General features: G+C 72.7%; 50 protein-coding genes and 1 riboswitch (2 of these 51 cut by a window edge). Of the genes, 37 read left to right on the forward strand and 13 right to left on the reverse strand.

Annotated features, from left to right (window positions below):
• The 3 genes from EKH77_RS24335 to EKH77_RS24345 form a co-directional block, all read left to right on the forward strand.
• Window positions 1-1,049, forward strand: the final stretch of a protein-coding gene (locus tag EKH77_RS24335; RefSeq protein ID WP_126916435.1) for a DNA gyrase/topoisomerase IV subunit B. The gene continues 1,072 nt to the left of window position 1, outside the view; only the last 1,049 of its 2,121 coding nucleotides appear in the window; the start codon falls outside the window, past its left edge; its stop codon occupies window positions 1,047-1,049.
• Window positions 1,050-1,180: 131 nt separating this feature from the next.
• Window positions 1,181-2,344, forward strand: a complete 1,164-nt coding sequence (locus EKH77_RS24340) for a sensor histidine kinase (protein WP_240667503.1) — start codon at window positions 1,181-1,183, stop codon at window positions 2,342-2,344.
• Window positions 2,341-3,105 (forward strand): response regulator transcription factor, encoded by a 765-nt coding sequence (locus tag EKH77_RS24345; RefSeq protein ID WP_126916436.1) that lies wholly within the window; start codon window positions 2,341-2,343, stop codon window positions 3,103-3,105. Before EKH77_RS24340 ends, EKH77_RS24345 begins: the two co-directional genes overlap by 4 nt.
• Before the next feature lie 23 nt (window positions 3,106-3,128).
• Here the strand turns inward: EKH77_RS24345 and EKH77_RS24350 are convergent, their stop codons facing one another.
• The gene (locus EKH77_RS24350; protein WP_126916437.1) at window positions 3,129-3,806 is read right to left on the reverse strand and encodes a response regulator; all 678 of its coding nucleotides are present in this window, start codon (window positions 3,804-3,806) and stop codon (window positions 3,129-3,131) included.
• Entirely contained in the window at window positions 3,803-5,428 is a 1,626-nt protein-coding gene (locus tag EKH77_RS24355) for a sensor histidine kinase (RefSeq protein WP_126916438.1), read from the reverse strand. The genes EKH77_RS24350 and EKH77_RS24355 overlap by 4 nt, the downstream gene beginning before the upstream one ends.
• Before the next feature lie 243 nt (window positions 5,429-5,671).
• Here EKH77_RS24355 and EKH77_RS24360 point away from each other — a divergent pair, with 243 nt between their 5' ends.
• From EKH77_RS24360 to EKH77_RS24370, 3 genes are read left to right on the forward strand one after another with little or no spacing between them, the layout of a single operon-like run.
• Complete coding sequence (locus EKH77_RS24360) at window positions 5,672-6,553, forward strand: ABC transporter ATP-binding protein (RefSeq protein ID WP_126916439.1); 882 nt, start codon at window positions 5,672-5,674, stop codon at window positions 6,551-6,553.
• Complete coding sequence (locus tag EKH77_RS24365) at window positions 6,543-7,409, forward strand: ABC transporter permease (protein WP_126916440.1); 867 nt, start codon at window positions 6,543-6,545, stop codon at window positions 7,407-7,409. Before EKH77_RS24360 ends, EKH77_RS24365 begins: the two co-directional genes overlap by 11 nt.
• A gap of 56 nt (window positions 7,410-7,465) precedes the next feature.
• The gene (locus tag EKH77_RS24370; protein ID WP_126916441.1) at window positions 7,466-8,509 is read left to right on the forward strand and encodes an ABC transporter substrate-binding protein; all 1,044 of its coding nucleotides are present in this window, start codon (window positions 7,466-7,468) and stop codon (window positions 8,507-8,509) included.
• On the opposite strand, the gene EKH77_RS24375 is transcribed toward EKH77_RS24370, so the two are convergent.
• Complete coding sequence (locus EKH77_RS24375; RefSeq protein ID WP_126916442.1) at window positions 8,493-9,428, reverse strand: sucrase ferredoxin; 936 nt, start codon at window positions 9,426-9,428, stop codon at window positions 8,493-8,495. The genes EKH77_RS24370 and EKH77_RS24375 overlap by 17 nt on opposite strands.
• A gap of 116 nt (window positions 9,429-9,544) precedes the next feature.
• Here EKH77_RS24375 and EKH77_RS24380 point away from each other — a divergent pair, with 116 nt between their 5' ends.
• A complete protein-coding gene (locus EKH77_RS24380) occupies window positions 9,545-10,627 on the forward strand; it encodes a CobW family GTP-binding protein (protein WP_126916443.1) in 1,083 nt (360 codons plus the stop codon).
• 90 nt (window positions 10,628-10,717) lie between these two features.
• Here EKH77_RS24380 and EKH77_RS24385 read toward each other — a convergent pair whose 3' ends face one another.
• On the reverse strand, window positions 10,718-13,174 hold the full coding sequence (locus EKH77_RS24385) for a DNA gyrase/topoisomerase IV subunit A (protein ID WP_126916444.1): 2,457 nt from the start codon (window positions 13,172-13,174) through the stop codon (window positions 10,718-10,720).
• 224 nt (window positions 13,175-13,398) lie between these two features.
• Between EKH77_RS24385 and EKH77_RS24390 the strand changes: the two genes are divergently transcribed.
• The 4 genes from EKH77_RS24390 (at window position 13,399) to EKH77_RS24405 (ending at window position 18,265) form a co-directional block, all read left to right on the forward strand.
• The gene (locus EKH77_RS24390) at window positions 13,399-14,748 is read left to right on the forward strand and encodes a M16 family metallopeptidase (protein WP_126918260.1); all 1,350 of its coding nucleotides are present in this window, start codon (window positions 13,399-13,401) and stop codon (window positions 14,746-14,748) included.
• Window positions 14,749-14,789: 41 nt separating this feature from the next.
• On the forward strand, window positions 14,790-16,157 hold the full coding sequence (locus tag EKH77_RS24395; protein WP_126918261.1) for a M16 family metallopeptidase: 1,368 nt from the start codon (window positions 14,790-14,792) through the stop codon (window positions 16,155-16,157).
• A 225-nt stretch (window positions 16,158-16,382) separates the two neighbouring features.
• Window positions 16,383-16,537, forward strand: a riboswitch (cyclic di-AMP (ydaO/yuaA leader).
• 13 nt (window positions 16,538-16,550) lie between these two features.
• The gene (locus EKH77_RS24400; protein WP_126916445.1) at window positions 16,551-17,354 is read left to right on the forward strand and encodes a M23 family metallopeptidase; all 804 of its coding nucleotides are present in this window, start codon (window positions 16,551-16,553) and stop codon (window positions 17,352-17,354) included.
• Window positions 17,355-17,548: 194 nt separating this feature from the next.
• Window positions 17,549-18,265, forward strand: coding sequence for a GntR family transcriptional regulator (locus EKH77_RS24405; RefSeq protein ID WP_240667504.1), 717 nt, complete (start codon window positions 17,549-17,551; stop codon window positions 18,263-18,265).
• A gap of 259 nt (window positions 18,266-18,524) precedes the next feature.
• On the opposite strand, the gene EKH77_RS24410 is transcribed toward EKH77_RS24405, so the two are convergent.
• Window positions 18,525-18,806, reverse strand: coding sequence for an HPr family phosphocarrier protein (locus tag EKH77_RS24410; RefSeq protein ID WP_126916446.1), 282 nt, complete (start codon window positions 18,804-18,806; stop codon window positions 18,525-18,527).
• 153 nt (window positions 18,807-18,959) lie between these two features.
• Between EKH77_RS24410 and EKH77_RS24415 the strand changes: the two genes are divergently transcribed.
• The 4 genes from EKH77_RS24415 (at window position 18,960) to EKH77_RS24430 (ending at window position 24,580) form a co-directional block, all read left to right on the forward strand.
• On the forward strand, window positions 18,960-21,971 hold the full coding sequence (locus tag EKH77_RS24415; protein ID WP_126916447.1) for a bifunctional GNAT family N-acetyltransferase/acetate--CoA ligase family protein: 3,012 nt from the start codon (window positions 18,960-18,962) through the stop codon (window positions 21,969-21,971).
• 95 nt (window positions 21,972-22,066) lie between these two features.
• Window positions 22,067-22,654 carry a DUF5998 family protein gene (locus EKH77_RS24420; RefSeq protein WP_126916448.1) on the forward strand — a complete coding sequence of 196 codons (588 nt, stop codon included), beginning with the start codon at window positions 22,067-22,069 and terminating at the stop codon, window positions 22,652-22,654.
• Window positions 22,654-23,862, forward strand: coding sequence for an alkaline phosphatase family protein (locus EKH77_RS24425; protein WP_126916449.1), 1,209 nt, complete (start codon window positions 22,654-22,656; stop codon window positions 23,860-23,862). The genes EKH77_RS24420 and EKH77_RS24425 overlap by 1 nt, the downstream gene beginning before the upstream one ends.
• Before the next feature lie 58 nt (window positions 23,863-23,920).
• Entirely contained in the window at window positions 23,921-24,580 is a 660-nt protein-coding gene (locus tag EKH77_RS24430) for a thymidine kinase (protein ID WP_126916450.1), read from the forward strand.
• Window positions 24,581-24,609: 29 nt separating this feature from the next.
• Here the strand turns inward: EKH77_RS24430 and EKH77_RS24435 are convergent, their stop codons facing one another.
• On the reverse strand, window positions 24,610-25,404 hold the full coding sequence (locus tag EKH77_RS24435; protein WP_126916451.1) for a VOC family protein: 795 nt from the start codon (window positions 25,402-25,404) through the stop codon (window positions 24,610-24,612).
• Between the two features lie 209 nt (window positions 25,405-25,613).
• On the opposite strand from EKH77_RS24435, the gene EKH77_RS24440 reads away from it, so the two are divergent.
• Window positions 25,614-26,450: a sulfurtransferase gene (locus tag EKH77_RS24440; RefSeq protein WP_126916452.1), complete on the forward strand. Its 837-nt coding sequence runs from the start codon at window positions 25,614-25,616 to the stop codon at window positions 26,448-26,450.
• Between the two features lie 216 nt (window positions 26,451-26,666).
• Here the strand turns inward: EKH77_RS24440 and sepH are convergent, their stop codons facing one another.
• On the reverse strand, window positions 26,667-27,779 hold the full coding sequence (sepH, locus tag EKH77_RS24445) for a septation protein SepH (RefSeq protein WP_126916453.1): 1,113 nt from the start codon (window positions 27,777-27,779) through the stop codon (window positions 26,667-26,669).
• A 369-nt stretch (window positions 27,780-28,148) separates the two neighbouring features.
• Here sepH and EKH77_RS24450 point away from each other — a divergent pair, with 369 nt between their 5' ends.
• Window positions 28,149-29,216 carry a hypothetical protein gene (locus EKH77_RS24450; protein ID WP_126916454.1) on the forward strand — a complete coding sequence of 356 codons (1,068 nt, stop codon included), beginning with the start codon at window positions 28,149-28,151 and terminating at the stop codon, window positions 29,214-29,216.
• Between the two features lie 94 nt (window positions 29,217-29,310).
• Here the strand turns inward: EKH77_RS24450 and EKH77_RS24455 are convergent, their stop codons facing one another.
• Window positions 29,311-30,663 (reverse strand): D-arabinono-1,4-lactone oxidase, encoded by a 1,353-nt coding sequence (locus EKH77_RS24455; RefSeq protein ID WP_126916455.1) that lies wholly within the window; start codon window positions 30,661-30,663, stop codon window positions 29,311-29,313.
• Window positions 30,608-31,867 (reverse strand): MFS transporter, encoded by a 1,260-nt coding sequence (locus tag EKH77_RS24460; RefSeq protein ID WP_126916456.1) that lies wholly within the window; start codon window positions 31,865-31,867, stop codon window positions 30,608-30,610. Before EKH77_RS24460 ends, EKH77_RS24455 begins: the two co-directional genes overlap by 56 nt.
• 143 nt (window positions 31,868-32,010) lie before the next feature.
• Between EKH77_RS24460 and EKH77_RS24465 the strand changes: the two genes are divergently transcribed.
• The 6 genes from EKH77_RS24465 (at window position 32,011) to EKH77_RS24490 (ending at window position 38,080) form a co-directional block, all read left to right on the forward strand.
• The gene (locus tag EKH77_RS24465) at window positions 32,011-33,141 is read left to right on the forward strand and encodes a ferrochelatase (RefSeq protein WP_126916457.1); all 1,131 of its coding nucleotides are present in this window, start codon (window positions 32,011-32,013) and stop codon (window positions 33,139-33,141) included.
• Between the two features lie 13 nt (window positions 33,142-33,154).
• The gene (locus tag EKH77_RS24470; RefSeq protein ID WP_126916458.1) at window positions 33,155-33,964 is read left to right on the forward strand and encodes an inositol monophosphatase family protein; all 810 of its coding nucleotides are present in this window, start codon (window positions 33,155-33,157) and stop codon (window positions 33,962-33,964) included.
• A gap of 595 nt (window positions 33,965-34,559) precedes the next feature.
• Window positions 34,560-35,213 (forward strand): response regulator transcription factor, encoded by a 654-nt coding sequence (locus tag EKH77_RS24475; RefSeq protein ID WP_126916459.1) that lies wholly within the window; start codon window positions 34,560-34,562, stop codon window positions 35,211-35,213.
• Window positions 35,214-35,219: 6 nt separating this feature from the next.
• On the forward strand, window positions 35,220-36,518 hold the full coding sequence (locus EKH77_RS24480) for a sensor histidine kinase (protein ID WP_126916460.1): 1,299 nt from the start codon (window positions 35,220-35,222) through the stop codon (window positions 36,516-36,518).
• Window positions 36,519-36,945: 427 nt separating this feature from the next.
• Complete coding sequence (locus tag EKH77_RS24485) at window positions 36,946-37,242, forward strand: DUF4193 domain-containing protein (RefSeq protein WP_126916461.1); 297 nt, start codon at window positions 36,946-36,948, stop codon at window positions 37,240-37,242.
• 13 nt (window positions 37,243-37,255) lie between these two features.
• Complete coding sequence (locus EKH77_RS24490) at window positions 37,256-38,080, forward strand: hypothetical protein (protein ID WP_126916462.1); 825 nt, start codon at window positions 37,256-37,258, stop codon at window positions 38,078-38,080.
• Between the two features lie 130 nt (window positions 38,081-38,210).
• Here EKH77_RS24490 and EKH77_RS24495 read toward each other — a convergent pair whose 3' ends face one another.
• Window positions 38,211-38,654 carry a DUF3093 domain-containing protein gene (locus EKH77_RS24495; RefSeq protein ID WP_126916463.1) on the reverse strand — a complete coding sequence of 148 codons (444 nt, stop codon included), beginning with the start codon at window positions 38,652-38,654 and terminating at the stop codon, window positions 38,211-38,213.
• 59 nt (window positions 38,655-38,713) lie between these two features.
• Between EKH77_RS24495 and EKH77_RS24500 the strand changes: the two genes are divergently transcribed.
• The 8 genes from EKH77_RS24500 (at window position 38,714) to EKH77_RS24535 (ending at window position 47,551) form a co-directional block, all read left to right on the forward strand.
• Window positions 38,714-39,298, forward strand: coding sequence for a PaaI family thioesterase (locus tag EKH77_RS24500; protein ID WP_126916464.1), 585 nt, complete (start codon window positions 38,714-38,716; stop codon window positions 39,296-39,298).
• A gap of 5 nt (window positions 39,299-39,303) precedes the next feature.
• Window positions 39,304-39,804 (forward strand): dUTP diphosphatase, encoded by a 501-nt coding sequence (gene dut, locus EKH77_RS24505; RefSeq protein WP_126918263.1) that lies wholly within the window; start codon window positions 39,304-39,306, stop codon window positions 39,802-39,804.
• 1 nt (window position 39,805) lies between these two features.
• A complete protein-coding gene (locus EKH77_RS24510) occupies window positions 39,806-40,576 on the forward strand; it encodes a DUF3710 domain-containing protein (protein ID WP_240667505.1) in 771 nt (256 codons plus the stop codon).
• A 347-nt stretch (window positions 40,577-40,923) separates the two neighbouring features.
• Entirely contained in the window at window positions 40,924-41,013 is a 90-nt protein-coding gene (kdpF, locus tag EKH77_RS24515) for a K(+)-transporting ATPase subunit F (protein WP_043188605.1), read from the forward strand.
• 8 nt (window positions 41,014-41,021) lie between these two features.
• Complete coding sequence (gene kdpA / locus EKH77_RS24520; protein WP_126916466.1) at window positions 41,022-42,713, forward strand: potassium-transporting ATPase subunit KdpA; 1,692 nt, start codon at window positions 41,022-41,024, stop codon at window positions 42,711-42,713.
• Window positions 42,710-44,821 (forward strand): potassium-transporting ATPase subunit KdpB, encoded by a 2,112-nt coding sequence (kdpB, locus tag EKH77_RS24525; RefSeq protein ID WP_126916467.1) that lies wholly within the window; start codon window positions 42,710-42,712, stop codon window positions 44,819-44,821. Before kdpA ends, kdpB begins: the two co-directional genes overlap by 4 nt.
• Before the next feature lie 5 nt (window positions 44,822-44,826).
• The gene (gene kdpC, locus EKH77_RS24530) at window positions 44,827-45,477 is read left to right on the forward strand and encodes a potassium-transporting ATPase subunit KdpC (RefSeq protein ID WP_126916468.1); all 651 of its coding nucleotides are present in this window, start codon (window positions 44,827-44,829) and stop codon (window positions 45,475-45,477) included.
• Between the two features lie 208 nt (window positions 45,478-45,685).
• Window positions 45,686-47,551 (forward strand): NAD(P)-binding protein, encoded by a 1,866-nt coding sequence (locus EKH77_RS24535; RefSeq protein WP_126918264.1) that lies wholly within the window; start codon window positions 45,686-45,688, stop codon window positions 47,549-47,551.
• A gap of 50 nt (window positions 47,552-47,601) precedes the next feature.
• Here the strand turns inward: EKH77_RS24535 and EKH77_RS24540 are convergent, their stop codons facing one another.
• Window positions 47,602-48,141, reverse strand: a complete 540-nt coding sequence (locus EKH77_RS24540; protein ID WP_126916469.1) for a GNAT family N-acetyltransferase — start codon at window positions 48,139-48,141, stop codon at window positions 47,602-47,604.
• Between the two features lie 286 nt (window positions 48,142-48,427).
• On the opposite strand from EKH77_RS24540, the gene EKH77_RS24545 reads away from it, so the two are divergent.
• The 4 genes from EKH77_RS24545 (at window position 48,428) to EKH77_RS24560 (ending at window position 53,077) form a co-directional block, all read left to right on the forward strand.
• On the forward strand, window positions 48,428-50,980 hold the full coding sequence (locus EKH77_RS24545) for a sensor histidine kinase (protein WP_126916470.1): 2,553 nt from the start codon (window positions 48,428-48,430) through the stop codon (window positions 50,978-50,980).
• A gap of 91 nt (window positions 50,981-51,071) precedes the next feature.
• Window positions 51,072-51,761, forward strand: a complete 690-nt coding sequence (locus EKH77_RS24550) for a response regulator (RefSeq protein ID WP_126916471.1) — start codon at window positions 51,072-51,074, stop codon at window positions 51,759-51,761.
• A gap of 182 nt (window positions 51,762-51,943) precedes the next feature.
• Window positions 51,944-52,342, forward strand: a complete 399-nt coding sequence (locus EKH77_RS24555) for an OB-fold nucleic acid binding domain-containing protein (protein WP_126916472.1) — start codon at window positions 51,944-51,946, stop codon at window positions 52,340-52,342.
• 3 nt (window positions 52,343-52,345) lie between these two features.
• A complete protein-coding gene (locus EKH77_RS24560; RefSeq protein WP_126916473.1) occupies window positions 52,346-53,077 on the forward strand; it encodes a DUF3159 domain-containing protein in 732 nt (243 codons plus the stop codon).
• An 88-nt stretch (window positions 53,078-53,165) separates the two neighbouring features.
• On the opposite strand, the gene EKH77_RS24565 is transcribed toward EKH77_RS24560, so the two are convergent.
• Together EKH77_RS24565 and EKH77_RS24570 are read right to left on the reverse strand one after the other, a co-directional pair.
• A complete protein-coding gene (locus EKH77_RS24565) occupies window positions 53,166-53,843 on the reverse strand; it encodes a potassium channel family protein (RefSeq protein WP_126916474.1) in 678 nt (225 codons plus the stop codon).
• Window positions 53,843-54,508 carry a potassium channel family protein gene (locus EKH77_RS24570; RefSeq protein WP_126916475.1) on the reverse strand — a complete coding sequence of 222 codons (666 nt, stop codon included), beginning with the start codon at window positions 54,506-54,508 and terminating at the stop codon, window positions 53,843-53,845. Before EKH77_RS24570 ends, EKH77_RS24565 begins: the two co-directional genes overlap by 1 nt.
• Window positions 54,509-54,990: 482 nt before the next feature.
• On the opposite strand from EKH77_RS24570, the gene EKH77_RS24575 reads away from it, so the two are divergent.
• Together EKH77_RS24575 and EKH77_RS24580 are read left to right on the forward strand one after the other, a co-directional pair.
• Window positions 54,991-56,571, forward strand: a complete 1,581-nt coding sequence (locus tag EKH77_RS24575) for an ATP-binding protein (RefSeq protein WP_240667506.1) — start codon at window positions 54,991-54,993, stop codon at window positions 56,569-56,571.
• An 8-nt stretch (window positions 56,572-56,579) separates the two neighbouring features.
• A protein-coding gene (locus EKH77_RS24580; protein ID WP_189449684.1) for a roadblock/LC7 domain-containing protein crosses the window boundary here: on the forward strand, window positions 56,580-56,843 show its 5' portion. The gene runs 168 nt beyond the window's last position; the window shows 264 of its 432 coding nt (coding positions 1-264); its start codon is at window positions 56,580-56,582; the stop codon falls past the right edge of the window.

Raw genomic sequence — 56,843 nt, forward strand, 5'->3', positions numbered from 1 at the left:
AGCTGCTGCGGGTCGCCGAGGACGACGTCGTCAAGGACGACGCCATGGAGGGGCTCACGGCGGTCGTGACCGTCCGGCTGGCGGAGCCGCAGTTCGAGGGCCAGACCAAGGAGGTGCTGGGCACCTCGGCCGCCAACCGGATCGTCGCCAACGTGGTGGCCAAGGAGCTCAAGGCGTTCCTGACCTCCACCAAGCGCGACGCCAAGCAGCAGGCCCGGGCCGTGCTGGAGAAGATCGTGGCGGCGGCCCGCACCCGTATCGCCGCCCGCCAGCACAAGGAGGCCCAGCGGCGGAAGACCGCGCTGGAGTCCTCCTCGCTGCCGGCCAAGCTGGCCGACTGCCGCAGCGACGACGTCGAGCGCAGCGAGCTGTTCATCGTCGAGGGCGACTCGGCCCTCGGCACGGCCAAGCTGGCGCGGAACTCGGAGTTCCAGGCGCTGCTGCCGATCCGCGGCAAGATCCTCAATGTCCAGAAGTCCTCGGTCTCGGACATGCTCAAGAACGCCGAGTGCGGCGCGATCATCCAGGTGATAGGAGCCGGGTCCGGCCGCACGTTCGACATCGACGCCGCGCGGTACGGGAAGGTGATCTTCCTGGCCGACGCCGATGTGGACGGCGCGCACATCCGCTGTCTGCTGCTGACGCTGTTCCAGCGCTACATGCGGCCGATGGTGGAGGAGGGCCGGGTCTTCTCGGCCGTGCCCCCGCTGCACCGGGTGGAGCTGACGAACCCCAAGAAGGGGCAGGACAAGTACATCTACACCTACTCCGACAGCGAGCTGCGGCAGACGCTGATGCAGCTGGAGCGCAAGGGCGTCCGCTACAAGGAGAGCATCCAGCGCTACAAGGGCCTGGGTGAGATGGACGCCGACCAGCTCGCCGAGACCACGATGGACCCCCGCCACCGCACCCTGCGGCGGATCAACATCAGCGACCTGGAGGCCGCCGAGCGCGCCTTCGACCTGCTGATGGGCAATGAGGTCGCGCCGCGCAAGGAGTTCATCACCAACTCCGCGGCCACGCTGGACCGCTCGCGCATCGACGCCTGACGGCCCGGCGGGCCCGCCGCGCGGCACTCGATGTCCACCCCCGGGTGGAGAGATCATCTCCACCCGGGATCCACCCCGGACCCACCCGTGCTCCGATACGCGCCGGGAGCCGACTCCGTAGCGTGGAATCCGTGGCGATCGAGAACTGGACTGAGTGGCCCGCCCGCGAGGCGCTCGCCAAGGTGGGTGTGCCCCGGCGGCGCCAGGTGATGACGTGGGTGGTGCGCGTCGTCCTGGTGGGCGCCTTCCTGTGGGGGGTGCTCCGCGAGGACGTCTTCCACGGATGGGGGTACGCCGCGCTCGCGGCCGGCTTCGTGCTCTGCGCCGCCGCGGTGCGGGGGTGCTATCTGACGACGCTCGCCATGCGGTTGTGGCCCTCCGTCGCGCTGCTGGGCGTGCCGGTGCTGGTGGGGGTGGCCGCGCAGGCGGCCGGGTCGCACGCCGCGGCGACGGGGCTGTGGTGCGTCAGCGCGGCCATCGCCGTGGAACGGCTGCCCCTGGGCGCCGGGCTGGCCTTCGCGGGCGTATCGCTGGGGGCGTATGTGCTGGCCCTCCACGACCGGTCGGTGACGACCGCGGTGACGGTCGTGGGTGTGCTGCTGATCGGGTACTCGCTGCGGCTGGACGAGGAGGCCCGGGGGGCCGGGTTCCGGTTGCTGGCGCAGGAGCGGGCCGCGCGGCGGGCCGAGGCGGAGTCGGCGGCGCTGGCCGAGCGCGCCCGTATCGCCCGCGAGATACATGACGTGCTGGCGCACAGCCTCTCCGCGCAGTTGGTGCATCTGGAGGCCGCCCGGCTGCTGATCGAGAGCGACGCCGACCGGCAGCGGATCCTGGAGCGGGTGGCGGCGGCCCGGGGTATGGCGCGCCAGGGCCTGGCCGAGACGCGGCAGGCGCTGTCCGCCCTGCGGGGTGAGCTCACACCGGTCGAGGAGTTCCTGCGGGAGGTCGCGGCGGCGGAGGGGGCGCGGCTGGAGACGGCGGGGGAGCCGCGCGGGCTGCCGGCGGAGGCGGGGCTGGCCGTGCGGAGGGTCGCGCAGGAGGCGCTCACCAATGTGCGCAAGCACGCCCCCGGTGCCCGGGTGGAGATGCGGTTCACCTATCTGGAGCGAGAGGTGGAGCTCTGGGTGAAGGACAGCGGAGCGCGGGGCACGGTCGAGGGGCTGGCGGCCTCCGGTGCCGGGTACGGTCTGCTCGGGATGAGGGAGCGCGCCGAACTGCTCGGCGGCACGCTGGAGGCCGGGCCGGCCGGATCGGACCAGGAGGGCTTTGTGGTGTGTCTGAGGGTGCCCACATGACGGGCGGTACGAGCGATGGGGTGGGCGGGCCGGACGGGCCGGGCCGTGCCCTCGGGGAGGGGAGCGCGGGGCCACGGGCGGCGCGGGTGGTGGTCGCCGACGACCAGACCGTGGTGCGCGAGGGGATCGTGATACTGCTGGGCCTGCTGCCGGGGATCGAGGTCGTGGGTTCGGCGGCGGACGGGCTGGAAGCGGTGCGGCTGGTGGCCGAGCACGCGCCCGATGTGGTGCTGATGGATCTGCGGATGCCGCGGTGCGACGGTGTGGAGGCCACCCGGCGGATCCGCGCCGAGTACCCGGGCACCCAGGTCGTCATCCTGACGACCTACGCCGACGACGACTCGCTGTTCCCCGCGTTGCGGGCCGGGGCGCGCGGCTATCTCACCAAGGACGCCGGCGGGGAGGAGATCGTCAGGGCGGTCGCGCACGTGATGTCGGGGGAGGCGGGGCTGTCCCCGAAGGTACAACTGCGGCTGCTGGAGCGCCTCTCCACGGGCGTGGTCCAGCGTCCGCCGACGGTGCCAGGGCCTCCGCGCGAGCTTCCGGACGGGCTGACGGCACGGGAGGCGGAAGTCCTCTCACTCGTCGCCGAGGGGCTGTCCAACGGCGAGATCGCCCGCCGTCTCCAGGTCAGCACCGCGACGGTGAAGACCCATATCAACAACCTCTTCGCCAAGACCGGGGTGCGCGACCGGGCGCAGGCCGTGCGGTACGCCTTCCGGCACGGCATCGCGCGACCGCCGGGGACCTCCCTCCCCTGATGGCCTATCAGGGCGACGAGTCGTCACCGCGCGGACCAGGCGTAGCGGTGCTCCGGGCGGCCCGTCTCGCCGTACTTGAGCGTCAGACTGAGCCTGCCCGACTCCTCCAGCCGCTTGAGATACCGCTGGGCGGTCGACCGGCTCAGCCCCGAGCGCTCCGCCACCTCGTGTGCCGACAGCGGCCGTGAGGCGTCCGAGAGCACCCGGCGGATCAGGTCGGCCGTCGGCGCGGAGTGCCCCTTGGGCAGAGGCGTGGTGACGGCGGCGGTGCGCAGGGTGCCGAAGATCCGGTCGACCTGGTCCTGTTCCGCCTCGTCGGCGCCCTCCAGGGTCCGCCGCAGCCGCGCGTACGCCTCCAGCTTCACCCGCATCCCCGGGAAGGTGAACGGTTTCACCAGGTACTGGAGCACGCCGTAGCGCATGGCGGTCTGCACGGTCGCGACGTCACGGGCCGCGGTGACCATGATCACGTCCGTGTGGTGACCGAGCTCCCGGATGCGGCGGATCAGCGACAGCCCGCTCTCGTCCGGCAGATAGTGGTCGAGGAGCACCAGGTCGATGCCTCCGCGCTCCAGCAGTGCCAGCGCCTGCGCGGCGTTGTGGGCCGTGGCCCGCACCCGGAATCCCGGCACGCGCATGACATACGCGGCGTTGATCTCGGCGACGCGGAAATCGTCGTCCACGACCAGGACCTCGATCATCTGCTCACTCCTTCGAGGGATCGTGTGCCCGGCGCCAAGGGGTGGAGGGCGTCCGGCAGCTCCACGGTGAAGACCGCGCCGCCGCCGTCCCGTTCACCCGCGCGGGCCGAACCGCCGTACCGTTCGGCGAGCCGCCGTACGAGCGAGAGGCCCAGCCCCCGGGGGCGGTTGGGCGCGGCCTCCTTGGTGGACCAGCCGTCGGCGAAGACCAGTTCGCGTGCCTCCTCCGGGACGCCGGGGCCGTTGTCCGAGACGGTGACCACGGCCGTCGTGCCCTCCGCCCGGATCCCGACCTCCATAAAGGCGTCCGGACGGTACCGCCCGGTGGCGTCCAAGGCGTTGTCCACGAGATTGCCGAGCACGGTGACGAGGTCCCCCGGCTCCACCACCCGGCCCGGCAGGTCCGACTCCTCGCTCACCCGCAGCGCCACCCCGCGCTCCGCGGCGACCGCGCTCTTGCCCACCAGCAGCGCGCTGACCAGCGGTTCATGGACCCGCTCGGTCACCTGCTCGGCGGTGGCCCGGTGGGCGCCGGTGACCTCGGCCACGAAGTCGACCGCCTCCTGGTACATCTCCAGTTCCAGCAGCCCGACGAGGGTGTGCAGCCGGTTGGCGTGCTCGTGGTCCTGGGCGCGCAGTGCCTCCGTCAGCCCCCGGGTGCCGTCCAGTTCACGGCCCAGCTGCTCGAGTTCCGTACGGTCGCGGAGCGTCGCCACGGTGCCGCCGTCGGTGGTGTCCATCCGGTTGACGACCAGGACCCGGCCGTCCCGGACGGTGAGCAGGTCCGTCCCGGTCACCCGGCCCGCCAGGACGTCGGTGGTCCGGCCGGGCGGGAGGGCGGCGTCCAGTGGCCGGCCGAGGGCGTCCGGGCCGATGCCGAGCAGCCGTCGCGCCTCGTCGTTGATGAGCCGGACCCTGCCCTTCCGGTCGAGGGCCACCACCCCCTCGCGGATGCCGTGGAGGATGGCCTCGCGTTCGTCGAGGAGGGCGGATATCTCCGACAGCGCGATGCCGCGGGTGCGTTTGCGCAGCCGCCAGGAGACGGCCAGGGCCGCCAGCGCGCCGACCGCCAGCGCCGCTCCGGCGTTGGTGAGGATGCTGGGCAGGGCGTGCAGCAGGATGTCGCGCACGTCGTCGTAGGCGATGCCGACGGAGACGGCGCCCACGATCGCGCCCTCCGGCCCGCGCAGCGGCACCTTGCCGCGCGCCGAGCGGCCCAGGGTGCCGTTCTCGATGCCCGTCCACTCGCGTCCGGCCAGGGCCGGGCCCGGATCGGTGCTGACGTGCCGGCCGATCTCGGCGGGTGTGGTGTGGGAGTAGCGGATGCCCCGGGTGTCGACGACCACGACGTAACTGGCGTCCGTCGCCAGGCGGATGCGCTCGGCGGCGGTCTGCACCGGTCCGTCGGGGCTCGGCGGCCCGGCCAGGATGTCATGGGCGAGCCCGGGCTGGGCGGCGGCCGCCTCGGCGATGGCCAGCGCCCGGCGTTCGGCCTGCTCGTCCAGCTGGGCGCCCAGGGGCGCGAGGAAGAGGCCGGCGGTCAGCGCGGTGACACCGGTGGTGATCAGCAGTTGGACGGACAGGGCCTGGGCGAAGACACGCCGGGGCAACCGGGGGCGCATGTACGAGCCTTTCGCATTCCGGGCCATGGGTGTGTACCGAACGTAGCCGCACGATGGCCTCTTGTGTCACCCCCGTGTCACTTTCGTTGTTCTATCGCGAGCAAAACGAGCAGAACAGGCTTCGTACGCTGAAGTCGCACAGCGCACACAAGACTGCCGCTGTGGCGCACGCCACTCCTAGCCTCCAGCACCGGTCGCCCCGCACGGGCCGCGGGGCCGGACACCCGGGAGCGGAGGCGCCCTATGAACAGCGGTAACAGCGGCAAGCCAGGGGAGAACCCCGGCGGCACACCACGACCGGCCGCGGCGCCGGCGATCGAGCTGCGCGGTGCGACCAAGGTGTTCCGCACCCCCTCGGGGGCGGACCACACGGCCGTGCGCGATCTCGACCTCACCGTCGCCCAGGGCGAGTTCGTGGCGGTCGTCGGCCCGACCGGCTGCGGCAAGTCCACCACGCTCACGCTGGTCAGCGGCCTGGAGGAGCCCACCGAGGGCGAGGTGCTGGTGGGCGGCGAGCCCGTGACCGGCATCCGGCCCGAGGTCGGCTTCGTCTTCCAGCAGGACGCGGTCTTCCCCTGGCGGACCGTGCTGGCGAACGTGATGGCGGGCCCGCGCTTCCGCGGGGTGCCGAAGGCCGAGGCGCGCGAACGGGCCCGTGACTGGCTGGGCCGGGTGGGGCTCGCGGCGTTCGAGGACCGCTATCCGCACCAGCTCTCCGGCGGCCAGCGCAAGCGCGTGGCGCTCGCCCAGACCTTCGTCGGCGACCCGGCGATCCTGCTGATGGACGAGCCGTTCTCGGCGCTGGACGTACAGACCCGGGCGCTGATGTCGGACGAACTCCTGGAGCTGTGGGGCGGTTCGCGCCCCGACGGCCGGGCGGCGGCTTCCGTCGTCTTCGTCACCCACGACCTGGAGGAGGCCATCGCGCTCGCCGACAGGGTGGTCGTGATGACGGCCGGGCCGGCCACCGTCAAGGAGGTCTTCCCGATCGACCTGCCCCGTCCCCGGAGAGTCGAATCCGTGCGCCTGGAGCCCCGGTTCATCGAGATCTACCGGGAGATCTGGTCCTCCCTCGGCGAGGAAGTCCGTATCACCCGGGAAAGGGGTGCCGCTCATGTCGCCTGAGTCCGTCGTCGCCTCCGTCGTAGCGCAGAAGCGCCCCCAGGGGCGCACGGAAGCGCGGGCACGCGCGGCGCGCAACCACAGGCTGAAGGTCCTCGGCGCGCGCGTCCTCCTCCTCGCCGCCCTGCTGGGCGCCTGGGAGATCATGGCCCGTAACGACGTCATCGATGCCTTCAACTTCTCGATGCCGTCGAAGGTCTGGGACCAGATCGTCCAGTGGACCCTCCACGGCACCCCGCAGGGCCCGCTCGGCGAGCAGATCGCGTACACGCTCTACGAGGCCCTGCTCGGCTGGATCGTGGGCGTGACGGCCGGAGTGGTCCTCGGCATCGTCCTCGGCAGGGTCCGCTTCCTCGCCGACGTCCTCGGCCCCTTCATCAAGGTGCTCAACGCGCTGCCCAGGATCGTCCTCGCGCCGGTCTTCCTGATCTGGTTCGGCCTCGGGCCCGCCTCCAAGGTGGCCTCGGCCGTGGTGCTCGTGTTCTTCCCCGTCTTCTTCAACGCCTTCCAGGGCGCCCGAGAGGTGGACCGCAACCTGGTCGCCAACGCCCGGATCCTGGGCGCGAGCGGTCGGCAGGTGACCCTCCAGGTCGTCATCCCCGCCGCCACCTCCTGGATCTTCACCAGCCTCCACGTCAGCTTCGGCTTCGCGCTGATCGGCGCGATCGTCGGCGAGTACATCGGCGCGGACAGGGGCATCGGCCTGCTCGTCTCCGCCTCCCAAGGCACCTTCAACACCGCCGGCGTGTACGCGGCGATGGCCATCCTCGCCGTCGTCGCCCTGCTCGCCGAGGGGCTGCTGACCTTCCTGGAGAAGCGGCTCTTCCGCTGGAAGCCCGCCGCACCCGGCGAGCGCTGACCCCCACCGCGCACCATCCGCCCCACCCCCCTCGACCTGACCATAAGGAACGGAAAATGCGTACCTCCGCCAAGTTCTCAGCGCTGGTCGTCGCCGGAGCGATGTGCCTGTCCCTCTCCGGCTGCGCCGACGAGTCGTCGGCCGACACCTCGGGCAACGAGTCCCTCAAGGGGGACGTCGTCAAGATCATGGTCGGCGGCCTGGACAAGGTCATCTACCTGCCGGCGGTGCTCACCCAGCGCCTCGGCTACTTCCAGCAGGAGGGCCTGACCGTCAAGCTCCTGAGCGAGCCCGCCGGCGTCCAGGCCACGACCTCCCTGCTCTCCGGTGACGTCCAGGGCGTCGTGGGCTTCTACGACCACACCCTCGACCTCCAGGTCAAGGGCAAGAAGGTGGAGTCGGTGGTGCAACTGGCCCAGACGCCGGGCGAGGTGGAGGTCGTCTCCACCAAGGCGGCGGGCGACATCGTCTCCCCCAAGGACTTCAAGGGGAAGAAGCTGGGCGTCACCGGACTCGGCTCGTCCACCGACTTCCTCACCAAGTACCTGGCGGTGAAGAACGGCGTGGACGTCAGCGACGTGACGCCCGTGGCGGTCGGCGCGGGCCAGACCTTCCTCTCGGCCCTGGAGAAGGGCGCGATCGACGGTGGCATGACCACCGACCCGACCGTCGCCCAGGTCCTGGACAAGAACCTCGGCAAGGTCCTCGTCGACATGCGCACACCGGAGGGCTCCAAGGCGGCCCTCGGCGGGCTCTACCCCGCGTCGAGCCTCTACATGAGCAGCGACTGGGTGAACAGCAACAAGGAGACCGTCCAGAAGCTCGCCAACGCCATGGTGAAGACCCTGAAGTGGATGTCCGAGCACACGCCCGAGGAGATAGCGGAGCAGATGCCCGCCGACTACGCCAAGGGCGGCAAGGACCTGTACGTGAAGTCGATCCGCAGCACGCTGCCGATGTTCACCAAGGACGGCGTGATGCCCGCCGACGGGCCGAAGACCGTGCTCCAGGTGCTCAAGTCCTTCAACCCGAACCTCAAGAACGCCTCCGTGGACCTGGAGAAGACCTACACCACGGAGTTCGTCAAGAAGGCCGGCTGACCCCGGCCGCCCGGGCGGCGAGCGGGCTGATGGCGACGACGTCCATCCGGGCCGGCGTGCCCAGCGCCCGGCCGCAGCTCTCGGGTCGGGGCGGCGCCGCGGCGCCCTGCTCGACCTCGACCCGCCAGGCGCGCCCGTCCGTGTGCGCGACGGTCACGGACCAGCGGGGCGCGGCCCCCTCGGTCCCGGTGACGTCCAGGGCGTCCGCGCCCTCCTCGCCGGTCAGCGCGCGGACGGCCAGCTCGGCGGCCTGCGCGGGGCGCTCCCAGGCGGAGCGGCCCCGGCAGTGCGCGGTGGTGATCCTGCCGTCGCGCGCCGCCTCCAGGGCCTCCTTGACGGCGTGCGCGGTGGCCCGCCCGTAGGCGTAGCCGTAGGGCAGGACGACCAGGGTGGGGGCGAAGCGGTGGCCACCGAGGTGGGTGACCTCCCAGACCTCCGTGCCGCCCGCGGCGGCCAGCTCGGCGGCGAGCGGCCGGCCCAGCAGGGCGCAGCAGCGGTCGCGCTTGCCGTTGGTGCACACCAGGGCGAGCGGATCCCCGGCGTACGGCTCCCACAGCCCGCCGTGCTCGCCGGCGCCGAGCGCCGCGAGGTCCAGCTCCAGCAGCGCGGCCGGGTCGGCGAGGGCGGTCGTACGGATCCAGGAGCGGCCGGGCGCGGTGTGGGCCAGGAAGATCCGCTGGAGGGCCGGCTCGTGGCAGTCCGCGTGCCGTCCGGGGCGGCGGATCAGGGCGATCCGCACTCCGGTCCCCTTGGTGGCCTCGTCGAGGGCGCGGCCGACGGCGGGGTCGAGGTGGCTGGAGGTGAGGGCGTTCGCGCCCCACGGGCCGGGCTGCTCGATCAGCAGCCAGGTCCGCGCCGGTGCGGCGGTACCGGCCAGCGGCTCGGTCAGCTGTCGGGAGGCGGTCGCGCACGTGCTCACGTAGGTGAGCCTAACCTGACCGGGTCCGGTCCTGCGCGCCGAGGGCCCTCCTATCCTGGGTCGGGCGGTGGACCCCGGTCCGTCCGCCGCAGTGGACCGACGAGGGAGGCTTTTTCTTGGCCAAGCGACAGATTCCGGTCATCGTGCTGGCGGGATTCCTCGGATCGGGCAAGACGACCCTGCTCAACCACCTCCTGCGGCACAGCGGAGGCACCCGGATCGGGGCGGTCGTCAACGACTTCGGCAAGATCGAGATCGATGCGATGAGCGTCGCCGGCCAGGTGGACTCCATGGTCTCCCTCGGCAACGGCTGCCTGTGCTGCGCCGTGGACGCGAGCGAGCTGGACGGCTTCCTGGACCGGCTGGCCCGCCCGGCGGCCCGCATCGACGTGATCGTCATCGAGGCCAGCGGGCTGGCCGAGCCCCAGGAGATCATCCGGATGATCCTGGCTAGCGACAACGACAGCGTCGTCTACGGCGGGCTGGTCGAGGTCGTCGACGGGGCGGAGTTCTCCGCCACGCGCGAACGCCACCCGGAGCTCGACCGGCACGTGGGCATCGCCGACCTCGTGGTCCTCAACAAGGCCGACCGCATCGGGGACGAGACCCGCGAGAGCCTGCTGGAGACGCTCGCCGGGCTGGCCCCGGGCACTCCCGTCGTCCCGGTCTCCCACGGGCGGATCGACCCGGAGATGCTCTTCGACCGCAAGCCCCGCGAGGACCACCTGGAGGCCGTGCGCCAGCTCTCCTTCGAGGACCTCCTCCTCGCGGACGACGAGCACGACCGCGAGCATGACCACGACCACGGCGAGCATTGCGGGGAGGGGTGCGACCACAGCGGCCATCTCCACTCCGGCTACGAGAGCGTCGAGTTCCGGTCCGACACCCCCATGAATCCCCGGCGGCTCATGGAGTTCCTCGACGGCAGGCCCGAGGGCCTCTACCGCATGAAGGGCTTCGTCCACTTCGGCGTGGCCGGCCACCGCGACAAGTTCACCCTCCACGCGGTGGGCGACTTCCTGCGCTTCTACCGGTCGCCGTGGGCGCGCTCCGAGGAGCGCGTCACGCAGATGGTGATGATCGGCAGGGGCATCGACGCCGGCACCCTGAAGGCGGGGCTCGAAGGCTGCCGGGACACGGCACCGGAAGAGACCGAGGAGCACAGCATGTGGGGCGTCCTGCGCTACGCGCAGGACTGAGACGCACCCAGGCTTGAGATACACCCAGGCTTGAGACGCACCCGAGCTCGAGGTGCGCGCGGACCCGCGCGCACCTCGAGCCCCGAAGGCCTACACCGGGCCGGCCACCACGGTCACCGGCTTCGGCAGCGGCGTACCCGAACCGTCGCGGCGCGGGTCGGGCGTCGGCAGCTCGGCCGGCATGCCGGTGGCCGTCGCGGCCCGCGCCGGGGCGGCGCCCGCCCAGGCCAGGACGAGGCAGTCCTCGCCCTTGAGGAAGCGCTGGCAGCGCACTCCGCCCGTGGCCCGGCCCTTGCGCGGGTACTGGTCGAACGGCGTCATCTTCGCCGTGCCCTCCGAGACCGCCCCCGGCAGCCCGCCCCGGGCACCCGCGACCGTGACCACCACCGCGTCCTCCGCGGGGTCGACGGCAGTGAAGGAGATGACCTTCGCGTCCGGCGACAGCTTGACGCCCGCCATGCCGCCCGCCGGGCGGCCCTGCGGCCGCACCTGCGAGGCCTGGTAGCGCAGCAACTGGGCGTCGTCCGTGACGAAGACCAGGTCCTCCTCGCCCGTGCGCAGCTCGACGGCGCCGACGACGGTGTCGCCGTCCTTGAGGCCGATGACCTCCAGCTCGTCCTTGTTGGCCGGATAGTCCGGGACGACGCGCTTGACCACGCCCTGCTCGGTGCCGATGGCCAGGCCGGGGGAGGACTCGTCGAGCGTGGTCAGGCAGACCAGCCGCTCGCCGTCCGCCAGCGTCAGGAACTCGGACACCGGGGCGCCGCCCGCCAGGTTCGGCGGGGCCGCCGTCTCCGGCAGCTGCGGCAGGTCGATCACCCGCAGCCGCAGCAGCCGCCCTGCCGAGGTCACCGCGCCCACCTCGCCCAGGGCCGTCGCCGGGACGGCCGAGACGATCACGTCGTGCTTCACGCGCTTGGCGTCGGCCGAGGCGTCCGCCGGCTCGCCCGTGGCCGTGCGGGCCAGGAGGCCCGTGGAGGACAGCAGCACCCGGCACGGGTCGTCCGCGACCTTCAGCGGCACCGCCGAGGCCGGCTGGCCCGCCGACTCCAGCAGCACCGTGCGCCGGTCGGTGCCGAACTTCTTCGCCACGTCCGCCAGTTCCGCCGAGACGAGCTTGCGGAGCTCCGCGTCCGACTCCAGGATCCGGGTCAGCTCGGCGATCTCCTCGGTGAGCCTGTCGCGCTCCGACTCCAGCTCGATCCGGTCGAACTTGGTCAGGCGGCGCAGCGGGGTGTCGAGGATGTACTGGGTCTGCACCTCGGAGAGCGAGAAGCGCTCCACGAGTGATGCCTTGGCGCCCGCCGCGTTATCGCTCGATCGAATGATTCGGATGACCTCGTCGATGTCGACGAGCGCCACCAGCAGGCCCTCGACCAGATGCAGCCGGTCGCTCCGCTTGCCGCGCCGGAACTCGCTGCGCCGGCGGACCACCTCGAAGCGGTGGTCGACGTAGACCTCCAGCAGCTCCTTCAGGCCCAGCGTCAGCGGCTGCCCGTCCACGAGCGCCACATTGTTGATGCCGAAGGACTCCTCCATCGGCGTCAGCTTGTAGAGCTGCTCCAGGACGGCCTCGGGGTTGAAGCCGTTCTTGATCTCGATGACCAGGCGCAGGCCGTGGGCCCGGTCGGTGAGGTCCTTGACGTCGGCGATGCCCTGGAGCTTCTTCGAGCCGACCAGGTCCTTGATCTTGGAGACGACCTTCTCCGGGCCCACCGCGAAGGGCAGCTCGGTGACGACCAGGCCCTTGCGGCGGGGCGAGACGTTCTCCACGGAGACCGTCGCGCGGATCCTGAACGTGCCGCGGCCGGTCTCGTAGGCGTCACGGATGCCGCTCAGGCCCACGATGCGGCCGCCCGTGGGCAGGTCCGGGCCCGGGACGAACTTCATCAGGGTGTCGAGGTCGGCGCCCGGGTGCCGGATCAGGTGCCGGGCGGCGGCGATGACCTCACCCAGGTTGTGCGGCGGCATGTTCGTCGCCATGCCGACCGCGATGCCGGACGAACCGTTGACCAACAGGTTCGGATAGGCGGCGGGAAGGGCCACCGGCTCCCGCTCGCTGCCGTCGTAGTTCGGCGCGAAATCGACGGTGTCCTCGTCGATCGACTCGGTCATCAACGACGACGGCGACGCCATCCGGGCCTCGGTGTAACGCATGGCCGCGGGCGGGTCGTCGTTGCCCAGCGAGCCGAAGTTGCCGTGGCCGTCCACCAGGGGCAGCCGCATCGAGAACGGCTGCGCCATGCGCACGAGGGCGTCGTAGATCGAGGCGTCGCCGTGCGGGTGGAGCTTGCCCATCACCTCGCCGACGACGCGGGCGCACTTCACATGCCCCCGCTCGGGCCGCAGGCCCATCTCGTTCATCTGGAAGAGGATGCGGCGCTGGACCGGCTTGAGGCCGTCCCGGGCGTCGGGCAGGGCGCGGGAGTAGATGACGGAATAGGCGTACTCGAGGAAGGAGCCCTGCATCTCGTCGACGACGTCGATGTCGAGGATGCGCTCCTCGAACTCTTCCGGCGGCGGGGTCTTCGTGCTGCGGCGGGCCATCGCGGCTGCTGCTCCTTCGATCGATTGCCGATGCGGGGTCCTGACGCGGACCATTGTGGACCGAGCCACCGACAACGCCGACCGCGACCCGTCCGGGGCATCCCCGGCGGTTCGGGAACTTCGCCAGATGTCAGCGCGCTTGCATACAGTGACAGGACTGTTCATCACGCGAGTCGTCGCGAGGCACCGCGGGATCTCAAGAGATCGAAGGGACGTACATGCCCATGGGTCACACGGCCACGCAACAGGCCGGCTCCGGCGGCCTGACAGCGACCGAGCACCGCCTGGCCAACGGCCTGCGGGTGATCCTCTCCGAGGACCACCTGACCCCGGTCGCCGCGGTCTGCCTCTGGTACGACGTCGGCTCGCGCCACGAGGTCAAGGGCCGTACCGGCCTCGCCCACCTCTTCGAGCACCTGATGTTCCAGGGCTCGGCCCAGGTCAAGGGAAACGGCCACTTCGAGCTGGTGCAGGGCGCCGGCGGATCGCTCAACGGCACCACGAGCTTCGAGCGCACCAACTACTTCGAGACCATGCCGGCCCACCAGGTGGAGCTGGCCCTGTGGCTCGAGGCCGACCGGATGGGCTCGCTGCTCACCGCCCTCGACGACGAGTCGATGGAGAACCAGCGCGACGTCGTCAAGAACGAGCGCCGCCAGCGCTACGACAACGTGCCCTACGGCACGGCCTTCGAGAAGCTGACGGCCATGGCCTACCCCGACGGCCACCCGTACCACCACACGCCCATCGGCTCCATGGCCGACCTGGACGCCGCCTCCCTGGAGGACGCGCGCGCCTTCTTCCGCACGTACTACGCGCCGGGCAACGCCGTCCTCTCGGTCGTCGGCGACATCGACCCCGAGCAGACGCTCGCCTGGATCGAGAAGTACTTCGGCTCCATCCCGGCGCACGACGGGAAGCAGCCCCCGCGCGACGGCCGGCTGCCCGACACCATCGGCGAGCAGCTGCGCGAGGTCCTCCGCGAGGAGGTCCCCTCCCGCGCGCTGATGGCCGCCTACCGCCTGCCCCACGACGGCACGCGCGAGGCCGACGCCGCCGACCTGGCGCTGACCATCCTCGGCGGCGGCGAGTCCTCCCGCCTCCACAACCGCCTCGTGCGGCACGACCGCACCGCCGTCGCGGCCGGCTTCGGCCTGCTGCGCCTGGCCGGCGCGCCCTCGCTCGGCTGGCTGGACGTCAAGGCGTCCGGCGGCGTGGAGGTCCCCGCGATCGAGACCGCCGTGGACGACGAGCTCGCCCGCTTCGCGGCCGAGGGCCCGACGCCCGAGGAGATGGAGCGCGCCCAGGCCCAGCTGGAGCGCGAGTGGCTGGACCGGCTGGCCACCGTCAGCGGCCGCGCTGACGAGCTGTGCCGCTTCGCCGTGCTCTTCGGCGACCCCCAGCTCGCCCTGACCGCGGTTCAGCGCGTCCTGGACATCACCCCCCTGGAGGTGCAGGAGGTCGCCAAGGCCCGGCTGCACCCCGACAACCGCGCCGTGCTGGTGTACGAGCCCACGCCCCAGTCCGGCACCGACGCCGCCGGCGAGAACGAGGAAGAGGAGGCGGACCGGTGAGCGACGCCGCAGCCGCGAGCACCCAGACCGCAGAGGCCTCGATGGAGTTCCACCCGCAGCCCCGCCCCGGCACCGCCTCCCCCTGGGCCTTCCCCGCCCCCGAGCGCGGCCTGCTCCCCAACGGGCTGACCGTGCTGCGCTGCCACCGCGCCGGCCAGCAGGTCGTCGCCGTCGACGTCGTCCTGAACGCGCCGCTGGCCGCCGAGCCCGAGGGCCTGGACGGCGTCGCCACGATCATGGCGCGCGCCTTCTCCGAGGGCACCGACAAGCTCAGCGCCGAGGAGTTCACCGCCGAGCTGGAGCGCTGCGGCGCCACCCTCGACGCCCACGCCGACCACCCCGGCGTCCGGCTCTCCCTGGAGGTCCCGGCCTCCCGGCTGGGCAAGGCCATGGGCCTGCTCGCCGACGCCCTGCGCGCCCCGGCCTTCCCGGACGGCGAGATCGAGCGCCTGGTCGACAACCGCCTGGACGAGATCCCGCACGAGCTGGCCAACCCCGCCCGCCGGGCGGCCATGGCGCTGGCCGCCGAGCTCTTCCCGGCCGGCTCCCGGATGTCCCGCCCCCGCCAGGGCGCGCAGGCGACCGTCGAGCGCATCGACGCCGCGGCAGTCCGGGCCTTCTACGAGGCCCATGTCCGCCCCGCCACCACCACCGTGGCGATCGTCGGCGACTTCACCGGCATCGACCTCGACCGGACCCTGGCGGAGTCCCTCGGCGCCTGGACCGGCACCACCGCCGAGCCGCTGCCCGTCCCGGCCGTCACCGCCGACGACACCGGCCGCGTCGTGATCGTGGACCGGCCCGGCGCCGTCCAGACGCAGTTGCTCATCGGCCGCACCGGCCCCGACCGGCACGCGAGCACCTGGCCCGCCCAGATCCTCGGCACCTACTGCCTCGGCGGCACCCTCACCTCCCGCCTGGACCGCGTCCTGCGCGAGGAGAAGGGCTACACCTACGGCGTGCGCTCCTTCGGCCAGGTGCTGCTCTCCGCCCCCGACGGGACGGGCACGGCCATGCTCGCCATCAGCGGCTCCGTGGACACCCCCAACACCGGCCCCGCCCTGGCGGACCTGTGGACCGTGCTGCGCACCCTCGCCGCGGAGGGCCTGACGGACGCCGAGCGCGACGTCGCCGTGCAGAACCTGGTCGGGGTCGCGCCGCTGAAGTACGAGACGGCCGCGGCCGTCGCCGCGACCTTCGCCGACCAGGTCGAGCAGTACCTGCCGGACGACTTCCAGGCGCGGCTGTACGAACGCCTCGCGGACACCGGCACGGTGGAGGCCACGGCGGCCGTCGTGAGCGCCTTCCCGGCCGACCGCCTCGTCACCGTCCTCGTCGGCGACGCCGCCGAGATCGCCGAGCCCGTCAAGGCCCTGGGCATCGGCCCGGTGACGGTCATCCCCGCCTGACGGCGACTCACCACCCCGGCGCGGCAGGCCACGCCGCGCCGGGGCCCCTTCGGCGCATGGGTCCGTTGTGACCCATGCGCCTCACTTATGTCCGCTTTCAGGCGGAGGTTGGGTGTTGGTCGTGTGGCGTACGTCATAAAAACCCACTTCTGTTTGCTGTTCGAATCTGACGCCGATTAGCGTCAGGCCCGGCAGCCCGCCGATCGGAGCCGCGACCGCGGCCCCGGGCAGCCATCGCCGAGTCCCCGAAGCGCCAGCAGAGGGGAGCCGGGGACCCAAACGTCCCTGGGGTGAATCGGGCCCCTCTCACGAGGGATCCGTAGGAGACCTTCCTGCTCCGAACCCGTCAGCTAACCCGGTAGGCGAGAGGGAAGGAAAGGAAACAGCCGCGACATGGCGTTCACCCGTGCCACCGGGAAGCACCGTCGTCCGAGCCGAGCCGCGCGCGTCAGCGCGAACGTGGCGGGCATAGCCACTCTCACGGCCGCCGGCGTAGTCGCCGGTGTCGCCGCCCCGGCCTTCGCCGCCTCCGACGACACGCAGCGCCCCGAGGACACCGGCCTGACCCAGGCCGTCGTCATGGGCGACGTCATGGCCGAGCACGTCGACGCCCAGGCCGAGTCCCAGCGCAGCGCCGCCGACGAGGCCGCCGCCCGCCTCCAGGCCGAGGAGAGCGCCAAGCAGAAGGCCGTCCAGGCCAAGCAGCGCTACGAAGAGGCCAAGCGCAAGGCCGAGGAGGAGCGCGCCGCCAAGGAGAAGGCCGCCCGCGACGAGGAGCGCAAGCGCCTCGGCACCTTCGTGAGCCCGATCGACGGCTCCTACGTCTCCACCTCCTACAAGGCCTCCAGCGGCCTGTGGTCCTCCGGCAGCCACACCGGTATCGACATGCACGCCGAGACCGGTACCTCCGTCCACGCCGTCGGCATGGGCACCATCGTCGAGGCCGGCTGGGGCGGCGCCTACGGCAACAACGTCGTCATCCAGATGGCCGACGGCACGTACACCCAGTACGGCCACCTGTCCTCCATCGACGTCTCCGTCGGCCAGTCGGTCACCCCGGGCCAGCAGATCGGCCTCTCCGGCGCCACCGGCAACGTCACCGGCCCGCACCTGCACTTCGAGGCCCGCACGGCCCCCACCTACGGCTCGGACATCGACCCGATCGCCTACATGGCCGCGCACGGCGTCAACCTGTAACGACGACGCCCGACGACTCGCGAAAGGCCCCGGCCCCCGGCCGGGGCCTTCGTGTTGGCCAAAAAATATCCATGAAACGGCGGCACCATCGGAAAACGCCCGGGATTGCCATAGAGTCGCCGAACGGACGTCAATCGGCCGTGCTGCACGGGGATTGAGGCATGAGGCGGAGGTAGACCCATGCGGGGCCGTACGTGAGCGGCGACGGCGAAGGGCCGCGCGAGAGCCGTCGTATTTCCACGCACGCGGTGTGCACCGCCATCCGCGACGACATCGTCTCCGGCGCTTTCCCGCCGGGCAGCCGGCTCATCGAGGAAATCCTCGCCCGCCGCTACGGCGTCTCACGGGTCCCCGTGCGCGAGGCGCTGCGCACCCTGGCCTCCGAGGGCTTCGTGACCACCCGCCGGCACGCCGGCGCCTGCGTCGCCGAACCCACCGAGCGCGAGGCCGCCGACCTCCTCGACATCCGGGCCCTGCTGGAACCGCTGGGCGCCGCCAAGGCCGCGCAGCGGCGCTCCGACGCCCACCTCAAGGTGCTGCGGGGCCTGGTCAGACTCGGCCAGGAGCGGGCCCGGGCGGGCCGCTGCGGCGAACTGCGCCAGCTCGGCGACTGGTTCGACGAGACCCTCGCCCAGGCGTCCGGCAGCCCCTCCGTCGCCGGGCTCCTGACCCAGCTGCGCCGCAAGATCGCCTGGGTGTACGCCCCGGGGCCCGTGGTCCGGCCGCTGGAGACCTGGGAAGCGTGCGGGGCGTTGGTGGACGCGGTGGCCCGCGGGGACGTGGAGCGCGCCCGGGAACTCGCCGCCGTACGGGCAGGCCGTTCGCCCGGTGAATTCCTGCTGCGGCGGACGGGGGGCGATCGCGTCCACCCGCCGAAACAGCCCGTAAACACGGCGGGCGTCCGTTCTTAACGAGCGGCCGCTATTCCTGGAGGAATAGGGCCGGGAATTCGTGGCGGTCCCCGGCCGGGGCACGCCGTGCGCGTCTGCGGAGAGCGGCGCGCACGGCGTGTGAAAAACCTGTGAATACGGCAGGGTGGTGGACACCCGGCTCGCGGGTGGGCGGCTCATGGGTATGCCGGTGACGGATGCGACGACGGGGCCGCGGCGGCCTGTCGTCGGCTGCCGCGGCCCCGCCGCGCGGTCCGCCCGATGAGGGCGGGCCGGAGGATCAGACGGTCTCCGGGAGCTCCTCGAGCCCCTCGGCGACGAGCTTGGCCAGACGGTCGAGCGCGGCCTCGGCACCCTCCGCCTCACTGGCGAGGACGATCTCCTCGCCACCCTGGGCGCCCAGGCCCAGCACGGCGAGCATGGAGGCGGCGTTGACGGGGTTGCCGTCCGCCTTGGCGATCGTCATGGGGACGCCGGCGGCGGTCGCCGCACGGACGAAGATCGACGCGGGCCGGGCGTGCAGGCCCTCGGCCCAGCCGACGTTTACGCGGCGCTCAACCATGGTGTTGCCCTTCAAGTCGATATTGGTTGTCTAGACCATTGTGGCACGGGGCGCGCGGTGCCCCGCGCGTGCGCCCCCACCAGGGCCCTTCGGTCGCGCCCGTGGCCCGGGCGGCACCGGCCCGCTGTCGGTGCCCGGCCTTACGCTGGGCCCATGCAGACGCCGTCCGAGCACGCGTACCCGACCCACTGGGAAGCCGATGTCGTGCTGCGCGACGGCGGCATCGCCCACATCCGCCCCATCACGCCCGACGACGCGGGACGGCTGGTCAGCTTTTACGAGCAGGTGTCGGACCAGTCCAAGTACTACCGCTTCTTCGCCCCCTACCCCCGCCTCTCCGACCGGGACGTCCACCGCTTCACCCACCACGACTACGTCGACCGGGTGGGCCTGGCCGCGATCGTCGGCGGCGAGTTCATCGCCACCGTGCGCTACGACCGCATCGCCCCCGCCGACGAGGCCGAGGTCGCCTTCCTCGTCCAGGACGCCCACCAAGGGCGTGGCGTCGCCTCCGCCCTGCTCGAGCACATCGCGGCCGTCGCGCGCGAACGCTCGATCCGGCGCTTCGCCGCCGAGGTGCTGCCCGCCAACAGCAAGATGATCAAGGTCTTCACGGACGCGGGCTACACGCAGAAGCGCAGCTTCGAGGACGGCGTCGTCCGCCTCGGCCTCGACCTGGAGCCCACCGACGCCTCCCTCGCCGTCCAGCGCGCCCGCGAACAGCGCGCCGAGGCCCACTCCGTGCAGCGCCTGCTCACCCCGCGCTCCGTCGCCGTCGTCGGCGCCGGCCGCGAGCCCGGCGGCATGGGCCGCACCGTGCTGCGCAACATCGTCGCCGGCGGCTTCACCGGGCGGACGTACGCGGTCAACCGCGCCTTCCCCGAGGAGCCTTCGCGGCTGGAGCCCGAGGGCGTTCCGGCCCACCGCTCCGTCGGCGGCATCGCCGAGCCGGTCGACCTCGCGGTCGTCGCCGTCCCCGCCGAGGAGGTCCCCGCCGTCGTCGCCGACTGCGGGGAGCACGGCGTCCAGGGGCTCGTCGTGCTCACCGCCGGGTACGCCGAGAGCGGCGGGAGGGGCCGCGCCCGCCAGCGCGAGCTGGTCCGCCAGGCCCGCTCGTACGGCATGCGCGTCATCGGCCCCAACTCCTTCGGCCTCATCAACACCGCCGAGGCCGTCAGGCTCAACGCCTCCCTCGCCCCCGAGCTGCCCGCCACCGGGCGGGTCGGGCTGTTCAGCCAGTCCGGCGCGATCGGCATCGCCCTGCTCTCCGGGCTCCACCGGCGGGCGGCCGGCCTCGTGGGCATCTCCACCTTCGTCTCCGCCGGCAACCGCGCCGACGTCTCCGGCAACGACTTCCTCCAGCACTGGCACGACGACCCCGACACCGACGTCGTCCTCATGTATCTGGAGTCCATCGGCAACCCGCGGAAGTTCGCCCGCCTCGCCCGGCGCACGGCCGCCCGCAAGCCGCTCGTCGTCGTCAAGGGCGCGCGGCACGGCGCCGCCGCCCCGACCGGCCACGCCGTGCCCTCCACCCGCATCCCCGACGCCACGGTCTCGGACCTGCTGCGGCAGGCCGGCGTCATACGTGTCGACACGGTCACCGAGCTGGCCGACACCGGACTGCTCCTCGCCTCCCAGCCGCTCCCCGAGGGCCCCCGCGTCGCGATCTGCGGCAACTCCGAATCGCTCGCCCTGCTCACGTACGACGCCTGCCTCACGGACGGGCTGCGGCCCCTGCTGCCCCGCGACCTGACCACGTCCGCCACCCCGGCGGACTTCCGCGCCGCGCTCTCGGCCGCCCTGGCCGACCGGGCCTGCGACGCCGTGGTCGTCACCGCCATCCCCTGGGTCGGCGACACCTCCGCCGCCGACCTCGCCACCGCCCTGCGCGAGGCCGTCGCGACGGCCCCCACCGCGAAGCCGGTCGCGGTCGTCCACCTGGAGATCCCCGGCTTGGCCGAAGCCCTGGCGGCACCGGTCCCGGACCGGGCCGCCGAGGATGCCGGTGCCCTGGACGGCGGGGTGCCGGCGGACGCCGCTGCCGCGGGCGCCGTCGCGGCGGAGGCCACCGCTGTCGTCGGCGCCGCCCTGGGCGAGGCCTCGGCCGAGCGCGGCGCTCCGGCCCACCGAGACAGGGCCGAGGACGGCATGGATTCGGCGGCCGAAAGCCCTGCCTCCCCGGCGGCGGACGGCGGGTCCGCCGGCCGGGCGGTCGCGTCGGGCGAGCCGGTCGGCACGGCCGCAGGACCCGCGCCCGCCGCAGGCGACCCCGCAAGCGAGGCCGCCATCCGGATACCCGCCTACCCCGCCGCCGAGCGGGCCGTGCGGGCGCTCGCCGAGGCGGTGCGTTACGCGCGGTGGCGGCGGGACGTCGCCGTGCCCGGGCGGGTGCCCGAGTACGACGACATCGACGAAGAAGGCGCCGCCGCCGACATCGGCGTCCTGCTCAAGGCCCACGGCGCCGTCGCCCCGCGCGCCGTGACGCTCTCCGCCCCCGACACCCAGCGCCTCCTCGCCCGCTACGGCATCGCCGTGCTGCCCGCCCTGCCCGCGCCCGACCCCGACAGCGCCGTGGACGCCGCCCGGCGGCTCGGCTTCCCCGTGGCCCTCAAGCCCACCGCGCCCCACCTCCGCCACCGCGCCGACCTGGGCGGGGTCCGCCTCGACCTCGGCGGCGAGGCGGAACTGCGCCGCGCGTACGCGGAATTGACCGAGCTGCTCGGCAAGCCCGAGGAGCTGAGCCTCGTCGTGCAGTCCATGGCCCCGCGCGGCGTCGACACCGTCGTCCGCGCCGCCATCCACCCCACCGCCGGCGCCGTGCTCTCCTTCGGGCTGGCCGGCGCCCCCTCCCTGCTGCTCGGGGACATCGCCCACCGGCTCGTCCCGGCCACCGACCGGGACGCCGCCGAGCTCATCCGTTCCGTGCGCACCGCGCCGCTGCTCTTCGGCTGGCGCGGCTCCGCCCCCGTGGACACCGCGGCCCTGGAGGAGCTGCTGCTGCGGGTCTCGCGCCTCGTCGACGACCACCCGGAAGTCGTCGGCGCCGACCTGGAGCCGGTGATCGTCGCCCAGCACGGGGTGCACGTCCTCGGCGCGACCATACGGCTGGCCCCGCCCCCGGCCCGCTCCGACCTCGGCCCGCGGAGTCTGCCCCTGTACTGAGCCCTGGCGCCGAGCCCCGCTACCGAGCGCCGACGGTGCGCCCTGGCCGGGGATCGGCGGCAGCCGGACCCCGTACGCCCCGTAGGATGGGACGTATGGCGAAGACCGGTACGACGACCCAGGGGCTGCGCGCGGCCATCGAGCGCAGCGGCTACTACCCGGCCCTCGTGGCCGAGGCGGTGGAAGCCGCCGTGGGCGGTGAGCCGGTCGTGTCGTACCTGGTCCACCAGGAGACGACGTTCGACTCGAACGAGGTGCGCCGCCATGTCACGGTGCTCGTCCTCACCGGTACCCGATTCATCGTCAGCCACACCGACGAGCAGGCCGCCGACGGCACCTCCCCGTCCCCCTACGCCACCACCTCCACCGAGTCCGTGAAGCTCGACCGGATCTCCTCGGTGGTGCTCAGCCGCGTCGTCGCCAACCCCGAGGCCTACACCCCGGGCACCCTGCCCCGCGAGGTCGTCCTGACCATCGGCTGGGGCGCGGTCTCCCGCATCGACCTCGAGCCCGCCGCCTGCGGCGACCCGAACTGCGACGCCGACCACGGCTACACCGGCTCCTCCACCGCCGACGACCTCAGCCTGCGGGTCAGCGAGGCGGGTGACGGCCCGGACACCGTCCGCCAGACCCTCGCCTTCGCCCAGGCGCTCTCCGAGGCCACCGCGGCGACCACCCGCTGATGTCCTACTCCACCGCGGCGGGCCAGGCCTGGCCCGAGCCCGCCCCGCTCGACCCCCGCTCCGCCCCGCTGCCCCGCTACGGCACCGGCTCCCTCGCCGACCTGCTGCCCTCGGTCGCCGCGGGCCTCGGCGTGCCCGGGCTGTCCTCCGGGATGGAGCTGGCGCCCGCCGACCGGGTCTGCGTCTTCCTGATCGACGGCCTGGGCTGGGAGCTGCTGCGCGCCCACCCCGACGAGGCCCCGTTCCTCCACTCGCTGCTGGGCACGTCCATGAACGGCACCGGCGCGCCCATGACCGCCGGCTTCCCCTCCACCACCGCGAGCTCCCTCGCCTCGGTCGGCACGGGCCTGCCGCCCGGCGCCCACGGCCTGGCCGGCTACACCGTCGCCGACCCGGCCACCGGGCAGCTGATGAACCAGCTCCGCTGGCGTCCCTGGACCGACCCCCACGCCTGGCAGCCGTACCCCACCGTCTTCCAGCTCGCGGACGCGGCCGGGATCGCCACCTGCCAGGTCTCCTCGCCGGACTTCGAGCACACCCCGCTGACCAAGGTCGCGCTGAGCGGCGGCACCTTCCACGGCCGGCTCTCCGGCGAGGAGCGGATGGACTTCGCCGCCGAGCGCCTCGGCGCCGCGGACCGCTCGCTCGTCTACACGTACTACAGCGAGGTGGACGGCAAGGGCCACCGCTTCGGCGTCGACTCCGAGGAGTGGCGCGGCCAGCTGATGTACGTGGACCTGCTCGCCCGGCGCCTGGCCGAACAGCTGCCGCCGCGCTCGGCCCTCTACGTCACCGCCGACCACGGCATGATCGACATCCCGTTCGACCCGGAGTCGCGCATCGACTTCGACGAGGACTGGGAGCTGCGCGCCGGCGTCGCCCTGCTGGGCGGCGAGGCGCGGGCCCGCCACGTCTACGCGGTGCCCGGCGCGGCCGCCGACGTCCTGGCAGTGTGGCGCGAGGTGCTCGGCGAGCAGATGTGGGTCGCGGGCCGGGACGAGGCCATCGAGGCGGGCTGGTTCGGCCCGCCCGGTGAGGGCGTCGACGACCGGGTGTACGCGCGGATCGGCGACGTCGTCGCCGCCGCCCGCGACGACGTCGCGATCGTCGCCACGGAGACCGAGCCCAACGAGTCGAGGATGGTCGGCCTCCACGGTTCCATGACGCCGGTCGAGCAGCTCGTGCCGCTCCTCGAAGTCCGCTCCTGAGCGTCCCCGTTCCATCCCCCACCCCCCCCACGATCAAACGAAAGGCGTCGGCCTTCCCATGCCCGAGCTGGTGTTCTTCTCCGGAACGATGGACTGCGGAAAGAGCACCCTCGCTCTGCAGATCGAGCACAACCGGTCGGCCCGCGGCCTCGAGGGGCTGATCTTCACCCGCAACGACCGCGCCGGCGAGGGCAAGCTGTCCTCCCGGCTCGGCCTGGTCACCGACTCCGTCGAGGCGGGGGAGGGGTTCGACTTCTACGCGCACCTGGTCGGGCACCTCTCGGCGGGCGGCCGCGCGGACTACGTCATCTGCGACGAGGCCCAGTTCCTCGAGCCGGAGCAGATCGACCAGCTGGCCCGGATCGTCGACGATCTCGAACTGGACGTCTTCGCCTTCGGCATCACCACCGACTTCCGCACCAAGCTCTTCCCGGGCTCCCAGCGTCTGATCGAACTCGCCGACCGCGTCGAGGTCCTCCAGGTCGAGGCGCTGTGCTGGTGCGGGGCGCGGGCCACCCACAACGCCCGTACGGTCGGCGGGCAGATGGTCGTCGAGGGCGCGCAGGTCGTCGTCGGCGACGTCAACCAGCCGGAGACCGTGGTCGGTTACGAGGTGCTGTGCCGGCGCCACCACCGCCGTCGGCTGACGGCGGCCGCCGCGCGCGCGGCGGCCCTGTCGCCGGACGTGCTGCCGGTGGACCGCGAGAACGCGGGCTGAGCCGGACGTCCCCTCGGCCGGACCTCCCTTCAGCCGGCCGTCCGCAGCAGGGTGAAGACGGCCCCCTCCGGGTCCTCGACCGTCGCCGCGCGCCCGGCCGCCACCTCCGCCGGGGCGTCCACGACCCGGCCGCCCAGCTCGGCGACCCGCTCGGCGGCCGCGTCCACGTCCGCCACTTCGAAATACGTCATCCAGTGCGGATACCGCAGCGCCGGCCCCGCGCCCCGGATCGCGGCCACCGGACGGCCGTCCAGGTGCAGGGTGAACGTGTCGGCGCCCACGGCGCCGGACGACTTCGTCTCGTACCCGAACAGCGCGCGGTAGAACTTCAGCACCGCGACGGCGTCATGGGTCACCAGTTCGTGCCAGACCGGGGTGCCGGGCACGCCCGCCGGACCGGGACCGGCCGCCCCCCGCCCCTGCCGGACGCCGAACGGCGCCCCCGCCGGGTCCGTGGCCAGCACCAGCCGCCCCGCGTCCTCGTCGGCCAGCGGGCCCACGCCGACCGTTCCTCCGGCGCAGTGGATCCACTCCGCGGAGGCGTCCGCGTCGTCGCTCGCCAGATAGGTGGTCCACGCGTTGGCGAGTTGACGATCGGGCGGCAGGCCCCCGATTCCGGCGACGTCCCGTCCGTCGATCGTGGCCCGGACGTACGGCCCCGGCCGGCCGGACCCGGGAGTGTAGTAGGACCACCCGAACAGCCCGCCGTAGAACTCCTTGGTCGCCTCAAGGTCCCGTGCCAGGAGACTCGTCCAGCAGGGAGTGCCCGGTGTCTGCCGCCGGGTCGCCCCGCGGTGCTCGGAGGAGCCCCATACCTCGGTCATCGTCAGTATCTCCTCGGACCATCGTGGTGGCCGCGCGTCCCCGCCGGGACACGCGCCCCGGCCGCGCCGGGCGTAAGGGTTCCCGCTGAGCATGCCCGAATTCGCGATCCGCTTCCGTGTCCTCGGCAGCGCCGTCCAGTATCGATCAGCAACGAGCCTTCTGGCCAGGGGACCGTTCGGAGCAACGCGGACTACGCCAGGATGGGTTCATGGACGTCATCATCACCGCGAAGGAATGGGCGAGCGAGTCGGCCGGTCAACGGCCGCCGACGCTCCTGGACATCCGCTACCGGCCCGGGGCCGCGCCCGGTCGTCCCCAGTACGAGGCCGGGCACCTCCCGGGCGCGGTCTACATCGACATGGACGCCGAACTCGCGGCCGAGCCCGGCCGGAGGGGCCGTCACCCGCTGCCGGACACCGGGGCGTTCGGGGCCGCGATGCGACGGGCGGGGGTGCGCTCCGACCGTCCGGTCGTCGTCTACGACGACGGTCTGGGCTGGGCCGCCGCCCGGGCGTGGTGGATGCTGCGCTGGGCGGGGCACCCGTCCGTACGCGTCCTGGACGGCGGCCTCGCCGCGTGGACCGCGGCCGGGGGCGAACTGACGACGGAGGTGCCGGTGCCGACCGACGGCGACTTCGTGCCCGAGCCGGGCGCGCTGCCGGTGCTCGACGCGGACGGCGCGGCCGCGCTGGCGCGGCGCGGGGTGCTGCTGGACGCGCGGGCGGGGGAGCGCTACCGGGGCGAGGTGGAGCCCCTCGACCGGGTCGCCGGGCACATCCCCGGCGCGGTCTCCGCCCCCACGACCGAGAACGTCACCGAGGACGGCCTCTTCCGCCCGGCCCCCGAGCTCGCGGCCCGCTTCGCGCGCCTGGGCGCGACGGGGGCGGCGGAAGTGGGCGTCTACTGCGGCTCGGGCGTCTCCGCGGCCCACGAGATCCTCGCCCTGGCGGTGGCGGGCGTGCCGGCGGCGCTGTACGTCGGGTCGTGGAGCGAGTGGTCGTCGGACCCGGCGCGACCGGTGGCGACGGGGCCGGACGCGGGCTGAGGCGGGTCCAGCCCCTGGCCCCCGGGGCTGATCTCCGGCCCCTGCCCGGTGGGGGCGGGCGAAGCCTCGCCCAGGGGGCTGGGGGCTCGCCCCCAGGAAACGGTGAAAGGGCGGGGCCGGGGCACCCCCTCCGCCGCGACGGTGCTCAGGCCACCGCGTAGGCGTCCGGCGGTGCCGGTCCGGCCTCCGCCGGGCCGGCCCGACCGCCCGGCCGGATCAGTCCTGCTTCTTCCGCCGCGTCCCGAAAACGATCTCGTCCCAGCTCGGCACCGCCGCCCGCCGCCCGGGGCGGACACCGTCCGCCTCGGCCTGGCGGTCCGTCGTGCCGGTCAGGCGTTCGCGGTGGCCCGCCACCGACCGTGGCATGAGCACGTCCGCGTAGGCGGACCCGGCGCTGGCGGCCGGGGCCGGGGGCTCGACGACCTCCGGCTCCTCGCCCGGGGCGTCGGACGGGGGCGGCGGGATCGCGCCGACGGCCGGGGGCGTCGACGGCGGCTCGGGTACGACCATGTCGCCCCGGAAGCTCGGGACGGCCTCCAGCAGGCTGGTCAGCGAGTCGCGGTCGCGCTCCTTGATCGCGGGCGCGTCCTCCGTCGGCGCGTCTCCGGAGGGTGCCTCCGTGTCCGGGCCGGCGGCCTGCGGCCGGTCGAGGGAACGGTCCAGCGGCCGGTCGCGCGGCAGCCGGGCGATGCGCGGCACGAACGGGAAGGTGGGCTCGGGCGTGTCGTCGGTCTCGCCGATGAGCGCCCGCGCCTCGTCGTCCAGCGCCTGAACGATCCGGCGCGGCGGATCGTAGGTCCAGCTGGCCGCGCGCGGCTCGCCGGCGGCGCGGTAGACCAGCAGGACCTCCCACGTGCCGTCGTCGCGGCGCCAGGAGTCCCACTGGGCGGCGTCCTTCTCGGCGCCGCGCAGCAACAGCCGCTCCGCGACGACCTCGCCGAGCGGCGGGCCGCTGTTCTCGCCGGGGCGGCGCACGGGTGTCTTGCGGGCGCGCTCCGCCATGAAGGCGCGCTCGGCGAGCACGGGGCCCTCGAAGCGCCGTACGCGCTCCACGGGGATGCCCGCGAGCTGGGCGACCTCCTCCGCCGAGGCACCGGCCCGGATGCGGGCCTGGATGTCGCGGGGCCGGAGGTGGCTCTCCACCTCGATCTCGATCTGGCCGAGGCGTGCGCGGTCGTTGCGCACGGCGGCGCGGAGCCGCTCGTCGATGGGAAGCGTGTACTCCGTGCTGTCCGCAGACTTGAGCACCAGCCGTGTGCCGTCGTTGGAGACTGCCACGACACGCAGTTCGGGCATGGGGACCTCCCGGGTGGTGCCTGCCGACGTCACCTGCGTCGCTGCTTCCGCTAGTCGAGTGTGGCCTGCCCGGGTAGCAGCCTGCCACAACATTGCCGAGTTGACGGGGCGAGAGCCGCCCGGGCCCCTCCCGACGGGTCCGGTGGTTTCCGGGCAGCCGAACGGGATATTGGGGCCAGGGCTCGCCACAGTACTCCATTCGGGCCAGCGGGCGTGGATCGGCGCGCCAGCGAAGTTCTCGTGCGGCAAGGGAGTTGGAACGCGCCCCTCGCGGGGGGCGCGTCCGGGCCCGGTTCCCGTGGGTGGCGAGGTTCACATAATCGCCTGATTCGGAACTGTTCGTTAGGCTCGAATGTCTCTTCTGGCTATAAGAGGGACCGAAGGGAACAACAGAGGCTGGAGATGGACGACAAAGCCGAAAGTGAGGCAAAAGCCAAGGGCAGGCGTCTGGAGCTGAGCGTCGCACAAGTGGCCGGTAGTGCGCTGGCGGCGGTCGTGGCGGCCATGCTCGCGGGCCGGCTCGGGGTGTACGGCACGGTGCTCGGTGCCGGTGTCGTCAGTGTCGTGGCCACGACGGGTGGCACAGTCTTCCAGCATCTGTTCAAACGTACGGGTGAGCAGATACGCGACGCGGCGACCCCGGCGGAGCCCCGGCTCCGCCAGGTGCCGGTGCGCGACGCGTCCCGTGCCGTGGGCCGCGCGCGCTCGGCCGACCTGGAGCGCACCCAGCTGCTCGGGCAGGTCGACGCGACGGGCGTGACGCCGGGAACCGAGGACCGTACGCAACTGCTGCACCAGGTGTCACATCCCGGTGCGAAACCGGCGCAATCCGAGGCGTACGCCGGTGCGTACACCGGCGCGCATGACGACGCGTACATCCACGCCTCCTCCGAGCAGTTCTCGGAGGAATTCTCGAAGGGCACGACCCACGGCACCCGGCTGCGCGGCCGGAAGCGCCCGCTGCTGGCGGCCGCCGCGGTCTTCGCCCTGGCCATGGGCACGGTGACGGCGGTGGAGCTCGTCTCCGGTTCCAGCGCGGACGGGGACAAGGGCGGGACGACCGTCAGCCGGATCTTCCAGCCGGACAAGAGCGAGAAGAAGCAGGACGAGGACCAGGCTCCGCCGCAGGCCCCGGACCCCGGCCGCTCGCACGACGGGAACGGGGCGGACGCGGGCGACAGCGGCTCGACCCCCTCCCCGGGCGCGTCGCAGCAGGGCGGCGGTACGGGCGGCAAGCCCACCCCGGACCCCACGCCGACCCCGTCCTCCGGCGGCGGCACGCCGAAGCCGACCCCGACGCCGGACTCCGGTACGTCGCCGAACCCGGGCACGGGCGGGGCCGACGGCAAGGGCGGCACCGGTGGCCAGGGCTCCGGCGGCACGGGCGGCCAGTCCCCGTCGCCGCAGCCCGGCCAGAACGCGGCGGCCGGCACGAGCGCCGGCACCACCGGCACGGGCCCGGTCTCGTAGGACGAGGACGGGCCGGGCGACACGACGCGGACGGACACCACGGGCGCCGGGCGGCGGACCTCCCACGAGGAGGCCGCGCCCGGCGCCCGTGCCGTCACCGGCCCAGGACCCGCCGCAGGTAGGGGTTGCCGAAGACGCGGTCCGGATCCAGCCGGTCCCGCACCGCCGTGAACTCCGCGAAGCGCGGATAGACGCCGGCCAGATACGCGGCGTCACGGCCGTGGATCTTCCCCCAGTGCGGCCGTCCCCCGTGGGCCGTCATGATCTGCTCGACGGCAGTGAAATACGCCTGGTGCGGTGTGCCCCTGTACATGTGTACGGCGATATAGGCCGTATCCCGGCCCGAAGCGGTGGACAGCGGGATGTCGTCGGCCGGGGCCGTCCGCACCTCCACGGGGAAGCTCACCCGCAGCCGCCGCCGCTCGATCATCGTCCGCAGCTCCCGCAGGGCCGCCATCGCCGCCTCGCGCGGCAGCGCGTACTCCATCTCCAGGAAGCGCACGCGGCGGGGGCTGGTGAAGACCTTGTAGGGAATGTCGGTGTACGTACGGGCGGACAGGGCCCGGGCGCTGAGCCGGGCGATCCCGGGGACGGTCCCGGGGACGGCCCGGCCCAGCGCGCAGACGGCGCCGAAGAGCCCGTTCGACAGCAGTTCGTCCTGCACCCAGGCGGCGGCCCGGCCGGGCGGGTCCGCCGGGCCCGCGCCGCGGTTGTTCCGCTTGGTGACGCAGCGGTCGGTGTGCGGGAACCAGTAGAACTCGAAGTGCTCGTTCTCCGCGACGAGCGCGTCGAAGCCGGACGTCACCTCGCCGAAGGACATCGGCTCCTCGCGCGCGGTGAGCAGGAACTCCGGCTCGACCCGGAAGGTGATCGCGGTGAGCACGCCCAGCGCGCCGAGGCCCACCCGCGCCGCGGCGAACACCTCCGGGTTCTCCCGGGCCGAGCAGGTCAGCACCGAACCGTCGGCGGTCACCAGCTCCAGGCCGGCGATCTGGGCGGCGATCGCGCCCGAGTCGCGGCCGGTGCCGTGGGTGCCGGTGCTGACGGCCCCGGAGACCGTCTGCTCCATGATGTCGCCCATGTTCGTCAGGGACAGGCCCCGCGCGGAGAGCTCCTGATTGAGCCGACGGAGCGTCATGCCCGCGCCCACAGTCACGGTCCCGGCGGCCCGGTCGACCGAGCGGACGCCCGCCAGGCCCTCCGGGCGTATCAGCAGACCGTCGGTGGCCGCCGCGGCGGTGAAGGAGTGGCCGCTGCCGACCGCCTTCACCGTCAGGCCGTCGGAGGCCGCCTGCAACACCGCCGCGGACAGCTCCTCCGCCGTCCTCGGGGCCACCGTGCGCGCGGGCCGGGCGGTGACGTTTCCCGCCCAGTTGCGCCATACGTCGTCGTCACGCCTGGTGCCGCTGCTCAGCCAGGCGCTGCTCGTCCTTGCCGTCGCCCCCATGGGCGCGCACCCCCACCCGCTCCGGCGCCGGCCGCAGCCGGCGGTACCCGAGGAACGCGCCGACGGCCGCGAGCAGCCCCGCCGCGCCGGACACCGCGTACCCCGCCCGGGCCCCGGCCGCGTCCACCACCCAGCCGGCGGCCGACGAGCCGAACGCCACGCCGACCGCCAGTCCGGTGCTCGTCCAGGTCATGCCCTCGGTCAGCTTCGCGCGCGGTACGTGCTGCTCGACGAGGGCCATCGTGGTCACCATCGTCGGCGCGATGGCCAGGCCCGCGACAAAGAGCGCCACGGCCAGGAACGGCAGGTTCCCGACCAGTTGGAGGGGGATCATACTCACGGCCATCGCACACACGCCCAGAACCCAGCGGCGGGCGGCGTCGCCCTTCAGGTGCAACAGGCCGAAGACCGCGCCGGCGATGCCGGAGCCCAGCGCGTACACCGCGAGCACCAGGCTGGAGGCGGCCTTGTGGCCCTGGTCCTCGGCGAAGGCCACGGTGACGACATCGATGGAGCCGAACAGGGCGCCGGTGGCCGCGAAGACCGCCACCAGCACCTGGAGCCCCCGCGAGCCCAGCGCGGAGCCCGCCGTCTGGTCCGTCCGGGGGTGCGGCTTCGGCTCGGTGGCCCGCTGCGCGGTCAGCCACACGACGCCGATCGCCAGGAAGCAGGCCGCCAGCAACGGCCCCGCCTCGGGGAACCAGCTCGTGGACAGGCCGATCGACAGGATCGGCCCGACGATGAACACCACCTCGTCGATGACGGACTCGGCCGAGTACGCCGTGTGCAGCTCGCGTGGCGAGCCGTGGAACAGCGCCGCCCAGCGGGCCCGCACCATCGACCCCACGCTCGGTACGCAGCCCGCGCCCGCCGCGAAGACGAACAGCGTCCACTCGGGCCACCTCTGCTGCGCGCTCACCAGCAGCCCGGCGACAGCCGTCAGCGCGAGGGCCGTCGCCGGGCGGAGTATGCGCCGCTGTCCGTGCCGGTCGACCATCCGGGAGACCAGCGGTCCCAGGACGGCGGCGGAGAGCGCCAGGGTCGCCGAGACGGCGCCGGCCAGCCCGTACCGGCCGGTCAGCTGGGAGATCATCGTGACGACGCCGATGCCGAGCATCGACAGGGGCAGCCTCCCGACGAGGCCCGCCGCGGCGAAGCCCTTGGTGCCGGGTGCGGCGAATATCGCGCGGTAGGGACTGGGCAAGGACGGCTCCCGGGAAGGTCGGCACTGGGGACGGGTAGAGGGTGCCGTAAGGGACGTAGGTGGCCGATACAGCTTACGTCCGGATGTTCGTGCGACGCACCGCCATTTCCCGGGTGTCAGTGGCGGGTGGCAGGATCGGAGGCATGTCGGATCAGCCATCCCACGCCCCCTATGACGCCCTGCTGTTGCTCTCCTTCGGCGGGCCCGAGGGGCCGGACGACGTCGTCCCGTTCCTGGAGAACGTCACCCGAGGCCGGGGCATCCCCCGTGAGCGGCTCAAGGAGGTCGGGCAGCACTACTTCCTCTTCGGCGGCGTCAGCCCGATCAACGACCAGAACCGCGCACTGCTGAGCGCCCTCCGCGAGGACTTCGCGGCGCGCGGCGTCGGCCTGCCGGTCTACTGGGGCAACCGCAACTGGGCGCCGTACCTGACCGACACGCTGCGGCAGATGGTGGCCGACGGCCACCGCCGGGTGCTCGCCCTGACCACCAGCGCCTACGCCTCCTACTCCGGCTGCCGGCAGTACCGGGAGAACCTCGCCGACGCGCTGGCCGCGCTGGAGGCCGAGGGCCTGCCCCTGCCGCGCGTCGACAAGCTGCGGCACTACTTCAACCACCCCGGCTTCGTCACCCCCATGGCCGAGGCGACGCTGGCCGCGCTCGGCCGGCTGCCCGAGGAGGTCCGGGCCGGCGCCCATCTGGCCTTCACCACCCACTCCATCCCCACGGCCGCCGCCGACACCTCCGGCCCGGCCGAGGGCCACGGCGACGGCGGCGCCTACGTCGCCGAACACCTCGACGTGGCCCGGCTCGTCGCGGAGGCGGTGCGGAAGGAGACCGGCGTCGAGGACCGCCCCTGGCGCCTCGTCTACCAGTCGCGCAGCGGCGCCCCGCACATCCCCTGGCTCGAGCCCGACATCTGCGACCACCTGGAGGCGGTGCGTGCCGAGGGCGCGCCGGCCGTCGTCATGGTGCCCATCGGGTTCGTCTCGGACCACATGGAGGTCAAGTACGACCTCGACACCGAGGCCGCCGCCAAGGCCGCCGAGCTGGGCCTGCCCGTCGCCCGGGCCGCCACCGTCGGCGCCGACCCGCGCTTCGCCGCCGCCGTCCGCGAGCTGGTGCTGGAGCGCGCGGCGACCGAGCGGGGCGAGTGGCCCGAGCGCTGCGCGCTGGGCTCGCTCGGCCCCTCCCACGACCTCTGCCCCGTCGGCTGCTGCCCGGCGCGGGCCCCGCGCCCGGCCGCCGCCGGCGCCGACAGCCCGTACGCGTAAGGAGCCGCCGACCGTGACCGATGCCCTCAATGCCCTCAAGGATGAGCTGCTGGCCGTGGCCCTGGAGGCCGCCGACCGGGCCGGCGCGCTGCTGCGCGACGGCCGGCCCGCCGATCTCGGCGTGGCCGCCACCAAGACCAGCCCCATCGACGTCGTCACCGAGATGGACATCGCCGCCGAGAAGCTGATCACCGGCTTCCTCGCGGAGCGCCGCCCGCACGACGGGCTGCTGGGGGAGGAGGGCGCCAGCACCGAGGGCACCAGCGGCGTGCGCTGGGTGATCGACCCCATCGACGGCACGGTCAACTACCTGTACGGGCTGCCGTCGTGGGCCGTGTCGATAGCCGCCGAGATCGACGGCGAGGCGGTCGTGGGCGTCGTCGCGGCGCCGATGCGGGGCGAGACATACCGCGCCGTACGCGGGCGGGGCGCCTTCGAGGGGGAGCGGCGGCTGCGCTGCCGGCCCGCGCCCGTCTTCTCCCAGGCCCTCGTCGGCACGGGCTTCGGCTATCTGACGGCCCGGCGCGCCGCCCAGGCGGAGGTGGTCCGCGCGCTCCTGCCGGAGGTACGGGACATCCGGCGCGGGGGGTCGGCGGCGATCGACCTGTGCGATGTGGCCTGCGGCCGGCTCGACGGGTACTACGAGCGGGGGCTCAACCCCTGGGACTACGCGGCGGGCGCCCTCATCGCCCACGAGTCCGGCGCCCTCACGGGCGGCCGCCCCGGGGCCCCGGCCTCGGGCGAACTGACGATCGCGGCGGCGACCGGGCTCTTCGAGCCGCTCCAGGCCCGGCTGGAGGAGCTGGGGGCCTGGCACGACTAGCCCCGCGGGCGGCCGGCAGCGAGGGATGCGGGCCGTTCGGCACCGCCGGCCACGTACGCGGTGGCCGACAACCCCCACGCACGCAGGCGCCCCCGGCACGGATCGAAGCCGTGCCGGGGGCGCTCCGCGCTGTGCGGATCAGACCTGTACGCCGTGCTCCGCCGCCAGGCGGTGAAGCTCGTCGAGCTCCGACTGTTCGACGTCGGCGAGGTAGTCGTCGCCCGTACGACGGGCGTGGTCGAGGTCGGACCGGGTCATCTCTATGCGCTGCAGAATGCCAGCGGTGAACGCGTCCATGGTGCTGCGCCCCCTCGTCGTGGGTTGGCGGCACGGGGGTGTGCCACGGCGAAAACGATCACTGCGTGGTGTACCCGCGTACGCGGAGGCGTACGGAGAAGCGTGATCGCGGGTGTGCAGACGTCTTCCCCACCCCGGTCCGGGCGGAAACCTGCGGCCGCCGAAGAATCCGGAATCCTTCCCCAGCAGTCCGCCAGGCACCCCTTACAGCCGGTTTACCGACATCCGAGGCAGGATGGAGGAACCCATCAGGGACCATCACGCCTGCCCACTCGGGCCAAGAGGAAGGAAAAGCGCCGTGCGCGTACTCGTCGTCGAGGACGAGCAGCTGCTCGCAGACGCCGTCGCCACCGGACTGCGCCGGGAGGCCATGGCCGTCGACGTCGTGTACGACGGAGCCGCCGCCCTGGAACGCGTCGCCGTCAACGATTACGACGTGATCGTGCTCGACCGCGACCTGCCGCTCGTCCACGGAGACGACGTCTGCCGCAAGGTCGTCGAGCTCGGCATCCCCACCCGGGTCCTGATGCTGACCGCCTCCGGCGACGTCAGCGACCGCGTGGCCGGCCTGGAGCTCGGCGCCGACGACTACCTTCCCAAGCCCTTCGCGTTCAGCGAGCTCACCGCGCGCGTCCGGGCGCTGGGCCGGCGGACGACCGTCGCCCTGCCGCCCGTGCTGGAGCGGGCCGGCATCAAGCTGGACCCCAACCGCCGCGAGGTGTTCCGCGACGGCCGCGAGGTGCAGCTGGCGCCCAAGGAGTTCGCGGTGCTGGAGGTGCTCATGCGCAGTGAGGGGGCCGTGGTCTCGGCCGAGCAGCTGCTGGAGAAGGCCTGGGACGAGAACACCGACCCGTTCACCAACGTGGTCCGGGTCACCGTGATGACCCTGCGCCGCAAGCTCGGCGAGCCCGCGGTGATCGTCACCGTCCCGGGCTCGGGATACCGGATCTGAGCCGCGATGTCCCAGACCCCCGCCACCCCCACGCCCCCGCCGCCCCCCGCCCCTCCGGCGGGCGGGCCGGGCCCGGCGGCCACGCCGCCCCCCAAGCCCACCTGGGACCCGCGCCAGCCGGTCGTACGCCCGTTCCCGTGGCTGCGCCCGACCATCCGGATACGCCTCACCCTGCTCTACGGCGGGATGTTCCTGATGGCCGGCGTCCTGCTGCTGACGATCATCTATCTGCTGGCCGCCAATGCCCTGGAGGTCGGCAGCGAGCCGCTGATCAAGCTGGTCGACGGTAGCCAGGTCCAGGTGACCCGTAACACCTGCCCCGCGCTGAAGAGCCCGGGCCTCAACGCCGAGCAGGCCAACAGCATTCTCAACGGCTGCATGGTCGACCAGCGGGCGGCGGCCCTGGGATCCCTGCTCCGCCGTTCCCTCCTCGCCCTGCTCGGCCTCGCCGTGATCGCCTTCGCCTTCGGCTACGCCATGGCCGGCCGGGTCCTCTCCCCGCTGGGCAAGATCACGCGGACCGCCCGCCGGGTGGCCGGCACGGATCTGAGCCGGCGGATCGAGCTGGGCGGCCCGGACGACGAGCTCAAGGAGCTGTCGGACACCTTCGACGAGATGCTGGACCGGCTGGAACGGGCCTTCACCGCCCAGCAGCGCTTCGTCGCCAACGCCTCGCACGAGCTGCGCACCCCGCTGGCGATCAACCGCACCCTGCTGGAGGTCAGCCTGTCCGACCCCGGTGCCTCCCCGGAGCTCCAGCAGCTGGGCAAGACGCTGCTGGCCACGAACGAGCGCAGTGAGCAGCTCGTGGAGGGCCTGCTGCTGCTCGCCCGCAGCGACAACGAGATCGTGGACCGCAAGCCCGTGGACCTCGCCGAGGTGGCCTCCCAGGCCCTCGACCAGGCCCGTGGGGAGGCCCAGACCAAGGGCGTGGAGCTGCGCGGCACCCGGCAGCCCGCGGTCGTCCAGGGCAATGGCGTGCTGCTGGAGCGGATCGCGCTGAACCTCGTGCAGAACGCGGTGCGCTACAACACCCCGGACGGCTGGGTGGAGGTCACGACCCAGGCCCTGCCGGGCCAGGCCGTGCTGATCGTGGAGAACACCGGCCCGGTCGTCCCGGCCTACGAGGTGGACAACATCTTCGAGCCCTTCCGTCGGCTGCGCACGGAGCGTACCGGCAGCGACAAGGGCGTCGGCCTGGGGCTGTCCATCGTGCGCTCGGTGGCGCGGGCGCACGGCGGGCGGATCACCGCCGAGCCCCGTGAGGGAGGTGGCCTGGTCATGCGGGTCGTCCTGCCCAGCTGACCGGTGCCGGCCCGTGGGCACCCGGGCCGGGAAAGTCTGCGAGAATGGTGCGTCGCGGGTTCGCTTTGGGCGGAATTCATCCGGTCCGCCCGGCACCGCGGCCGTGTGTGATCGGTCACATACGCAGACTTCCGGCCATCTACTCTCCGTGACCGGCGGCCCCGGGGGAACGCCTGAAAAATGGGGGTTTCCGGGGGTCCTGATCACGGGAAGTACACGGAATGGCATGGCCGTACACGGCATTTCGACCGTGTACGGTCCCCATCGGCACCCGTCCCGATCACCTCTTCAGGTGTGCGGTTGGGTGTCGATTGAGTAACAGACCTTGATGTGAGGCAAAATCTCCGCCTCGGGTCGGGCACAAGTCCGGCCTCTCACGCGTTACGTGCGCTGGAGATACCGCAGACACCCAGAGGGGGAGAGCGACATGGCAACGGACTACGACACCCCACGCAAGACCGACGACGACGTCGACAGTGACAGCCTTGAAGAACTGAAGTCCCGGCGGAACGACAAGTCCTCGTCGACGGTCGACGTCGACGACTTCGAGGCCGCCGAGGGCATGGAGCTGCCGGGCGCCGATCTTTCCAACGAGGAGCTGGCCGTCCGGGTCCTGCCCAAGCAGGCCGACGAGTTCACGTGCATGAGCTGCTTCCTCGTGCACCACCGCAGCCAGCTCGCCGGTGAGAAGAACGGCCAGCCGATCTGCCGCGACTGCGAGTGAGGCAGGGTCTGCCATGGCAGGCTCGAACCCGTTCCGGAAGCGGCGCTCCCAGCGGCCCGGGCTGACCTCCGGGCCCGTCGAGGACGTCCCTGGCGGCGCGGTCGAGGCGGGTGCCGACCCGACCGCCGAGCGAGGCCGCATGGCCTCGCTCGCCGCCGTCGTCGGCCAGGAGGCCGGCGTGCGGCTGCGCAAGGGCGGCCGGGGCGCCCGGGCGGGCCTCACCGCCGTCGCGGACCGGATCATCGCGAACGCTCCACGCATCCCGGTGCGTGATCTCGCGACCCTTCGCGCGCAGTTCCCCGGCCTCGGGCCGGAGGAGCTCGCGGACAAACTGGTGGCCGGTGCCGCCTACGGCACCTCCACCGTGGGCGCGGGCATCGGGGCGGCGGCCATGCTGCCCGTGCCGCCCGCCATGCCCGCGGAGCTGGCGGCCGAGGTCATCGGCGTCGCCGCCGTGGAGTACAAACTCATCGCCGAGCTGCACGAGGTGTACGGCGTCCGGGCCCCCGGCAGCGGGCGCCAGCGGGCCGTGGCCTATCTGGGCGCCTGGGCCGACGAGCGTGGCATCGACGTCACGTCCCCCTTGACCGTCAACGCCGCGCTCGGCGGCCAGCTCCGCCGCGAGCTGCGCCAGCGGGTGCTGAAGCGCACCTTCCGCAACCTCCCCAACCTCACGCCCTTCATGATCGGCGCGACCGTCGGCGCGGTGATGAACCGCCGGGACACCAAGCGGCTCGCCGAGAAGGTCCGCAAGGACCTGCGCGCCCGGCAGACCTCCTGGGACGAGCTCACGGGCACGCCCTCGGAGCCGCCGGACGAAGGCCTGGGGCTGGCCTGAGACGCCGCAAGGGCCGACCGGACCCGTCCCGGAAGCCCACAAGGGCCTCCCAGAGGCCCGTGTGGCCCTTGTGGGTGACCGCCCGGGACCCCGAGACCCCCGAGGCCGGGCCGGGGCGGCCGGCCCGCCCTCAGGCCCGTACGGCCTCGACCGCCGCGGCCAGCCGCTCCGGGTAACGCGTGGAGAGGTAGACGTACGGAGTCGGGTCCGCCGGGTCGGTGACCTCGATCCGCACCGCCGTGGGCACATAGCCGCGCAGCAGCATGAACGCGCGGGTGTCCGCCTTGTGGGTGCGCCAGGCGCGGGCCTCCTCGGCGTCCAGCACCTCCGGCACCCCCAGCGCCGTGACCGGGATCTTCGCGTCCCCCGCCACCAGCGCGCCGCCGACCACCCGGATCCGCGCGGAGCCGTACGAGCTGACCGCCATCGCGGACAGCGCCGAGCCGCCGATCAGCCCGCCCAGCATCGGCAGGGTGCCCAGCGGCAGCAGGATCAGCGCCATGGCGACGCCGGCCATGACCGCGATGACCCACCAGGAGCGGGGCGCGGTCAGGCGTTCTTCGTAAGGCTGCATGCGCACAAGCTTGGCACGGACGGGACCGGGCCCCGTCCGCGCGGGTAAGGTCAGCCCCTGTGAGTGGACGAACGACAGCGCTGACACCGCCGGCCGACGCACGGCCTCCGGTGCGGCACCCCGAAGCCCCCGCGCCCGGAGAGATCATCGGGTCGCACTACGAGCACTGCTTCGGCTGCGGCGGCGGTCAGCCGCACGGGCTGCACCTGGAGACCCGCGCCGGCGACGGGGTGAGCGTCACCGCCGAGTTCCGCGTCAGGGAGGCCCACCAGGGCGCCCCCGGCCTGGCGCACGGCGGCGTGCTGGCCACGGCCCTGGACGAGACCCTGGGCTCGCTGGGCTGGCTGCTGCGCACCATCGCGGTGACCGGACGGCTGGAGACGGACTTCACGCGTCCCGTCCCGGTCGGCACCGTGCTGCACCTGACGGCCGAGGCCGTCGCCGTGCACGGCCGCAAGATCTACTGCACGGCCACCGGCCGTATCGGCGGGCCGGAGGGCCCGGTCGCGGTGCAGGCGGACGCGGTGTTCATCGAGGTCAAGGTCGACCACTTCATCGAGAACGGCCGCAAGCAGGAGATCCAGGCCGCCCTCGCCGATCCCGACCAGGTGAAGGTCGCCCGAGCCTTTGAGGTGAACCCGTGAGCGTCGTGCCCCGTCCGCAGCTGGACGTCCTGATCCGCCGGGTCGACCCCGAGGTGCCCGTTCCCTCGTACGGGCACCCCGGTGACGCGGGCTGCGACCTCGTCACCACCGAGGCCGCCGAGCTCGCCCCCGGTGAGCGCGCGGTGCTGCCCACCGGCATCTCCATCGCGCTGCCCGACGGCTACGCGGCGTTCGTCCACCCCCGGTCGGGCCTGGCCGCCCGCTGCGGGGTGTCCATGGTCAATGCCCCGGGCACCATCGATGCCGGGTACCGTGGAGAGATCAAGGTGATTGTGGTCAATCTGGACCCGCGCGAGAGCGTCCGGTTCGAGAGGTTCGACCGCATCGCCCAATTGGTTGTCCAGCAGGTCGAGAAGGTTCGCTTCCACGAGGTGGCGGAGCTTCCCGGCTCGGCGCGGGCCGAAGGGGGCTTCGGGTCCACCGGTGGCCACGCTGCCGTGGGGAATGGATTCGCTTCGGTCGCCTGCGACCGGGAAGGACAGTGACGTGTTCGGTCGTCGCCGCAAGCGCAGCGAGGACGTTGTCGATCGTATCGACGACGTGGCCTCCGAGGAGTTGACTGAGGACTCCCGGGCCGCAGAGGCCACCGCGGCCGAGAGCCGGATCCGGCTGGAGCCGGGGCCGCGCCCCGACGGTCCGTGGGACGCCTCCGAGGTCGGGGACCCCGCCGAGGGCCGGGTGGACCTGGGCGGACTGTTCGTGCCCGGCGTCGAGGGCATGGAGCTGCGGGTCGAGGTCGCCGGTGAGGCCATCGTCGCCGCGACCGTGGTGCTGCGTGACAGCGCCGTCCAGCTCCAGGCGTTCGCCGCCCCCAAGCGCGAGGGCATCTGGGGCGAGGTCCGCGAGGAGATCGCGGCCGGCATCACCCAGCAGGGCGGTGTCGTGGACGAGGTCGAGGGTCCGCTCGGCTGGGAGCTGCGGGCCCAGGTGCCCGTGGCGCTGCCGGATGGCACCCAGGGCGTCCAGCTCGTCCGTTTCGTCGGCTGTGATGGTCCGCGCTGGTTCCTGCGCGGTGTGATCTCCGGCCAGGGCGCGGTGCAGCCGCAGACCGCCGGGCTGCTGGAGCAGGTCTTCCGGGACACGGTCGTGGTGCGCGGGGAGTCCCCGATGGCGCCGCGCGACCCGATCGTCCTGAAGCTGCCCGAGGACGCGCAGATGGTGGCCGAGGGGCTTCAGCAGCAGGAGGAGCCGGGCTCCCGCTTCGCGGGCGGGGTGGACCGTCTCCAGCGCGGCCCGGAGATCAGCGAGATCCGCTGACCCGAGCCGCCGGAAAGACCGCCGGGCGGCTACCGGAAAGGGCCGCCGGGCGGCCTGAATACGCCGTTTCGCTGGGCCGGAACCCGTAATACGGGTTCCGGCCCAGCGGCGTTTCCGGAGCGTTTTCGCAGGTCCTGAGCGTCCGCGTCAGGATCTCGTCAAGGGGGCGCTAATGGCCGTAAGGGAGGCGTCAACGGAAGTGCTACCGGACGGTAGTGGAGGTTTCCTCTAGAGGTCCGTTCTTCCGAACCTCTCTAGGAGCACACGATGGCCGATGTGGCCTTCGTCGTCACCACCATCGCGGTCTTCGCACTGGTGGCTCTCGTCGCCAAGGGGGTGACGAAGCTGTGACCGCCGAGAACATCGTCGGCCTCGTCGTGGCCGTCGCCCTGCTGGGCTACCTGATCCTCGCCCTCGTTTTCCCGGAGAGGTTCTGAGCACAGACATGAGTCCCGTCCTCTCCGGAATTCTTCAGCTCGTCGCGCTCATCGGCGCGCTGGCCCTGGTGTACATCCCGCTCGGTGATTACATGGCCCGCGTCTACAGCTCCGAGAAGCATCTGCGCGCCGAGAAGTGGATCTACCGCCTGATAGGCGCCGACCCCGGCGCCGAAATGCGCTGGCCCGCCTATCTGCGCGGCGTTCTCGCCTTCTCCGCCGTCAGCCTCCTCTTCCTCTACCTGCTCCAGCGGGTCCAGGGCGTGCTGCCGGAGTCGCTCTCGCTCGGCTTCAACTCGATCAGCCCGGACCAGGCGTTCAACACCGCCGCCTCGTTCGTGGCCAACACCAACTGGCAGTCGTACTCCGGCGAGCAGGCCATGGGCCACGCCGTGCAGACGCTCGGCCTCGCGGTGCAGAACTTCGTCTCCGCCGCGGTCGGCATGGCCGTCGCCGTCGCCCTCGTCCGGGGCTTCGCCCGTTCCCGCACCGGCGAGCTGGGCAACTTCTGGGCCGACCTGGTGCGCGGCACGATCCGGATCCTGATCCCCCTCTCGGTGGTCGGCGCGCTGATCCTCGTCGCGTGCGGCGCCATCCAGAACTTCTCCGGCATCCACGGGATCGGGCAGCTGGCGGGCGGCACCCAGCAGGTCAACGGCGGCGCCGTGGCCTCGCAGGAGGTCATCAAGGAGCTCGGCACCAACGGCGGCGGCTACTTCAACGCCAACTCCGCCCACCCGTTCGAGAACCCCAACGCCTTCACCAACCTCTTCGAGGCGTTCCTGATCCTCGTCATCCCCTTCGCGCTGACCCGCACCTTCGGCAAGCTCGTCGGCAACGTCAAGCAGGGCTACGCGATTCTGGCGACGATGGGCGTCATCTGGCTCGGTTTCACCGCGCTGATGATGTGGACCGAGTACGCGCACCACGGCGCGGCGCTCCAGGCCGCCGGCGGCGCGATGGAGGGCAAGGAGCAGCGCTTCGGCGTCGGCGCCTCCGCGATCTTCGCGACCACTACCACGCTCACCTCCACCGGTGCCGTGGACTCCTTCCACTCCTCCTTCACCGGCCTCGGCGGCGGCATCACCCTGCTGGGCATGATGCTCGGCGAGATCGCCCCCGGCGGCGTCGGCTCCGGTCTCTACGGCATGCTCGTGATGGCGATCATCGCGGTCTTCATCGCGGGCCTGATGGTCGGCCGCACGCCCGAGTACCTCGGCAAGAAGATCGGCACCCGCGAGATCAAGCTCGCCGCGTGCTACATCCTCATCACCCCGACCCTGGTCCTCGGCTTCACCGCGCTGTCCATGGCCCTGGCCACGCCGCCGGACTCGATCCTCAACGGCGCGTCGAACTCCGTGAACAACAGCGGGGCCCACGGCTTCTCCGAGGTCCTCTACGCCTTCACCTCCGGCGCCAACAACAACGGCTCCGCCTTCGCCGGCCTGAACGCCAACACGCAGTGGTACAACACCACGATCGGTCTGGCGATGCTGCTCGGCCGCTTCCTGCCGATGGTCTTCGTCCTGGCGCTGGCCGGCTCGCTCGCCGAGCAGAAGCCCGTCCCCGAGACCGCGGGCACCCTGCGCACCGAGAAGCCGCTGTTCGCGGGCCTGCTCGTGGGCGCGATCCTCATCATCACCGGCTTGACCTACTTCCCGGCCCTGGCCCTTGGCCCGATGGCGGAGGGACTCTCATGAGCACGACCACCCCTGTCCGACCCACCTCCGAGGACCCCAAGGACGTCGACGCCCACGGCGGCCAGGAGCCCGGCCGCGTCGCCGGCGGTCTCTTCGACCCGGCGCAGCTGGTCAAGTCCCTGCCGGACGCGTTCCGCAAGCTCGACCCCCGGGTGATGGTCAAGTCCCCGGTCATGTTCGTGGTCGAGGTCGGTTCGGTGGTCACCACCGGGCTGGCGCTGAAGAACCCGGGCGACTGGTTCGGCTGGACGATCACGATCTGGCTCTGGCTGACGGTGCTGTTCGCCAATCTCGCCGAGGCCGTCGCCGAGGGCCGCGGCAAGGCGCAGGCCGACACGCTGCGCAAGGCGAAGACCGACACGGTCGCGCGCCGCCTGACCGCGGGCGGTGGCGAGGAGTCGGTGGCCGGTACCGAGCTGCGCGTGGGCGACCTGGTCGTCTGCGAGGCGGGTGACATCATCCCGGGCGACGGCGACGTCGTCGAGGGCGTGGCCTCCGTCGACGAGTCGGCCATCACCGGTGAATCGGCCCCGGTCATCCGGGAGTCGGGCGGCGACCGTTCGGCCGTCACCGGCGGTACGAAGGTGCTCTCCGACCGCGTCGTCATCAAGATCACGACCAAGCCGGGTGAGACGTTCATCGACCGGATGATCAATCTGGTCGAGGGCGCGGCCCGGCAGAAGACGCCGAACGAGATAGCCCTCAACATCCTGCTGGCCTCGCTCACCATCGTCTTCCTGCTCGCCGTCGTCACCCTCCAGCCCTTCGCGATCTACGCGGGTGCCGAGCAGACGATGATCGTGCTGGCCGCCCTGCTGGTCTGCCTCATCCCGACGACCATCGGCGCGCTGCTCTCCGCGATCGGCATCGCGGGCATGGACCGGCTCGTCCAGCGCAACGTCCTGGCGATGTCCGGGCGCGCGGTGGAGGCCGCTGGCGACGTCTCCACGCTGCTGCTCGACAAGACCGGCACCATCACCTACGGCAACCGCCAGGCCGCCGAGTTCGTGCCCGTCAAGGGCACCATGGCCGCCGAGGTGGCCGATGCCGCCCAGCTCTCCTCGCTGTCCGACGAGACGCCCGAGGGCCGTTCGATCGTCGTCCTCGCCAAGGAGAAGTACGGCCTGCGCGAGCGCCACGAGGGCGAGCTCGTCGGGGCCGAGTGGATTCCCTTCACCGCCCAGACCCGGATGTCCGGTGTGGACATCGATGGCCGCAAGGTCCGCAAGGGCGCGACCGGTTCGGTCGTCGCCTGGGTGAAGGAGCGCGGCGGCACCGTCGCCGACGACGCCACCAAGCTCACCGACGACATCTCGCAGGCCGGCGGCACGCCGCTCCTCGTCGCGGTCGAGGACGACAAGGGGCCGCGCGTCCTGGGCGTCATCCACCTCAAGGACGTCGTCAAGGAAGGCATGCGCGAGCGCTTCGACGAGCTGCGTGCCATGGGCATCAAGACCGTCATGATCACGGGTGACAACCCGCTGACGGCGAAGGCCATCGCCCAGGAGGCCGGTGTCGACGACTTCCTCGCCGAGGCCACGCCCGAGGACAAGATGGCGCTCATCAAGCGCGAGCAGGCCGGCGGCAAGCTCGTCGCGATGACCGGTGACGGCACCAACGACGCCCCGGCGCTGGCCCAGGCGGACGTGGGCGTGGCCATGAACACCGGTACCTCGGCCGCCAAGGAGGCCGGGAACATGGTGGACCTGGACTCCAACCCCACCAAGCTCATCGAGATCGTCGAGATCGGCAAGCAGCTGCTGATCACCCGTGGCGCGCTGACCACGTTCTCCATCGCCAACGACGTCGCGAAGTACTTCGCGATCATCCCCGCGATGTTCGCCGTGGCCTACCCCGGCCTCGACAAGCTCAACATCATGGGCCTGGCCTCGCCGAAGTCCGCGATCCTCTCGGCCGTCATCTTCAACGCGCTGATCATCGTGGCCCTGGTGCCGCTCGCCCTCAAGGGCGTGCGCTACCGCCCGATGAGCGCGGACGCCATGCTCCGCCGCAACCTCTTGATCTACGGACTGGGCGGCCTGATCTCCCCGTTCATCGGCATCAAGATCATCGACCTGCTCATCTCCCTCATCCCTGGCATCGGGTGACCACCGTGAACAACTCCGTACAGAACACGTTCCGGCTGCTCGGCGCGGGGCTGCGCGCCCTGCTCGTCCTCACGGTCGTCTGCGGTGTGATCTACCCGCTCGCCGTCACCGGCATCGCCCAGGCCGCCTTCAACGACAAGGCCAACGGCTCCGAGATCAAGGTCGACGGCAAGTCCGTGGGCTCCGAGTTCCTCGGCCAGAGCTACAACCTCGCGGACAAGAAGGACAAGGACGGCAACCCCCTGCCCGACCCCCAGTACTTCCAGCCCCGCCCCTCGGCCGCCGGCCCCAACACCGAGAACACCCGCTACAAGCTGCTCGTCTCCGGCGCCTCCAACCTCGCCGCCGACAGCAAGGTCCTCCTCACCAGCGTCGAGCAGCGCCGCGCCGACGTCGCCGCCTTCAACGGCGTCTCCCCGGCCTCGGTGCCGGTGGACGCCCTGACGGCCTCGGCCTCCGGCGTCGACCCCCACATCTCCCCGGACTACGCCCGCCTCCAGGCCAAGCGCGTGGCCAAGGCCAACGGCCTTCCGGAGGCCAAGGTCGACAAGCTCGTCGAGGACCACGTGGACGGCCGGATCCTCGGCTTCATGGGCGAGGAACACGTCAACGTCCTCCAGCTCAACGTGGCCCTGAAGAAGCTCGCCAAGGGCTGATCCCCCTTTCGCGAGAGCCACGTCCGACACCGATGGACCGGCCCCCCGGACACCCCGCGCGTGCGGCGGTGACCGGGGGGCCGGGCGTCGTCGCGTACTCCCTGGCGCGTCGCCGGCAAATGGCGCGGCGTTCGGGGCCGCGGCAGGGCACTGTAGGGGCGTGGCCTCCTTACCTCAGCAGTCCCATGTCGCCTCGTCCGCCCCGCACATGGTCGTGTGCGGTGACGACGGCCTGGCGCACCGGCTCACGGCGGAGTTGTCGGGTGTGCACGGCGAGCGGGTCGTCCTGGTGCTGCCGCCCGCCGGTGAGGACCGGCGTCGCCCCGTGGCGGTGGCGGGGCGGGCCGCCGCGCTCTTCGGGCGGGTGACGGGCGCGGTCGGGCGGGGTCCGAACGGCCCCAACGGCGCGTCCGGCACCGGCGGTTCGTCCGGCCCCAACTCTTCGTCCAGCCAGAATGGTTCGCCCGGTGGGCCGGTACGGGTCGTCGAGGCGGCCGAGCCGGACGACGAGGCGCTGACGCAGGCCGGTGTCGAACGGGCCGTCGCGCTGGCGCTCGTCTACGAGGACGACGAGACGAACGTCAACGCCGCGATGCGCGCCCGGCGGCTCAACCCCCGGCTGCGGCTGGTCATCCGGCTCTACAACCGCCGCCTCGGCCAGTACCTGGAGGAGCTCCTCGACCAGGCCGCCCTGGTGGGCGACGCGGACGCCGGGACCACCACGGTGCTCTCCGACGCGGACACCGCCGCCCCGGCGCTGGTGGCCGCCGCCGTGACGGGCACCAGCAAGGCCATCGAGGCGGGGGACCTGATGCTGCGCGCCGTGGAACGGCCCGCGCCCGCCCCGGGGCCGGAGGGGGACGACGCGGGGCCCGGGACGGTCACCCTCGCCCTGCTCTCGGACGGCGACGGGCCGGTGCTGCTGCCCGACGAGCGGCAGGTGGCGCGGGCCGGGCGGCGGGGGAGGGTCGTGCTGGAGACCGTACGGTTCGCGGCGCCGCCGCCACCGCCGTCCTCGCGGTTCGCGGCGGCGCGCAGTCTGCCGCTGGGGTCGTTCTTCTCCCGGCGGCTGCGCTGGGCGCTGGTGGGGCTGGCGGCGGCCGTGTGCGGGCTGGCGGTCGCGTCGTGGCTGGTGACGGGGGACGCGCCGGTGCACGCGGCGTATCTGTCCCTGCTGGACCTCTTCGCCATCAACGATCCGGCCATCGGGCAACCCATGGGACGGCAGATCCTCCAGTTGCTGTCCGGGCTGCTGGGGCTGTTGCTGCTGCCGCTGCTGGTGGCGGCGGCCCTGGAGGGCCTCGGTACGTTCCGGTCCGCCTCGGCGCTGCCGCGGCCGCCGCGCGGGCTGTCCGGGCACGTGGTGCTGCTGGGGCTCGGCAAGATCGGGGCGCGGGTGCTGGCCCGGCTGCGGGAGCTCGGCATCCCGGTGGTCTGTGTGGAGCGCGACCCGCAGGCCCGGGGCGTCGCCCTGGCCCGCTCGCTGCGGGTCCCCACGGTCATCGGCGACATCACGGAGGACGGCGTCCTGGAGGCGGCCAAGATCGCCGACAGCCGTACCCTGCTGGCGCTCACCAGTAGCGACATCACGAACCTGGAAGCCGTTCTGTACGCGCGAGGCGTCAAACCCGACCTTCGAGTGGTCATGCGGCTGTACGACGACCGTTTCGCCGGCGCGGTCTACCGCACCCTGCGCGACTCCCACCCCCAGGCCCTCACCCGCAGCCGCAGCGTCTCCTCGCTGGTGGCCCCGGCCTTCGCGGGCGCGATGATGGGCCGTCAGATCCTGGGAGCGGTCCCCGTCGAGCGGAAGGTCGTCCTCATCGCCGCCGTGGAGGTCGAGGGCCACGCCGCGCTCCAGGGGCGTACGGCGGGGGAGGCGTTCAGCCCCGGCGCCTGGCGGGTCCTCGCCCTGGGCGGCCCGGCGGCGACGCCGCGCTGGGACCCGCCGCCCGGGCACGTCCTGGCCCCCGGCGACCGGGTGATCGTGGCCGCGACCCGGGAGGGCCTGGCGGAGCTGCTGGACCGCCGCCCCCACTCCCGTACGGACACGAGCGGCGGCCGGACCGGCTGACCCACCGGCTCACCACACGCCCCCGTGCCCGCCCGCCCCGACCCGCCCGTTCACCACACGTCGCCCGGCCGCCAGTCGCAGACGAGCTCCCCGTCCAGGTCCGGCCCCGGCGCGCCCACCGGAAAGACGTAGACGTTCCCGGCCTCCTCCGGGATGCGCCGCATCCCCGACGGGGCCAGCACCGACAGCGGACCCCGCCACCGGCGCCAGCCCCGGCCTGTGTACAGGGCGGCCGCCCCCTCCCAGGCGCCGAGGCCGCCCAGCTCGTACCCGCCCCGCAGCAGCACCCCTTCCAGCGCCCCCATCACCGCCGACGCGAGGCCCTCGCGGCGGCGGTCCGCGCGCACGGCCACGGCCTCGACATAGCCCGTGCGCAGCGCGCGGCCGCCGTGCAGCAGACGGCGCTGGACCAGGGCGCCGTGGGCGAGGAGGGCGTCGTCCTCCCACACCGTGGCGTGGATGCCGCACAGCGTGTGGTCCCAGTCGTCGTCCGAGAAGTCGCCCTCGAAGGAGTCGTCCAGCAGGGCGCGGATCGCGGCCAGTTCGGCGGCGGTGAGATCGGAGGTGTGCGCGGTGCGCGGCTCGGGCATGGTGACGGCCTCCTCGCGTCGGCGGATGACGGTGCCGGATCCCCGGCCGCGTCATTGTCGCCGGGGCACCCGGTGCGCCGCAGGGCGTTTTCCGCCTCCCCGGCCGCCGCCGCGCCTCCGACCTGCGGACGGACGGTTTCGGCCGGACGCGTCAGGACTGCGTCAATACCTGCCGCCCGACCGGCTGCCGCCCGAAATGTCCAAAACTCTGGCCGTAAGGTCGGGGATACGCGGCAGCCACGCAACAGCAGCACACCGCCGCGACTCGTGAAAGACAATAGGGGCCATGGGACGCGGCAACCTCCGGATCTACCTCGGCGCGGCACCGGGCGTCGGCAAGACCTACGCCATGCTCTCCGAGGCGCACCGCCGGGTGGAGCGCGGCACGGACGTCGTGGTCGGCTTCGTGGAGCACCACGGCCGCCCGCGCACCGAGGTCATGCTCCACGGCCTGGAGGAGGTGCCCCGGCGGGAGCTCGTCTACCGGGACTCGCGCTTCACCGAGATGGACGTGGACGCGATCCTCGCCCGCCGCCCGGCCGTCGCCCTCGTCGACGAGCTCGCCCACACCAACGTCCCCGGCTCCCGCAACACCAAGCGCTGGCAGGACGTCGAGGAACTGCTCCAGGCCGGCATCGACGTGGTCTCCACCGTCAACATCCAGCACCTGGAGTCGCTGGGCGACGTGGTCGAGTCGATAACGGGCGTCCGCCAGCGCGAGACCGTCCCCGACGAGGTCGTGCGCCGCGCGGGCCAGATAGAGCTGGTCGACATGTCGCCGCAGGCCCTGCGCCGCCGCATGGCGCACGGCAACATCTACAAGCCCGACAAGGTCGACGCGGCCCTCTCCAACTACTTCCGCCCCGGCAACCTGACCGCCCTGCGCGAGCTGGCCCTGCTGTGGACGGCCGACCGGGTCGACGAGTACCTGCGGCAGTACCGCACCGAGCACGACGTCTCCACCATCTGGCACGCCCGCGAGCGCATCGTCGTCGGCCTCACCGGCGGCCCCGAGGGCCGTACGCTCATCCGCCGCGCCGCCCGCATGGCCGCCAAGGGCTCGGGCAGCGAGATCCTCGCGGTGTACATCGCCCGCAGCGACGGGCTGACCTCGGCCTCCCCGAAGGAGCTGGCGGTCCAGCGCACCCTCGTCGAGGACCTGGGCGGCACGTTCCACCACGTCATAGGGGACGACGTCCCCGCCTCGCTGCTGGAGTTCGCGCGCGGGGTGAACGCCACCCAGATCGTGCTCGGCTCCAGCCGCCGCAAGACCTGGCAGTACGTCTTCGGACCCGGTGTGGGCGCGATCGTCGCCCGGGACTCCGGCCCCGACCTCGACGTCCACATCGTCACCCACGGCGAGGTCGCCAAGGGCCGCGGCCTGCCCGTCTCCCGCGGCGCCCGGCTCGGCCGGGGCCGCATCGTGGCCGGCTGGCTGGTCGGTGTGGGCGGCGCGGCGCTGCTCAGCCTGTTGCTGACCCTGGTCCTCCCGGATCTCGGGCTCGCCAACGACATGCTGCTGTTCCTGTGCGTGACGGTCGGCGCGGCCCTGCTGGGCGGCATGTTCCCGGCCCTGGCGTCGGCGGCCTTCGGCTCGCTGCTGCTCAACTACTACTTCGTCGAACCCGTCCACCGGTGGACGATCACCGACACCAAGAACATCATCGCGATCGCGACCTTCGTCTTCGTCGCGGTCTCCGTGGCCTCCGTCGTCGACGTCGCGGCCCGCCGCACCCACCAGGCCGCGCGGCTGCGCGCGGAGTCGGAGATCCTCTCCTTCCTCGCCGGCAGCGTCCTGCGCGGCGAGACGAGCCTGGACGCCCTGCTGGAGCGGGTCCGCGAGACCTTCGGCATGGAGTCGGTGGCGCTGCTGGAGCGCGCCAGCGAGGTCGACCCCTGGACCTGTGCCAGCAGCGTCGTCACCACCAACGGCAAGCCCCTGCTGCGCCCCGAGGACGCGGACGTCGACATGCCCGTCGGCGACAACATGTCCCTCGCGCTCTCCGGCCGGGTGCTGCCCGCCGAGGACCGCCGGGTGCTGGCCGCCTTCGCCGCGCAGGCCGCGGTCGTCCTGGACCGGCAGCGGCTGGTGGACCGGGCGGAGGAGGCCCGCGCGCTCGCCGAGGGCAACCGCATCCGCACCGCCCTGCTGGCCGCCGTCAGCCACGACCTGCGGACCCCGCTGGCCGGCATCAAGGCCTCGGTCACCTCGCTGCGCTCCGACGACGTCGCCTGGTCGGAGGAGGACGAGGCCGAGCTGCTGGCCGGCATCGAGCACGGCGCCGACCGGCTCGACCACCTCGTCGGCAACCTCCTCGACATGTCCCGCCTCCAGACCGGCACCGTCACCCCGCTGATCCGGGAGATCGACCTCGACGAGGTCGTCCCGATGGCGCTGGGCGGCGTTCCCGAGGGCAGCGTCGTCCTCGACATCCCCGAGACGCTGCCGATGGTGGCCGTCGACCCCGGTCTGCTGGAGCGCGCCGTGGCGAACGTCGTGGAGAACGCGGTCAAGTACAGCCCCGACGGCTCCAGGGCCCTGGTGTCCGCCAGCGCCCTGGGCGACCGGGTCGAGGTCCGGGTCGCCGACCAGGGGCCCGGCGTCCCGGACAGCGCCAAGGACCGCATCTTCGAGCCCTTCCAGCGCTACGGCGACGCGCCGCGCGGCGCCGGCGTCGGCCTCGGCCTCGCGGTCGCCCGCGGCTTCGCCGAGGCCATGGGCGGCACGCTGGCCGCCGAGGACACCCCCGGCGGCGGGATGACCATGGTCCTGACCCTGCGGGCGGCCGCCGGCCGGCCGCCCGTACGGCCGGACCTCCCGGCCCAGGCCACCTCGTGAGGCCCGGGCCGGCGAGCGGCCCCCGCAGCAACCCCGACGGAATCCCGGGACCCCTTGGCGGGGCCCGCACGAACAGCAGAGGTGGTTCAGCATGAACCGGGTGCTCGTGGTGGATGACGAGCCGCAGATCGTCCGCGCGCTCGTGATCAACCTCAAGGCGCGGAAGTACGAGGTCGACGCCGCGCCCGACGGCGCCACCGCGCTGCAGCTCGCCGCCGCGCGCCACCCCGACGTGGTCATCCTCGACCTCGGCCTGCCCGACATGGACGGCGTCGAGGTCATCAAGGGCCTGCGCGGCTGGACCCGGGTGCCGATCCTCGTCCTCTCCGCCCGCCAGACCTCCGACGAGAAGGTCGAGGCGCTCGACGCGGGCGCCGACGACTACGTCACCAAGCCGTTCGGCATGGACGAGCTCCTGGCCCGGCTGCGGGCCGCCGTGCGGCGTGCCGAGCCGACGGGCGTGTCGGCGGCGGGCGACGACGCGATCGTCGAGACCGAGGGCTTCACGGTCGACCTCGCGGCGAAGAAGGTCAACCGCGGCGGTAAGGACGTACGCCTCACGCCGACGGAGTGGCACCTGCTGGAGGTGCTGGTACGCAATACGGGCCGTCTCGTCAGCCAGAAGCAGCTGCTCCAGGAGGTCTGGGGGCCGTCGTACGGCACGGAGACGAACTACCTCCGGGTGTACATGGCCCAGCTCCGCCGCAAGCTGGAACTCGACCCCTCGCACCCGAAGCACTTCATCACCGAGCCGGGGATGGGCTACCGGTTCGAGGGGTGAGGGGAGGCGAGGGGGCGCTCCGGCCGGGGGTCCGGGGGTTGCCCCCGGGGGATGCGGCATCACCGAGCCGGGGATGGGGTACCGGTTCGAGGGGTGAGGGGGGCCTCCGGCCGGGGGTCTGGGGCCGCGCCGGGGCCGTCGGGGCTGATCCCGATCGTGTGGGCCCCCGGTACGCTGGGGACATGAGTGCCGTACCCCGTCCCGAGAAGCCGACCGGCCGTTTCCGCCGGATGCTCGACCGGCTGTCGTCCTCCCAGGAGGAGCTCCATCACGCCGAGCTTCAGCAGGACACGGAGGCCACGGGCTGCACCCGCATCTGCGACTGCGACGACCGTGCCATCGTCAAGGTCACCGGCACCCTGCGGACGGTCACCCTCCGGCCCCGCGCCGGAGTGCCCGCCCTGGAGGCGGAGCTGTTCGACGGCTCGGCCGCGCTCGACGTGGTCTGGCTCGGCCGTCGGTCCATCGCGGGCATAGAGCCCGGCCGTAAGCTGATCGCCTCCGGGCGGATCTCCATGAGCCGCGGCCGGAGGGTGCTGTTCAATCCCCGATACGAACTCCGACCGCTCGGACAGGAGTAGCCGTTGCCGTCCTTCGACAAGCCGACGGATCAGCAGGAAGCGACGCGGGACGCGCGGGGCGCCGACTCGAGGGCGGCCACCGAGGCCGCCCTCTTCGAGGCCTTCGGCGGCGTGCGCGGCATGGTGGAGACCACCGTCCCCGGCCTGGTCTTCGTCGCGATATACACGGTCAAGCGGGACATCCACATCGCGGCCATCGCCGCGCTGGGCCTCTCGCTCCTCCTGGGCATCGCCCGCCTGGTCCGCAAGGACACCCTCAAGCACGCCTTCAGCGGTGTCTTCGGCGTGGCCTTCGGCGCGGTCTTCGCGATGATGTCCGGCGACGCCAAGAACTTCTACCTGCCGGGCATGCTCTACACCCTGGGCCTGGCGGTGGGCTACATCGTCTCGGCCCTGGCCGGCTATCCGCTGATGGGCCTGATCCTGGGCCCGGTGTTCAAGGAGAACCTCTCCTGGCGCACCCGCAACCCCGGCCGGAAGGTCGCCTACACCAAGGCCAGCTGGGCCTGGGGGCTGATCCTGCTCGCCAAGTCGGCGATCCTCTTCCCCCTCTACTGGTGGGGTGACGTCACTCAGCTGGGCTGGGTGAAGGTGGCCCTCGGCATCCCGCCGATGCTGCTGTCGGTCTACCTGACCTGGATCTTCCTCTCCAAGGCCCCGCCGCCGATCGACGTCTTCGCGGAGATGGAGGCGGCCGAGCGCGCGGAGCGCGAGGCGGAGGCGACGGCGCGCTGAGCGGCCGTACCGGCCCGTACGACGCCGACGAACGCGGAGGGCCCCCGGGACGATTCCCGGGGGCCCTCCGCGTATGTACGTACCGGACTCAGTCGGCAGCGCTCTCGCGGCGCACCGACAGCAGGTCCTCCAGCTGCTCCTCGCGGGCAGGGGCGGCCACGAACAGCAGCTCGTCGCCGACCTCCAGCGCGTCCTCCCGGTTGGGGGTGAGCACGCGGTTGCCGCGGATGATGGTGACCAGCGAGGTGTCCTCCGGCCAGTCCACGTCGCCGACGCGGGTGCCGGCCAGGGCCGACTCCGGCGGCAGGGTGAGCTCGACGAGGTTGGCGTCGCCCTGGCTGAAGCGCAGCAGCCGCACCAGGTCGCCGACGCTCACGGCCTCCTCGACCAGCGCCGACATCAGACGCGGGGTGGAGACGGCGACGTCCACGCCCCAGGCCTCGTTGAAGAGCCACTCGTTCTTGGGGTTGTTCACCCGGGCCACGACCCGGGGCACCCCGTACTCGGTCTTGGCGAGCAGCGAGACGACCAGGTTGACCTTGTCGTCACCGGTCGCGGCGATGACCACGTTGCAGCGCTGGAGCGCCGCCTCGTCGAGCGAGGTGATCTCGCAGGCGTCGGCCAGCAGCCACTCGGCGAGCGGCACCCGCTCCACCGAGATGGCCGAGGGAGCCTTGTCGATCAGCAGGACCTCGTGCCCGTTCTCCAGCAGCTCGCCCGCGATGGAACGGCCGACGGCCCCGGCACCAGCAATAGCGACCCTCATCAGTGCGCCTCCTCAGGCCCTGCGGAGAACGCCGCTTCGACCTTCTCGACCTCGTCGCTGCGCATCATCACGTGCACCAGATCGCCCTCCTGCAGCACCGTGGAGGACGTCGGCAGCATCGCCTCGCCCAGTCGGGTGAGGAACGCCACGCGCACCCCGGTCTCCTCCTGGAGGACGCTGACCTTGTGGCCGACCCACTCCTCGGAGATGGGCACCTCGGCGAGCTGCACGCCACCGCTGGGGTCGCGCCACAGCGGCTCCGCGCCGGACGGCAGCAGCCGCCGCAGCATCTGGTCGGCGGTCCACCGCACGGTGGCCACGGTCGGGATGCCGAGCCGCTGGTAGACCTCGGCGCGGCGGGGGTCGTAGATCCGGGCCGCCACGTTCTCGACGCCGAACATCTCCCGGGCCACCCGGGCCGCGATGATGTTGGAGTTGTCGCCGCTGCTCACGGCGGCGAAGGCGCCGGCCTCCTCGATACCCGCCTCGCGCAGCGTGTCCTGGTCGAAGCCGACGCCGGTCACCCGGCGCCCGCCGAACCCGGAGCCCAGACGGCGGAAGGCCGTCGGGTCCTGGTCGATCACGGCGACCGTGTGGCCCTGCTGCTCAAGGGTCTGCGCGAGGGCCGAGCCCACTCGCCCGCACCCCATGATCACGATGTGCATTACGCCTGCCCCAAGCTCCGGACTACCGCGCTGACCTGCACCAACACCCTGCTCACAACTTTCTTCCTCGACTCACGGCCCGACGGGCGAGGGCCCGAGGGTACGACGCGATGTGCCCGATGGGAGTTTTGTCCGCACCGAGCGCATGCCACCACCGTATCCGCAACCCCCGGAGGACCGGGCGCCAGGACCTCCGACCGGGGGCGGCACGGGGGCCGGGGCCCTCGGTGCCGCTACCCCGGGGGAGGGTGCGGCGGGGGTTCCCGTACCCCTCCCGGCACCCCCGAATCGGGGTGACGTGAACCCCATTCCCTTGAAGGGACGAAAGGCATGCGCAAGCATGTTCGGGACTCGTGACGAAGATCGGACGCATGGTCATGTACGCGGTTAGGATGATCCGCGTATTCCGCTTCTGGACGGGACGTCAGGGTGCTACCGACCTGTCCCTCCGACCGCAAGCTCCCTTCGGCCAAGAGGAATTGATGTCTGATCACATATCCCAGGTGGTGATCTGGTGTCTGGTCGTCGCGGTGGCCGCGGTCGCGGTGCTGCTGACCCGTCAGCGCTCGATCACCGCCGGACTGCGCAGGCGTGTCGCCCAGCTGGAGGAGAGCGTCCAGGCACGTGACGAGGAGATCGGGCATCTGGTCGGTGTCCGGCTGCCCGCCGTCGCGGACGCCGTCAGCCAGGAGGTGCCGCTGCCCGGGCCGCTCGACGCGCGGCTCGCCGGCACCCTCTTCGCGCAGCGCCTCCAGGATGTGATGGACCTCTTCGCCCAGGCCGTGGAGAAGGCGCAGAGCCGGGCGGACCAGTCCGCGAAGGCCGCGCTCAAGGCGTCCATGCGCGCCCTCCAGGGCCTGGCGCACGAACAGCAGCTGGCCATCTCGGACATGCAGGAGCGACACGACAACCCCGACGTCCTGCGCGACCTGCTGGAGATCGACCACGCCAACGCCCAGTTCGGCCGGCGCGCCCAGGCCATCGCCGTGCTCTGCGGCTCCTGGCCCGGCCGGCAGCGCGTCGCCTCCCCGCTGACGGACGTCGTCCGGGGCGCCACCTCCCGGATCCGCGACTACCGCCGCGTCCGGGTGCACAGCGGCCAGAACGAGCTCGCCGTCGTCAGCCGGGTCGTCGAGCCCGTCGTCCTCGCCGTCGCCGAGCTCCTCGACAACGCCGCCCGCCACTCCCAGCCCAACACCACCGTCGAGGTCAGCCTCCAGCCGGTGCACAACGGCGCGTGCGTCGTCATCGACGACGCGGGCGTGGGCATGGACGGCCGGGAGATCCAGGAAGCCGTCGCCATGCTCTCGGGCCGGCGGGCGGTGGACGTCTCCCGGCTCGGCGACCCCCCGCAGTTCGGCTACCCCGTGATCGGTGTGCTCGCCGCGCGCTACGGCTTCAGCGTCTCGGTCGACACCCGCTCCCCGTACGGCGGTGTCCGCGCCGTCCTGTTCCTGCCTTCCGCGCTGCTCACCCAGCTGGAGCTGGACGGGCCCGGCACGACGCCCCTGCGGGAGCGCGGCCGGGAGGAGGAGCCGCGCCACACCCCGACCGTGCCCGCCCCGCGCGGCCCCTCCCGCTCGCGCACCCGTCACCCGGAGCGCACCCACACCCCGCAGGAGCCGCCGCCCGCGTACGGCGGCGGCGCGGACCGGCCGGCCGAGGACACGGGCACGCCGCACACCACGGGTACTCCGCACACCACGGGCACGTCGCACACCACTGGTATTCCGAACGCCACGGAAGCACCGCACGTGACCGAAGCACCGCACGTGACCGGCTCCACCGCCGGTGGGCTGCCCAAGCGCCGCCGCAGGCAGCCCGCGCCCGGACAGCAGCGCCACTCCCGCCCGGCCGCGCCGATGCCGCCCACCGACATCCCCCCGGAGCGCTCGGCCGAGGAGACCGCCCGGCGCATGGGCGCGTTCGCCCGCGGCACCCGCACCGGTCGCACCGGCGAGCACCGCTTCCCGCCGCTGCCCGGCGACCGGGACGCGGTCGGTGAGCCGACCGACGCCCACGCCCCCACCCCCGTAGAAGACGAAGGGAACCCGCACGCGTGAACGACCACATGAACAAAGAGCTGGGCTGGATGCTGGACGAGGTCGTCAAGATGCCGGAGGCCCGGCACGCGATCCTGCTCTCCGCCGACGGCATGCTGCGCGCCCACTCCCAGGGCATCGACCGCGACGAGGCCGAGCGCCAGGCGGCCGCCCTCTCCGGGCTCCAGTCCATCAGCCGCTCCACCACCGAGTTCTGCACCCACCCGCGGAACCAGGACAGCCCCTGGCGGCAGACGCTCATCGAGTTCGCCCACGGCTACGTCTTCCTCATC

It is taken from the genome of Streptomyces luteoverticillatus (assembly GCF_003970715.1).
GTDB lineage: Bacteria > Actinomycetota > Actinomycetes > Streptomycetales > Streptomycetaceae > Streptomyces > Streptomyces abikoensis.

Excerpts from the sequence above, each read along its gene's own strand:
- kdpB (WP_126916467.1), top strand. The coding sequence starts at position 42,710 with ATGAGCACGACCACCCCTGTCCGACCCACCTCCGAGGACCCCAAGGAC.
- EKH77_RS24575 (WP_240667506.1), top strand. The coding sequence starts at position 54,991 with ATGTCTGATCACATATCCCAGGTGGTGATCTGGTGTCTGGTCGTCGCG.
- EKH77_RS24400 (WP_126916445.1), top strand. The coding sequence starts at position 16,551 with ATGGCGTTCACCCGTGCCACCGGGAAGCACCGTCGTCCGAGCCGAGCC.
- EKH77_RS24565 (WP_126916474.1), bottom strand. The coding sequence starts at position 53,843 with ATGAGGGTCGCTATTGCTGGTGCCGGGGCCGTCGGCCGTTCCATCGCG.
- EKH77_RS24485 (WP_126916461.1), top strand. The coding sequence starts at position 36,946 with ATGGCAACGGACTACGACACCCCACGCAAGACCGACGACGACGTCGAC.
- EKH77_RS24465 (WP_126916457.1), top strand. The coding sequence starts at position 32,011 with ATGTCGGATCAGCCATCCCACGCCCCCTATGACGCCCTGCTGTTGCTC.
- EKH77_RS24360 (WP_126916439.1), top strand. The coding sequence starts at position 5,672 with ATGAACAGCGGTAACAGCGGCAAGCCAGGGGAGAACCCCGGCGGCACA.
- EKH77_RS24410 (WP_126916446.1), bottom strand. The coding sequence starts at position 18,806 with ATGGTTGAGCGCCGCGTAAACGTCGGCTGGGCCGAGGGCCTGCACGCC.
- EKH77_RS24495 (WP_126916463.1), bottom strand. The coding sequence starts at position 38,654 with ATGCAGCCTTACGAAGAACGCCTGACCGCGCCCCGCTCCTGGTGGGTC.
- EKH77_RS24550 (WP_126916471.1), top strand. The coding sequence starts at position 51,072 with ATGAACCGGGTGCTCGTGGTGGATGACGAGCCGCAGATCGTCCGCGCG.
- EKH77_RS24355 (WP_126916438.1), bottom strand. The coding sequence starts at position 5,428 with ATGCGCCCCCGGTTGCCCCGGCGTGTCTTCGCCCAGGCCCTGTCCGTC.
- EKH77_RS24535 (WP_126918264.1), top strand. The coding sequence starts at position 45,686 with ATGGTCGTGTGCGGTGACGACGGCCTGGCGCACCGGCTCACGGCGGAG.
- kdpA (WP_126916466.1), top strand. The coding sequence starts at position 41,022 with ATGAGTCCCGTCCTCTCCGGAATTCTTCAGCTCGTCGCGCTCATCGGC.
- EKH77_RS24365 (WP_126916440.1), top strand. The coding sequence starts at position 6,543 with ATGTCGCCTGAGTCCGTCGTCGCCTCCGTCGTAGCGCAGAAGCGCCCC.
- EKH77_RS24545 (WP_126916470.1), top strand. The coding sequence starts at position 48,428 with ATGGGACGCGGCAACCTCCGGATCTACCTCGGCGCGGCACCGGGCGTC.
- EKH77_RS24350 (WP_126916437.1), bottom strand. The coding sequence starts at position 3,806 with ATGATCGAGGTCCTGGTCGTGGACGACGATTTCCGCGTCGCCGAGATC.
- EKH77_RS24540 (WP_126916469.1), bottom strand. The coding sequence starts at position 48,141 with ATGCCCGAGCCGCGCACCGCGCACACCTCCGATCTCACCGCCGCCGAA.
- EKH77_RS24370 (WP_126916441.1), top strand. The coding sequence starts at position 7,466 with ATGCGTACCTCCGCCAAGTTCTCAGCGCTGGTCGTCGCCGGAGCGATG.
- EKH77_RS24570 (WP_126916475.1), bottom strand. The coding sequence starts at position 54,508 with ATGCACATCGTGATCATGGGGTGCGGGCGAGTGGGCTCGGCCCTCGCG.
- EKH77_RS24480 (WP_126916460.1), top strand. The coding sequence starts at position 35,220 with ATGTCCCAGACCCCCGCCACCCCCACGCCCCCGCCGCCCCCCGCCCCT.
- EKH77_RS24455 (WP_126916455.1), bottom strand. The coding sequence starts at position 30,663 with ATGGGGGCGACGGCAAGGACGAGCAGCGCCTGGCTGAGCAGCGGCACC.
- EKH77_RS24450 (WP_126916454.1), top strand. The coding sequence starts at position 28,149 with ATGGACGACAAAGCCGAAAGTGAGGCAAAAGCCAAGGGCAGGCGTCTG.
- EKH77_RS24420 (WP_126916448.1), top strand. The coding sequence starts at position 22,067 with ATGGCGAAGACCGGTACGACGACCCAGGGGCTGCGCGCGGCCATCGAG.
- EKH77_RS24390 (WP_126918260.1), top strand. The coding sequence starts at position 13,399 with ATGGGTCACACGGCCACGCAACAGGCCGGCTCCGGCGGCCTGACAGCG.
- EKH77_RS24435 (WP_126916451.1), bottom strand. The coding sequence starts at position 25,404 with ATGACCGAGGTATGGGGCTCCTCCGAGCACCGCGGGGCGACCCGGCGG.
- EKH77_RS24415 (WP_126916447.1), top strand. The coding sequence starts at position 18,960 with ATGCAGACGCCGTCCGAGCACGCGTACCCGACCCACTGGGAAGCCGAT.
- EKH77_RS24555 (WP_126916472.1), top strand. The coding sequence starts at position 51,944 with ATGAGTGCCGTACCCCGTCCCGAGAAGCCGACCGGCCGTTTCCGCCGG.
- EKH77_RS24430 (WP_126916450.1), top strand. The coding sequence starts at position 23,921 with ATGCCCGAGCTGGTGTTCTTCTCCGGAACGATGGACTGCGGAAAGAGC.
- EKH77_RS24490 (WP_126916462.1), top strand. The coding sequence starts at position 37,256 with ATGGCAGGCTCGAACCCGTTCCGGAAGCGGCGCTCCCAGCGGCCCGGG.
- EKH77_RS24425 (WP_126916449.1), top strand. The coding sequence starts at position 22,654 with ATGTCCTACTCCACCGCGGCGGGCCAGGCCTGGCCCGAGCCCGCCCCG.
- EKH77_RS24345 (WP_126916436.1), top strand. The coding sequence starts at position 2,341 with ATGACGGGCGGTACGAGCGATGGGGTGGGCGGGCCGGACGGGCCGGGC.
- EKH77_RS24440 (WP_126916452.1), top strand. The coding sequence starts at position 25,614 with ATGGACGTCATCATCACCGCGAAGGAATGGGCGAGCGAGTCGGCCGGT.
- EKH77_RS24385 (WP_126916444.1), bottom strand. The coding sequence starts at position 13,174 with ATGGCCCGCCGCAGCACGAAGACCCCGCCGCCGGAAGAGTTCGAGGAG.
- EKH77_RS24395 (WP_126918261.1), top strand. The coding sequence starts at position 14,790 with ATGGAGTTCCACCCGCAGCCCCGCCCCGGCACCGCCTCCCCCTGGGCC.